This window comes from Pedobacter jamesrossensis (assembly GCF_042650905.1).
Taxonomy (GTDB): Bacteria; Bacteroidota; Bacteroidia; order Sphingobacteriales; family Sphingobacteriaceae; genus Pedobacter; species Pedobacter jamesrossensis.
The window spans coordinates 1-57,671 of record NZ_JBHSBY010000004.1 but is presented as its reverse complement, the minus strand read 5'-3'; the positions used below and the strand labels follow the sequence as shown (position 1 = coordinate 57,671).

Annotated in this window: 49 protein-coding genes (1 of these 49 running past the window's edge); 9 read left to right on the top strand and 40 right to left on the bottom strand. The window is 35.4% G+C overall.

Translation table 11 applies throughout. The annotated features are described in order from the left end of the window. The 16 genes from ACFOUY_RS00390 to ACFOUY_RS00315 form a co-directional block, all read right to left on the bottom strand. On the bottom strand, positions 1–189 hold the 5' portion of the coding sequence (locus ACFOUY_RS00390) for a DUF420 domain-containing protein (protein ID WP_378958465.1). Its footprint begins 354 nt before the window's first position; only the first 189 of its 543 coding nucleotides appear in the window; its start codon is at positions 187–189; its stop codon lies beyond the left edge, outside the window. A 50-nt stretch (positions 190–239) separates the two neighbouring features. After that, positions 240–938 (bottom strand): SCO family protein, encoded by a 699-nt coding sequence (locus tag ACFOUY_RS00385; protein WP_378958464.1) that lies wholly within the window; start codon positions 936–938, stop codon positions 240–242. Continuing rightward, a complete protein-coding gene (locus ACFOUY_RS00380) occupies positions 938–1,285 on the bottom strand; it encodes a cytochrome C oxidase subunit IV family protein (protein ID WP_378958463.1) in 348 nt (115 codons plus the stop codon). The genes ACFOUY_RS00385 and ACFOUY_RS00380 overlap by 1 nt, the downstream gene beginning before the upstream one ends. Positions 1,286–1,305: 20 nt before the next feature. Then, positions 1,306–2,013, bottom strand: coding sequence for a cytochrome c oxidase subunit 3 (locus ACFOUY_RS00375; RefSeq protein ID WP_378958462.1), 708 nt, complete (start codon positions 2,011–2,013; stop codon positions 1,306–1,308). Positions 2,014–2,044: 31 nt separating this feature from the next. Further along, on the bottom strand, positions 2,045–2,611 hold the full coding sequence (locus ACFOUY_RS00370; RefSeq protein ID WP_378958461.1) for a cytochrome c oxidase subunit 3: 567 nt from the start codon (positions 2,609–2,611) through the stop codon (positions 2,045–2,047). 18 nt (positions 2,612–2,629) lie between these two features. Continuing rightward, the gene (gene cyoE / locus ACFOUY_RS00365; protein WP_378958460.1) at positions 2,630–3,538 is read right to left on the bottom strand and encodes a heme o synthase; all 909 of its coding nucleotides are present in this window, start codon (positions 3,536–3,538) and stop codon (positions 2,630–2,632) included. A gap of 11 nt (positions 3,539–3,549) precedes the next feature. After that, entirely contained in the window at positions 3,550–4,605 is a 1,056-nt protein-coding gene (locus ACFOUY_RS00360; protein WP_378958459.1) for a COX15/CtaA family protein, read from the bottom strand. Positions 4,606–4,686: 81 nt separating this feature from the next. Further along, a complete protein-coding gene (locus ACFOUY_RS00355; protein WP_378958458.1) occupies positions 4,687–6,567 on the bottom strand; it encodes a cytochrome c oxidase subunit I in 1,881 nt (626 codons plus the stop codon). A 23-nt stretch (positions 6,568–6,590) separates the two neighbouring features. After that, the gene (locus tag ACFOUY_RS00350; RefSeq protein WP_378958457.1) at positions 6,591–7,823 is read right to left on the bottom strand and encodes a cytochrome c oxidase subunit II; all 1,233 of its coding nucleotides are present in this window, start codon (positions 7,821–7,823) and stop codon (positions 6,591–6,593) included. 67 nt (positions 7,824–7,890) lie between these two features. Beyond that, the gene (locus tag ACFOUY_RS00345; RefSeq protein ID WP_378958456.1) at positions 7,891–9,114 is read right to left on the bottom strand and encodes a quinol:cytochrome C oxidoreductase; all 1,224 of its coding nucleotides are present in this window, start codon (positions 9,112–9,114) and stop codon (positions 7,891–7,893) included. 16 nt (positions 9,115–9,130) lie between these two features. Then, on the bottom strand, positions 9,131–9,736 hold the full coding sequence (locus tag ACFOUY_RS00340; protein ID WP_378958455.1) for a c-type cytochrome: 606 nt from the start codon (positions 9,734–9,736) through the stop codon (positions 9,131–9,133). Then, positions 9,708–10,244 (bottom strand): DUF3341 domain-containing protein, encoded by a 537-nt coding sequence (locus tag ACFOUY_RS00335; RefSeq protein ID WP_378958454.1) that lies wholly within the window; start codon positions 10,242–10,244, stop codon positions 9,708–9,710. The genes ACFOUY_RS00340 and ACFOUY_RS00335 overlap by 29 nt, the downstream gene beginning before the upstream one ends. A gap of 2 nt (positions 10,245–10,246) precedes the next feature. Then, positions 10,247–11,719 (bottom strand): NrfD/PsrC family molybdoenzyme membrane anchor subunit, encoded by a 1,473-nt coding sequence (nrfD, locus tag ACFOUY_RS00330; RefSeq protein ID WP_378958453.1) that lies wholly within the window; start codon positions 11,717–11,719, stop codon positions 10,247–10,249. Positions 11,720–11,745: 26 nt separating this feature from the next. Beyond that, entirely contained in the window at positions 11,746–14,766 is a 3,021-nt protein-coding gene (locus tag ACFOUY_RS00325; protein WP_378958452.1) for a TAT-variant-translocated molybdopterin oxidoreductase, read from the bottom strand. Positions 14,767–14,814: 48 nt separating this feature from the next. After that, entirely contained in the window at positions 14,815–16,107 is a 1,293-nt protein-coding gene (locus tag ACFOUY_RS00320) for a c-type cytochrome (RefSeq protein WP_378958451.1), read from the bottom strand. A gap of 254 nt (positions 16,108–16,361) precedes the next feature. After that, positions 16,362–17,342 (bottom strand): deoxyhypusine synthase family protein, encoded by a 981-nt coding sequence (locus ACFOUY_RS00315; RefSeq protein WP_378958450.1) that lies wholly within the window; start codon positions 17,340–17,342, stop codon positions 16,362–16,364. 402 nt (positions 17,343–17,744) lie between these two features. Between ACFOUY_RS00315 and ACFOUY_RS00310 the strand changes: the two genes are divergently transcribed. Beyond that, positions 17,745–18,875, top strand: coding sequence for a BamA/TamA family outer membrane protein (locus ACFOUY_RS00310; RefSeq protein WP_378958449.1), 1,131 nt, complete (start codon positions 17,745–17,747; stop codon positions 18,873–18,875). A 415-nt stretch (positions 18,876–19,290) separates the two neighbouring features. Here the strand turns inward: ACFOUY_RS00310 and ACFOUY_RS00305 are convergent, their stop codons facing one another. The 5 genes from ACFOUY_RS00305 to ACFOUY_RS00285 all read right to left on the bottom strand — a co-directional run bounded on the left by ACFOUY_RS00305 (position 19,291) and on the right by ACFOUY_RS00285 (position 24,532). Next, positions 19,291–20,667 carry a M56 family metallopeptidase gene (locus tag ACFOUY_RS00305; RefSeq protein ID WP_378958448.1) on the bottom strand — a complete coding sequence of 459 codons (1,377 nt, stop codon included), beginning with the start codon at positions 20,665–20,667 and terminating at the stop codon, positions 19,291–19,293. Positions 20,668–20,690: 23 nt separating this feature from the next. After that, entirely contained in the window at positions 20,691–22,364 is a 1,674-nt protein-coding gene (locus tag ACFOUY_RS00300; protein ID WP_378958447.1) for an N-acetylmuramoyl-L-alanine amidase, read from the bottom strand. Positions 22,365–22,366: 2 nt separating this feature from the next. After that, the gene (locus ACFOUY_RS00295; RefSeq protein WP_378958446.1) at positions 22,367–22,729 is read right to left on the bottom strand and encodes a BlaI/MecI/CopY family transcriptional regulator; all 363 of its coding nucleotides are present in this window, start codon (positions 22,727–22,729) and stop codon (positions 22,367–22,369) included. Positions 22,730–23,075: 346 nt separating this feature from the next. Continuing rightward, positions 23,076–23,741 carry a DUF1345 domain-containing protein gene (locus ACFOUY_RS00290; protein WP_378958445.1) on the bottom strand — a complete coding sequence of 222 codons (666 nt, stop codon included), beginning with the start codon at positions 23,739–23,741 and terminating at the stop codon, positions 23,076–23,078. A gap of 8 nt (positions 23,742–23,749) precedes the next feature. Further along, positions 23,750–24,532, bottom strand: coding sequence for an O-methyltransferase (locus ACFOUY_RS00285; RefSeq protein WP_378958444.1), 783 nt, complete (start codon positions 24,530–24,532; stop codon positions 23,750–23,752). Positions 24,533–24,576: 44 nt separating this feature from the next. Between ACFOUY_RS00285 and ACFOUY_RS00280 the strand changes: the two genes are divergently transcribed. Next, positions 24,577–25,452 carry a transglutaminase-like domain-containing protein gene (locus ACFOUY_RS00280; protein ID WP_378958443.1) on the top strand — a complete coding sequence of 292 codons (876 nt, stop codon included), beginning with the start codon at positions 24,577–24,579 and terminating at the stop codon, positions 25,450–25,452. Between the two features lie 12 nt (positions 25,453–25,464). Then, positions 25,465–26,571: a glycoside hydrolase family 18 protein gene (locus tag ACFOUY_RS00275; protein ID WP_378958442.1), complete on the top strand. Its 1,107-nt coding sequence runs from the start codon at positions 25,465–25,467 to the stop codon at positions 26,569–26,571. 8 nt (positions 26,572–26,579) lie between these two features. On the opposite strand, the gene ACFOUY_RS00270 is transcribed toward ACFOUY_RS00275, so the two are convergent. The 4 genes from ACFOUY_RS00270 to ACFOUY_RS00255 form a co-directional block, all read right to left on the bottom strand. Beyond that, a complete protein-coding gene (locus ACFOUY_RS00270; RefSeq protein WP_378958441.1) occupies positions 26,580–27,491 on the bottom strand; it encodes an alpha/beta hydrolase in 912 nt (303 codons plus the stop codon). Positions 27,492–27,501: 10 nt separating this feature from the next. After that, a protein-coding gene (gene prfB / locus ACFOUY_RS00265) for a peptide chain release factor 2 (protein ID WP_378958440.1) occupies positions 27,502–28,576 on the bottom strand; the annotation gives its coding sequence in 2 pieces (ribosomal slippage) (positions 27,502–28,515 and positions 28,517–28,576; 1,074 coding nt in all). Between the two features lie 342 nt (positions 28,577–28,918). Next, positions 28,919–30,223 carry an amidohydrolase gene (locus ACFOUY_RS00260; protein ID WP_378958439.1) on the bottom strand — a complete coding sequence of 435 codons (1,305 nt, stop codon included), beginning with the start codon at positions 30,221–30,223 and terminating at the stop codon, positions 28,919–28,921. Positions 30,224–30,378: 155 nt separating this feature from the next. After that, complete coding sequence (locus ACFOUY_RS00255; protein ID WP_378958438.1) at positions 30,379–30,891, bottom strand: hypothetical protein; 513 nt, start codon at positions 30,889–30,891, stop codon at positions 30,379–30,381. Between the two features lie 159 nt (positions 30,892–31,050). Here ACFOUY_RS00255 and pgi point away from each other — a divergent pair, with 159 nt between their 5' ends. The 4 genes from pgi (at position 31,051) to ACFOUY_RS00235 (ending at position 37,020) form a co-directional block, all read left to right on the top strand. Further along, positions 31,051–32,697 (top strand): glucose-6-phosphate isomerase, encoded by a 1,647-nt coding sequence (gene pgi / locus ACFOUY_RS00250; protein ID WP_378958437.1) that lies wholly within the window; start codon positions 31,051–31,053, stop codon positions 32,695–32,697. A 171-nt stretch (positions 32,698–32,868) separates the two neighbouring features. Further along, positions 32,869–34,182 (top strand): M16 family metallopeptidase, encoded by a 1,314-nt coding sequence (locus tag ACFOUY_RS00245; RefSeq protein WP_378958436.1) that lies wholly within the window; start codon positions 32,869–32,871, stop codon positions 34,180–34,182. A 30-nt stretch (positions 34,183–34,212) separates the two neighbouring features. Beyond that, positions 34,213–36,291 carry a M16 family metallopeptidase gene (locus ACFOUY_RS00240; RefSeq protein ID WP_378958435.1) on the top strand — a complete coding sequence of 693 codons (2,079 nt, stop codon included), beginning with the start codon at positions 34,213–34,215 and terminating at the stop codon, positions 36,289–36,291. A gap of 198 nt (positions 36,292–36,489) precedes the next feature. Further along, positions 36,490–37,020: a DUF4251 domain-containing protein gene (locus ACFOUY_RS00235; protein WP_378958434.1), complete on the top strand. Its 531-nt coding sequence runs from the start codon at positions 36,490–36,492 to the stop codon at positions 37,018–37,020. A 98-nt stretch (positions 37,021–37,118) separates the two neighbouring features. Here the strand turns inward: ACFOUY_RS00235 and ACFOUY_RS00230 are convergent, their stop codons facing one another. The 11 genes from ACFOUY_RS00230 to ACFOUY_RS00180 form a co-directional block, all read right to left on the bottom strand. Beyond that, complete coding sequence (locus ACFOUY_RS00230) at positions 37,119–38,201, bottom strand: glutaminyl-peptide cyclotransferase (RefSeq protein ID WP_378958433.1); 1,083 nt, start codon at positions 38,199–38,201, stop codon at positions 37,119–37,121. Then, positions 38,179–38,544: a YraN family protein gene (locus tag ACFOUY_RS00225; RefSeq protein WP_378958432.1), complete on the bottom strand. Its 366-nt coding sequence runs from the start codon at positions 38,542–38,544 to the stop codon at positions 38,179–38,181. The genes ACFOUY_RS00230 and ACFOUY_RS00225 overlap by 23 nt, the downstream gene beginning before the upstream one ends. Positions 38,545–38,619: 75 nt before the next feature. Beyond that, the gene (dnaG, locus tag ACFOUY_RS00220; protein ID WP_378958431.1) at positions 38,620–40,590 is read right to left on the bottom strand and encodes a DNA primase; all 1,971 of its coding nucleotides are present in this window, start codon (positions 40,588–40,590) and stop codon (positions 38,620–38,622) included. 172 nt (positions 40,591–40,762) lie between these two features. Beyond that, entirely contained in the window at positions 40,763–41,422 is a 660-nt protein-coding gene (locus ACFOUY_RS00215; RefSeq protein WP_378958430.1) for an SGNH/GDSL hydrolase family protein, read from the bottom strand. A gap of 12 nt (positions 41,423–41,434) precedes the next feature. Then, complete coding sequence (locus tag ACFOUY_RS00210) at positions 41,435–42,997, bottom strand: serine hydrolase (RefSeq protein WP_378958429.1); 1,563 nt, start codon at positions 42,995–42,997, stop codon at positions 41,435–41,437. 55 nt (positions 42,998–43,052) lie between these two features. Next, a complete protein-coding gene (locus ACFOUY_RS00205) occupies positions 43,053–43,988 on the bottom strand; it encodes a hypothetical protein (RefSeq protein ID WP_378958428.1) in 936 nt (311 codons plus the stop codon). A 115-nt stretch (positions 43,989–44,103) separates the two neighbouring features. Continuing rightward, positions 44,104–45,288: a M20 metallopeptidase family protein gene (locus ACFOUY_RS00200; protein WP_378958427.1), complete on the bottom strand. Its 1,185-nt coding sequence runs from the start codon at positions 45,286–45,288 to the stop codon at positions 44,104–44,106. After that, entirely contained in the window at positions 45,275–45,721 is a 447-nt protein-coding gene (locus ACFOUY_RS00195; RefSeq protein ID WP_378958426.1) for an SPOR domain-containing protein, read from the bottom strand. The genes ACFOUY_RS00200 and ACFOUY_RS00195 overlap by 14 nt, the downstream gene beginning before the upstream one ends. Positions 45,722–45,848: 127 nt before the next feature. Next, positions 45,849–46,220, bottom strand: a complete 372-nt coding sequence (locus ACFOUY_RS00190) for a PEGA domain-containing protein (RefSeq protein WP_378958425.1) — start codon at positions 46,218–46,220, stop codon at positions 45,849–45,851. 122 nt (positions 46,221–46,342) lie between these two features. Next, on the bottom strand, positions 46,343–49,816 hold the full coding sequence (locus tag ACFOUY_RS00185; protein ID WP_378958424.1) for a preprotein translocase subunit SecA: 3,474 nt from the start codon (positions 49,814–49,816) through the stop codon (positions 46,343–46,345). A 135-nt stretch (positions 49,817–49,951) separates the two neighbouring features. Continuing rightward, positions 49,952–50,251: a hypothetical protein gene (locus tag ACFOUY_RS00180; protein WP_378958423.1), complete on the bottom strand. Its 300-nt coding sequence runs from the start codon at positions 50,249–50,251 to the stop codon at positions 49,952–49,954. Positions 50,252–50,517: 266 nt separating this feature from the next. Between ACFOUY_RS00180 and ACFOUY_RS00175 the strand changes: the two genes are divergently transcribed. Further along, positions 50,518–51,213 (top strand): pirin family protein, encoded by a 696-nt coding sequence (locus ACFOUY_RS00175; protein WP_378958422.1) that lies wholly within the window; start codon positions 50,518–50,520, stop codon positions 51,211–51,213. A 144-nt stretch (positions 51,214–51,357) separates the two neighbouring features. Here ACFOUY_RS00175 and ACFOUY_RS00170 read toward each other — a convergent pair whose 3' ends face one another. From ACFOUY_RS00170 to ACFOUY_RS00155, 4 genes are all read right to left on the bottom strand, one after another. Further along, on the bottom strand, positions 51,358–52,311 hold the full coding sequence (locus tag ACFOUY_RS00170; RefSeq protein WP_378958421.1) for a Smr/MutS family protein: 954 nt from the start codon (positions 52,309–52,311) through the stop codon (positions 51,358–51,360). 75 nt (positions 52,312–52,386) lie between these two features. Then, the gene (locus tag ACFOUY_RS00165; protein WP_378958420.1) at positions 52,387–53,973 is read right to left on the bottom strand and encodes a DUF1501 domain-containing protein; all 1,587 of its coding nucleotides are present in this window, start codon (positions 53,971–53,973) and stop codon (positions 52,387–52,389) included. Then, complete coding sequence (locus tag ACFOUY_RS00160) at positions 53,970–55,538, bottom strand: DUF1800 family protein (RefSeq protein ID WP_378958419.1); 1,569 nt, start codon at positions 55,536–55,538, stop codon at positions 53,970–53,972. Before ACFOUY_RS00160 ends, ACFOUY_RS00165 begins: the two co-directional genes overlap by 4 nt. A gap of 94 nt (positions 55,539–55,632) precedes the next feature. Continuing rightward, a complete protein-coding gene (locus ACFOUY_RS00155; RefSeq protein WP_378958418.1) occupies positions 55,633–56,679 on the bottom strand; it encodes a 3-oxoacyl-ACP synthase III family protein in 1,047 nt (348 codons plus the stop codon). 125 nt (positions 56,680–56,804) lie between these two features. Here ACFOUY_RS00155 and ACFOUY_RS00150 point away from each other — a divergent pair, with 125 nt between their 5' ends. Next, positions 56,805–57,086 carry an ATP-dependent Clp protease adaptor ClpS gene (locus ACFOUY_RS00150; RefSeq protein WP_029274160.1) on the top strand — a complete coding sequence of 94 codons (282 nt, stop codon included), beginning with the start codon at positions 56,805–56,807 and terminating at the stop codon, positions 57,084–57,086. Positions 57,087–57,671: the final 585 nt, after the last annotated feature.

The window sequence follows — 57,671 nt, the reverse complement described above, 5'->3', positions numbered from 1 at the left end:
AACAACTAATAAAATTGCCGTTATAGCATTAATTGTCGCATAAATTGGTGGCAAAAAAGGTAGCGGACTTACATCAAAGCCTAAATCTTTTAACTTAACAAGAAAAAGCACAGCAACCGCTACAGGGATTACAATGGACAATAAAATTATCCACTTGCTATATTTTTTTTCTAATGAACTTTTTTCCATGAAATAAATAATCTTTTGGAATTAATATTGAATGTTATTGTAATTTAGATTTACCTGCCGTCTTTTAAATTCCTTAATTCTTCTGCAACAAGCACTTTGATTTCATCATCGAGTTTGGCTAGAGCATCTGGATTTGTCGCTTCATAATAACCTCTAATTCTATGTTGATTATCTAAAAGCACAATTTTATTTCCATAGATAAATTTAGTTTTTCCATCATCTTCATGTGCTATCATATCTAATAATAATCCCTGACGAATGAACGGATAAGTTTTAATGCTATCTCCACTTAAAATATCCCATTTTCCACTCTTTGCTTCTAAAGAAGACGCTGTTTCTTTTAAATTCGAAGGATTATCGAGCGGGTTTACCGAAAGGCTTAAAAATCTAATTAATGGATTTTTTTGGTATCCATCAGCAATATTTTTAATGTTCTTATTAACGTCTCTTAACGGACTATCCTTGTAAAAAAGATTTAACACCACTATTTTTCCTTTTAGTGCAATCCAGTTAATGGTTTCATTTTCTTGATTCACAAAACTAAAATCCGGCACCAGGTGATAAATTGTATCAGGAATTTGTTTCCCCTTAACAGAATGGAAAGTCTTTGCAACAATCTTCTCACCGTAAATAGGTAAACTTTTATATCTGTTTTTCGCGAATTTTGGTAGCAGGTAAAAAAACAAAAATCCTGGTATAGCTAATATGCTTACCAGGATTAATGTTTTTTTTATTGAAAAGGATTTCATTAAAAATTAGGGGAATGGTGGAATATAAAACCACCTTCGATTAGCATTAGAACTAAAAAGTATATTATAAAGATAAATGTTACCGTTAGCGAAAGCTGCAATCCAAGCTTCTCATATTTTAAGTGCATGAAATAAGCGACAATATAAAATGCTTTTACTAATGTTAAAGCTATATAAGCAAAGTTACCTACGGTATGAGACATATAATGATTTGGTAAAACCCAAAGCGCAATAATAAACTCAACAATAGTAATTAGTAATAATATACCAAAAACCTTCCAAATTTTTCCTTTAGTTAAACCGCCATGCTCATCATGACCTTCTGTTGTATGTGCGTGTTCTGACATAATAATATTTTATAAATGAATTAAACCAAATAGAAGAATGTAAATACAAACACCCATACTAAATCTACGAAGTGCCAGTATAAACCAACTTTTTCTACCATTAAATAATGACCTCTTTTTTCAAACGTACCGTTAATAGTCATGATTAATATAATAATGTTAATCAAAACACCCGTAAATACGTGAAAACCATGGAAACCAGTAATGGTAAAGAATAAGTTTGAAAACTGCTGAGCCGCAATTAGTGAAACATCGCCTGTAAATAAGTGATGTAGTGTTTCCGTTGTCGGAATTTTACCCCAACCAAAACCTTCATGGAATAAATGGGTCCACTCTAAAGCCTGACAGCCTAAGAACATTAAACCACCAATAATGGTTGCAATCATCCAGCCTATTACTTCGTTCTTAGATCTTCTATGACCAGCTTCTACCGCTAATACCATAGTTACCGAACTCATAATCAAAATAAAGGTCATAATACCCACGAAAACTAATGGAGCACCAGTATCTACAATACCTGGGATTGATTGGAAAACCAAATCAGGATCAGGCCATGTTAATTTTGAAAAACGCTGAGCGCCGTAATAAATTAAAAAAGATGAAAATGTAAAAGCATCTGATAATAGGAAAAACCACATCATGATTTTACCATATTCTACCGACCAGGGAGAACGACCGCCACTCCAGGGCCCAGTTTTAACTTGATCTAATTGTGATACTGAATTCATTGGGAAATAGTATAATAGTTTGTTAACAAATTTAACGGTTCAAAAGTAAAAAAACATACAGATATATCCATAATATATCTATAAAATGCCAAAAAATAGAAGTTATTTCCATACGAAACTTATTTTTTGCCAAGGGAATATTTTTATAGCTACCAACTAAGCTACTGGTAATAAAGCCTAAACCAGCAATAATATGAAATAAGTGCATTAACGGCACTACATAAATAAATGATATTGCAGCGTTATTACCAACCAAAGTAGCACCTGTTTTAACCATGCTACCCCAAGCCGCAAACTGCATAAAGCCAAAACCGAAAGCTAAAATAACAGTTAACCAAAGAATTTTACGTTGTAAGCCGAAGTTTAATTTTCTTAAAGCTCTAGATGCTAATGTTAGTGTAACACTACTGGCTATAATTAGTAATGTACTATAAATAAAAGCATCGGGAAGGACTAATCCATGTCCTTTACCTTTTGATGCAGCAAATACCAGATAATAACTGGTAAAACCCCCAAACATAATGGTAGATGAAACGACAAAAAGCCATACTATAAACTTTTTAGGCTTAGGATCGAATATATCTGTTGTATTTTCCATTGTTAAAACCATAAATAATTATTTTGCTATAAAATCAAACATTAATACCAACTGTACTGCGGGTATGTAAAAAAACGAGCAGAACATCACCTTTCTTGCATCAACAAGTTCTCTGTTCATCAATAATTTAAAAGCCAGCCAACTAAAAATTAAACCTGCAACTATTGATACACCTGCAATGTAATAACCACCAAAACCATAAATGGTTGGCAATAAACTTACGGGAATCAATATCAGTGTACTTACAAAAGTAAATAAAGCAGAAGTTTTATCTCTTTTCTTTGTTGGAAGTAATCTAAAACCTGCCTTTTTATAATCATCATCCAGCACCCATGCAATTGCCCAAAAATGCGGGAACTGCCACACAAACTGAATAAAAAACAATATTACCGCTATTTTATAATCAATATCTAAAAATAAATCAGCTTTTAAACTACCAAATGCAGCCAGATAACCGATAAGTGGAGGCAATGCCCCGGGAATTGCACCAACAAAAACTGCTATAGGCGATTTCCGTTTCAAAGGTGTATAAACAAAGGCATACAATAAAATCGAAAATACAGAAAGTAATCCGGTTTCTAAGTTTAATTGCCCCAGTAGCCAAGTCCCTAAAAATGCCATAAAAACACCCAATACCAATCCTTGTCCGGTTGTCATTCGACCAGCTGGCATCGGTCTATCTTTTGTACGACTCATCAACTTATCCAAGTCGACTTCTATAATTTCATTAAAACAGTTTGCTGCAGCTGTTACTAAAAAACCACCTGCAATTAATATCAGCCAATTTCCCCAATCGATAGATGGAATATGCCCTCTTCCTACCTGCATTTTCTGTCCAATTAAAAATGAAATTGACGCCGAAAACACTACCGTAAAAGATAGTCTGAACTTAATTAGCTTAGAAAAATCTGAAAAAAATTGTTTCAACTTTCTTATTATTATTGTTTGTATGTTCTTGTACGATAAACTAACAAGTACAAATAAAACTGTAAACTAAATAGCATTGTCGAAAATAATATGTGCAATGCTTGTGCAACAGGCGGTAACGAAATATAAGCTAATGCAAATCCGCTTAATAATTGGATTAACAAAGTAAGCAGTATAAATCTTGCCGTTAATAATGGTGCTGCCTTTCCACTAAATCTATCTATAACCATTTTATATATCACTCCATTTGTTATAACCACCAAAATGGCTAAATCTCTATGGTAATTAAAAACTGCTCCTACTTTCTCAACCCAGATATTTCTACCAAATGATAAAGATTTCGAAATCACATCAATCGCTTCTCTAACTTCTGTACCTAATACAATCTGCGCTAGGCTTACCGCAAGTGTGAAAAACAAAAACCCTTTTAACCATGCAATACGGTACATAATTACTGAAGGTTCTTTATGTAACTGTTTTGCGTAATTGTAAGTATAAATTGAGATTGCTAAAAGCACTAATGCTAAAAGCATGTGAACGGTAACAACCCATTGAGCCAAATTCGTTGATACAACAATGGATCCTAACCATGCCTGATATCCAACTACAAATATATTTAGAATACTAAGTACAATTATTCTTTTAGCTGTCTTCTTATAAACAAAAGAATAAATTGCGGTAAGCAATAAAAATATACCAGCTAAAACTCCCGCCAATCTATTAAGATATTCAGTCCAGGTTTTAGCAGGATTAAACACTTCAGGAACTGTGATATTTTTATCATGCCTGATACTATCTGCCAATTCCTTTTTGCCCATGCTTTCGAGGTATTTGGCAAACTTTTCATTCTTCTTAATTCTACCAGCAACATACTTTTCTTTATAGTTTGCGGGCAGTTGAGATACATCAGTAGGCGGAATATACCTATCGAAGCATTTCGGCCAATCAGGACAGCCCATACCCGATCCAGTACTGCGTACAATACCGCCAGCAAGTATAACCAATAGCGTTATGATAATGGTTATAAAATTAATTCTGATAAAACGTTGTTCTGATCTGCTGATCATAATCTATTAAGATGAAAAGGGTATCCGGATAAGCAGAAACTTAATCAGATACCCCTTTACAATTTTGTTAAAGCTATACTACTAGCCCTTATTTTCTGTAACAGGATTGGCTATTTCCCAATCTTGTTGAATTTTTTCTGCTTCAGTATTTCCTTCAAAATCATGAGGCAAATTAGAACTCATCGTTTGAGAGAAAGGTACTGTTTGAGGTATAAAATCTTCATCATGACCAGGTTTGCTATAGTCATAAGGCCATCTGTAAACTGTTGGAATCTCTCCTGGCCAGTTTCCATGAAGATGTTCAACTGGTGCAGTCCACTCTAAAGTATTAGATTCCCATGGATTTTGAGGTGATACTTTACCTTTGAAGATTGAATAAAAGAAGTTGAAAAGGAAAGCAACCTGTGCAAGTGCCGCAATAATAGCTGCCCAAGTTACAAACACGTTTACTGTTAACCATTTTTTCATGAATTCGAATTCAGTGAAAGCATAGTAACGACGTGGAACACCATCTAAACCTAAAAAGTGTAATGGGAAGAAAACTAAATAAGCTGCAATGAAAGTTAACCAGAAGTGCAGATAACCCAATTTTGCATTCATCATTCTACCGAACATTTTAGGGAACCAGTGATAAACACCAGCAAGCATACCAAATATTGCCGCAGAACCCATTACTAAGTGAAAGTGAGCTACAACAAAATATGTATCGTGTAAATTAATATCTAATGAAGCATTACCTAAGAATAAACCAGTTAAACCACCTGAGATAAAGAACGACACTAAACCTATAGCAAATAACATTGCTGGAGTAAAACGAATGTTTCCTCTCCACAAAGTTGCCAAATAGTTAAATGTTTTTACTGCTGACGGTACTGCAATAATCAAAGTGGTAATCATAAATACACCACCCAATAAAGGGTTCATACCCGTTACAAACATATGGTGACCCCAAACGATGAACGAAAGTACGGTAATACCAATTAACGAATAAACCATAGCATGGTAACCAAAGATTGGTTTACGTGAGTTTACAGAAATTACCTCAGATGAAATACCTAAAGCAGGCATAATTACAATATATACCTCAGGGTGACCTAAGAACCAGAATAAGTGTTGCCATAAAATTGGAGAACCACCTTCGTTAGGTAAAATGTTTGTACCCATTACGATATCTGAAAGATAGAAACTTGTTCCGAAACTTCTATCAAATACCAATAACACCACACCTGCAACTAATACTGGGAATGATAAAATACCTAAAATAGCCGTTAAGAAAAACGCCCAGATGGTTAAAGGCATTTTCCATAAATCCATGCCCTTAGTACGCATGTTTAAGATTGTACTTACATAGTTAATACCACCCATTAATGACGACGCAACAAAAAGCACCATACTAATTAACCACATCGTCATGCCCATTCCTGAGCCCGGTATAGCTGTTGGAAGTGCCGATAAAGGCGGGTAAACTGTCCATCCACCAGATGCAGGACCCGTTTGGATGAAAAATGAAGCCATCATAACTACACAAGCAGTAAAGAAGAACCAGTACGAAAGCATATTCAGAAATGGCGATGCCATATCTCTTGCCCCTATCTGTAAAGGAATTAATAAGTTACTAAATGTACCACTTAATCCTGCGGTTAATACAAAGAATACCATGATGGTACCGTGAATGGTTACCAATGCAAGATAGAAATCTGATTTAATACGACCACCTTCAGCCCATTTACCTAAAAATGTCTCTAAGAATGGAAAGTTTTTATCCGGCCAAGCTAATTGAATACGGAATAAAATAGATAAGCCCATTGCAATAACCGCCATAATAATACCAGTTATCAAAAATTGCTTAGCAATCATTTTATGGTCCATACTGAAGATGTACTTCGAGATTAACGTCTCCTTATGGTGTCCGTGATCAGCGTGATCGTGATTGTGTTCGTCGTGTAATGCTATTGTTGACATAATTCTTTTCGCTCTTCGGTATATTATTTATTTAAAGCCATTTGGTTTGTTTTCACTGCTGCAGTATCTGTAGCTGTTGAATCTGCTTCTGCTTTAACAGCAGACGGTGCAACCGGCAAATTAAATTGTTTTCTTAAATCGTCGTTTAAATACGTTTTTTGTTCAGCTAACCAAGTTTTGTATTCAGCCTCCGAAACTACACGTACAACTTTTTGCATGTTGTAGTGACCTGAACCACAAATCTTAGCACAATAGAAAAGATAATTAAAGTTTGGATCATTTGTTTTTTGTTGCATCTCTGCAGTTGTGATCGTTGGCGTAAATTCGAAAATCGTTTGCATACCAGGAACAGTATTCAATTGAACCCTGAAATGTGGCATGTAAAAACTGTGAATAACATCTTTACTTGTTAAAAGAAGTTTAATTGGTTTACCTACTGGAATAACCATCTCATCCGCCATTTGGTCATCACGAGATTGAATATCTTTAAAATCGATACCTAAAGTATTTGTAGCAGTGGTTAACTTGTAATTTTTATGACCTACAACACCATCAGCTCCTGCATAACGGATAGACCATTTAAATTGCTCTGAAGTAACTTCGATTTGAATAGGCATATTTTTAGGGTCATCTACTTTGTAAAAAATAGATCTCCAGGTTAAAAAGCCCATTAACACCAATACAGTTAAAACTAGTGCCGGAACAATAGTCCATATTTTTTCAATTGTATTATTGTGTGGGTAATAATAGGCTTTTCTTTTTGATGAATATTTATATAAATAAGAAAATCCGAACAATAAAATATGTGTTGCAATGAAAACGATTGTAGTGATGATTAATGTTAGGTTAAACATTTCATCAATACGCTTTCCATGCACAGATGCCGCATCTGGCAGTAGCATTGAACCATGAACCGTATATTCCCAATACACACCATATAAACCTAAAACAAGGAACAATGCAAATAAACTTGCATTTACTCTGTTCCAGTTAATACCTACTGGTTTGCCTTGTGCTTCGCGGCTTAATTCGTAAACTCTTATTGATTTCCCAATAATAGCAATGAATAAACATACAGCAAGGAATATCAGTATATAAAATATTACTGATTTATAAACCTCGCCCATATCAACTTTTGTTGCCGCGGCAGCTCCTGCTGCTGCATCTTGAGCAAATACGCTCGTGTTTGCAAAAACAGTAAGTAATACTGCTAAAGCTGCGGTCGTTTTATTCGTGATAAACTTTCTTAAACTCATTTTCTTAAAAGTAGTACGCTGTACTTCTATATAATAATTAAAATATTCGCTTTTATAAAATCATCAATTAAAGCTGATGATGCAAACTCTCTTGTAATAAAGGGTGATTTTTTGCAATTAAAGGCTTTTTACTAAGTGCTGTTAAAACCGTAAAGGTAAACAATCCTACAAAACCTATAGCAGTACCAATTTCAACAATTCCGAAACCGTTATGACCATCTTCTACTGCACCAGGCATAATCATTTGGTAATAATCTACCCAGTGACCTAGTAATACAACTATAGATACAAATAATAATTTAGCATCTGTTCTTTTGTTATCTCTATCCATTAATAATAATACAGGAGCTAAGAAGTTCATTGCAAGGTTTAAGAAAAACCAGAACTTATAATATTCAAAGCGTCTGTAAAAATAAACAGTTTCTTCTGGCATGTTTGCATAGTAAATTAATAAGAACTGTGCGAACCATACATAAGTCCAGAAGATAGAGAAACCAAAAATAAACTGACCTAAGTTGTGTAAATGGCTATTATTAACCCATTGCATGTAACCTGCTCTTCTTAATAAGATAAGAATAATAGCGATAGTGGCTAAACTACTAACCCACATTGCAGCAAAGTTATACCAGCCAAACATAGTTGAGAACCAATGTGCCTCTAGCGACATAATTGTATCGAAAGCAAAAATTGGCGTTGTAAAACCGTAAATTACTAGGAAGATACAAGCATTTTTAAAGCTCTTTCTGTATGAATTTAAACCACCAGCTAAATCTTCATTATATGAAAGTTTAACAAAAAGCATTGCAAAGATGCTATATACACCTAAAAATACAACTTGCCTCCCCAAAAAGAAAGGTACATTTAAGAAAACTGATTTACCTGCAATTATGGAATCATAGTGCGGGCTATTTGGGTCTGTTAAACCTTCAGCATTCCAGTGGTGATATAAGTTGTGTGTGTATAAACCCGCAGAAATAATTACAACAAGTATTACAGCCGCAATTGGCAATGTTTTCGCCATAGCTTGCGGTACACGTAAAATTGAAGCAGACCATCCTGCCTGAGCTACAAATTGAATTGCAAGGAAAAACATACCTGACATACAAACGCATGCAAAGTAATATCCCATAAGCAACAGGTTGGCAAAAGTACGCTCGTGCATTACTTTATCACCAGCGATGAAACCATAAGCAACAGCAGCGATACCTAAAGCGATACCAACTATACTTAAAGTTTTTACTCTTCCTGTAAACTCAAATTGTTCACTAAAATTAATATTGTGAGTTCCCATTTATATTCTGCTTTACTTATTGTCCTTTTTGTAATTGTTGAACATACATCACTACTTTCCAACGATCTGTTGGTGAGATTTGTGAAGCATGCGAGCCCATGTTATTTACACCATATGTAATGGTATGATAGATTTTACCTGCAGTAAGATCAACCATATTACCACCTCTTGATGAAGCACCAGTTTGGTATGCAGGAACACCGCTAAATTTTTCAATTTTAACTAAGTGACCTTGACCATCTCCTTTTTCACCATGACATGGCGCACAGAATACTACAAACGAGTGCTTACCTTGTGCAAGGTTAGTACTATCTACTGGTAATGGATTAACCATTTTTACACCAGCTTCATTATATCCTTCTAAAGTATTAGGATACTTGTCGTATTCTTCAAAACCTACAGGTTTTGTATTTGCAGGTGGTAATTGTGCTGTTTTACCATCTTTAAAATTCTTATTTGGCTGATCTGGATTGTAAGCAATCGGATCATACATGTTCCTGGCATACTCAAGCCCGGTACTGCGTTTATCTTTACAAGCCGAAAAAGTAGCTGCAAAAGCGATAGCTAAAAACGCGGCATAAACAAATTTATTCTTATTCATAGCTAATGTACTTCCTTTCATTATACTTTACTTCTAAAGCACCCGCATCTTTTAATAAACTATCAATTAAAGTATGAGCTGCATTTTCATGTGCATCTACCGCGATAACAAATCTATCATCAGTAGCACGTAAATCCATTACTCTTGGTGCTCTACCCGGAAATAAGTGTGTAGAAGCATAGTAAGTTAAAACCATTCCGAAAGCACAAAATAATACTGTTAATTCGAACATTATCGGAATAAAATCCGGTAATGCAAATGATGGTTTACCACCTATGTTTACTTTCCAATCGATTACTGCGCAAAAATAGATTAATGCAAAAGCGGCGCAGGTACCTGTAATACCAAAGCAAAATGCTGCGATATCAATTCTCGATCTTTTAATTCCTAATTTAGCTTCTATTCCGTGTATAGGCATCGGTGTGTAAACATCAAAAATACTGATGTTATTTTCCTGAAGTTTCTCGATGCCATGCATCATTTCGTCAGGGTCGCCAAAGCTGCCTAAAATATATTTGATATCACTCATTGTTATATTTTTGCGTAATCTTCTTGTTTAACACTATCAAATTTCTCTAAAGACTCTATGTATTCTGCTACATACTCTTTATCCTCATGACCTTCTTTAATCTGTTTCAATTTTGCTTGCTCACTTGCAGTTTTTAATAATAATTTAACCTCTGCTATAGCGATTGAAGGTAATACTCTCAAGAATAATAAGAACAAAGTAAAGAATAGTCCGATTGAACCAACAAATACACTTACATCAACCCAGGTTGGATAAAACATTGCCCAACTCGAAGGAATATAATCACGGTGTAACGAAGTAACGATAATTACGAAACGTTCGAACCACATACCGATATTTACTACGATTGATAAAATCCATGTAGCTCTGATGCTTAAACGAATTTTCTTAAACCAAAGTAGCTGTGGTGAGATTACGTTACAAGTCATCATCATCCAATATGCCCACCAATATGGACCAGTAGAACGATTGATAAATGCGTACTGCTCATATTCTGAACCTGAGTACCACGCAATAAAGAACTCTGTTAAATAAGCAACACCAACTATTGAACCCGTTAAGATGATGATTTTATTCATCGACTCAATGTGGAACATGGTGATGTAGTTTTCAAGGCCTAATACTTTACGTGCAACCAATAATAAAGTTAACACCATAGCAAAGCCTGAGAAAATCGCACCAGCAACAAAGTAAGGAGGAAAAATTGTAGTGTGCCATCCTGGAATTACTGAAGTTGCAAAGTCCATTGATACAATTGTGTGTACTGATAGTACAAGTGGCGTAGATATACCTGCAAGAATTAAAGACACAGCTTCGAAACGTTGCCAGGTTTTAACACTTCCACTCCATCCGAATGAAAAGATAGTATATACTTTTTTACGCATGCCTGTAGCACGGTCGCGAATTGTTGCAATATCAGGCAATAAACCTGTGTACCAGAATAATAACGATACAGAGAAATAAGTTGAGATTGCAAACATATCCCAAACAAGGGGCGAATTAAAGTTTACCCAAAGTGAACCAAATTGATTTGGTAATGGTAAAACCCAATATGCCAACCAAGGACGGCCCATGTGAGATACAACATAAGTTGCCGCACAAATTACCGCAAATATAGTCATAGCCTCTGCCGAACGGTTAATTGAATTTCTCCAGTTTTGACGGAAGAGTAATAGTACAGCTGAAATAAGTGTTCCGGCGTGACCGATACCTACCCACCATACGAAGCCGGTAATATCCCACGCCCAACCCACTGTTTTATTTAAACCCCAAGCACCGATACCGTTCCAAAAGGTATAGCTTACTGCTACAACCCAAAGTAAAGCACCTAGTGAGGCAAAAGTGAACCCAATCCACCAAGCTTTGTTTGGCTTATTTTCTACCGGGCTCAAAATATCATCCGTAATTTTAGCATACGTGATATTATCGCCGGTAATTAATGGTTCTCTAAGTATTGATTCGTTATGTCCTGACATAATTTGTATTTTCTTTATACTAAAGCTTACGCTTGTACTGTTGTATCTGTATTTCTAATTTTTGTCATATATCCGATACCTGGTTTCACGTTAATTTCTTCTAAAACGTAGTAGATACGCTCTGAACGTAAAGCTTTTGAAACCTCCGAATTAGGATCGTTCGCATCACCAAAAATGATTGCGTTTGCTGAGCAAGCTTCCTGACAAGCCATTTTAATATCGCCATCTTTTAATGGACGTTTCTCTATTTTAGCTTGTAATTTACCTGCCTGGATACGTTGAACGCACATCGAGCATTTCTCCATAACACCACGTGAACGTGTAGTTACATCAGGATTTAAAACTAATTGAGTAAACTCGTTATTTAAATAGTTATCGAAACGAGAATCGTTCCAGTAGTTGAACCAGTTAAAACGACGCACTTTGTATGGACAGTTATTCGCACAGTAACGAGTACCCACACAACGGTTATAAGCCATTTGGTTTAAACCTTCTGATGAGTGTACTGTTGCTAATACAGGACAAACGGTTTCGCATGGTGCATGATCACAGTGTTGACATAACATTGGTTGGTGAACAACAGAAACGTGATCTAAATCTTCTAATTTAGCAATCTCTTTTTCTTTAGAAATTTCTTCACCATTGCTTTCATAGCTATAGTAACGGTCAATACGAATCCAGTGCATTTCACGACGACGGCGAACCTCATCACGACCAACTACAGGAATGTTGTTTTCTACGTTACATGCTACAACACATGAGCCACAACCTGTACAAGCATTCAAATCGATTGCCATAACCCAGCTGTTACCTGGTTGTTCATATTTATCCCAAAGGTCGTAGTTTTTATGGTCGCCTTTATGGTTACCAGCAGAACTATCCTTTAAGTATTCTTTGAATGTTGCTTCTTTAATTACAGCACGACCCTCGAAAGAGTGGTGAGTTTGTGTTTGTGCTAATTCGTAATATCCACCAGTTGGTGTAATTGTTACTGAAGTGGCGTATTGCATAGTTCCGTTTACAAATGAAACGAATGGGAATGCATTTTTACCAACATCATTACCTGCTTTACCAACTTTAGTACGACCATAGCCTAAAGCGATTGAAGCAGTTCCTTGTGCTTGTCCTGGCTGGATAAGAACAGGTAAGTCGATTGAATATCCGTTGCCTCCTTTAACAGTTACAACATCAAATTCTTTTATTTTTAATTTCTCTGCAAATTTAGGCGCAAGAGCAACATAGTTATCCCAGGTTACTTTTGAAACCGGATCAGGTAATTCTTGTAAGAATGCATTGTTTGCATTTTTACCATCACGCATTGGGATGTTTTCGTAAACCTGTAATTCGATATCTTTTGTTAATGCCTTGCTGCTTTTTAGAATTGATTCTACAACCGGAGCTACAGATTGAGTGAAGCTATAAGCGGCTGCTGGTTTAGCAGTTACTGTAACAACACCTTTTTCTAAAACGTCAGACCAAGACATACCAAGTGCCGGTAGCATTTTAGCTTCCCAATTGCTACGAACAAACTGATAGTAATCCTTAACCGGAGCATCTGCCCATGTTAATAAACTTTCTTCTGCCTGACGACTGTTGAAAACCGGGTTTATTGTAGGCTGAACGATTGAGTAATATCCTTCGTAAGCACTCGAATCACCCCATGACTCTAAATAGTTATGGTTAATTGCAATGGCATCACAAAGTGAAGCTGTTTCATCAGCTCTATCTGCAAAAGAGATTTTTGCAGGAACCTTAGCTAAAGCTTCGGTAAATGCTTTTGAATTCATGAAGTCGTAAACCGGATTACTATTTAAGAATAAAACAGCACCAACTTCTCCACGCCCCATTTCAGCTATTAAACCATTGAATTCAGCATCATTACCTGCGTATAAATAGCAAGGATTATCTAAATCGATTGTAGTGCCATAACTTCCGATAGCAGCGTTGATAGCATTTACTAAGATTTGAGTAGAAACATCGTTAGAACCACAAACTACGAGTGCTTTACCTTTATTTTGAACAAGTTCTTTAGCAACCAACTTAATTACTTTATCAGCAGTAGCATTGTTAGGCAATGTTCCACCAGGTAAAGATTGACCTGTAATTGCATTATATAAAGCGATTAACGCAGGGCCTTCTTCCGACAATTTAACCGGAACACGAGTATCTGCATTAGTACCTGTTAAGCTCATACCACTTTCAAATTGAATGTGGCGACTCATTTTTTTATTTTCTAATGATTTGTAATCACGGTTAGTTGTGTATTGAGCAGTAAACTCTTCTCCGCTAATCCAAGTACCTAAGAAATCGGCACTGAAACTTACAACTAAATCTGCTTTATCAAAATTATATTTAGGTAAAACAGCTTTACCAAAACTATTTTGATTTGCCTGAATAATACCTGTATAAGAAACAGCATCGTACTGAACCAGTTTAGCAGCAGGATACTTTGTAGTAAACTGTGCTAAAACAGCATTTGTAGAAGGGCTATTTACTGTTGATGCAACAACACGAATCTTTTTACCCGAAGCTTGTGCTTTAGCCAACTCACCTTTTACAAAGCTGTCGATTTTTGCCCAAGTTGTTTCTTCGTTTTTAAGAACCGGTGCTTTTAATTTAGATACATCGTATAAATCTAAAACCGAAGCTTGCGCTCTTGCATCCGTACCGCGGTTAAATTTACCTGCATTCGGGTTTGGTTCTATTTTAATCGGACGACCTTCTCTAGTTTTAACTAAAATACTCTGGCCATTAAAGCTAGAAGTATAATAGTTAGGAATACCTGGAGTAACCTCTTCAGGTTTTACCAAATAAGGAATAGATTTATGAATCGGGGCTGTTTGACATGCTGCCAAAGTAACCGCACCTAAACCAAAACCTAACGCCTTTAAAAAGTCGCGGCGTGGGGTAACGGTACTTAACCCTGCTTCATTTAAAACATCTTCTATTGGAAGTGGCTCGGCAAATTCGTTTTTGCTATTTTTAACAAAATCGGGTGTATTGTTATACTCCTCTAAGCCTTTCCAGTATTTTTTATTGCTTTCCATTTAAGCTATATTACTGTTTATCGAACGTTCTTACTAAAACTCTAACTATTAATAGTGGCATTTACCACACTCTAAACCACCCAATAACGCTGGTGTAATTTTCTCGCCTTTTTTAATTTTCTCATGCGCTTCGATAACCTTAGCGTAGAAAGCATTATCTTTTTGACCAGAAATATCAGTCTCTTTGTGGCAGTTAATACACCATTTCATGGTTAACGGAGAATATTGATAAATTTCTTCCATTGTATTAACCGGACCGTGACAAGCGAAACACACAGGTTCAGTTGGCTGTAATCCTTTTGCTTTACGAATTGCATCTTCTGCAACAACTACGTGTTGAGAGTGATTGAAGTAAGCGAAATCCGGAAGATTGTGTACACGCACCCATTCCATTGGTTTTTCTTTACTCTTATCGTATTTCTGAGTTTCAGGATCGTAACCTAAAGCATTGTAAATTTTCTTAATCTCTGGTGAGATTTGACCATCTTCTGTTCTAGCCTGCACTGCTTTATGGCAGTTCATACAAACATTTAACGATGGAATAGAAGCATTTTTTGACTTAAATGCACCTGAGTGACAGTATTGGCAATCGATTTGATTGATACCAGCATGTAACTCGTGAGAGAATTTAATTGGTTGTACTGGTTGGTATCCTGTGTGAACACCTGTGTTCCACATACCCATCCAACCCCATGAACCTAAAGCGATAATTAAACACAAAATGAAGAACATAACAAACTTCTTGTTTTTGAACATTTTGCGAACACCTACCTTTAAAGGCACATCTTCTTCAATTTCGATACCTTGTTTTTGTAAAATTAAGCGCTCTAATAATTTAGAAGCACGACCTAAGATTACTAAAATCACAATTGCAATAGCAACGATGGCAACAATACCCGCAAGAGATAAACCTGAAGTCGTATCATCTTTTGGAGCAGCAGCACCTTCGGCACCAGCTTTTGGCTTAGGCTCACCTTCTTTAATGTATGCTAAAATGTCTTTAACCTTAGCCTCATCCAATTCAGGAAAAGAAGTCATTGCTACTTTACCATTTTCATTGAAAAGTTTAACAGCAGCAGGATCGCCTGACGCAACCAAACCCTGTGAGTTTGGAATCCACTTTAAAAGAAAAGCTTCTGGGTGACGATCGCTCACACCTGTTAAAGCAGGACCAACCATTTTTTGATCTAATGCATGGCACGACGTACATTTCGCTTTGAAAAGCGTCCTTCCGGCAGCAGCATCTTGCGCATTAACGGTAGAAGCCGCAATTACGGAAATAGCTGAAAACAGGAATAACGACTTCCAAACGTTTTTTAAAATCATCGAGATATCTCTCATAATGAACACTTTATACTTATTTAATTTACTTTTTGTTGTGAAATTGATGCTTAGAATGATATATCCCCATCAAAACTTGAACAAAAGTATAACTTATTAATAAATCCCATGACATAATACTGACTTGAAATACAATTTATAATCATTCTAAACAAATGCAGTTTCAAGCCTATCAGTAAACAAAAATGCTCATTATCGAAGTTTATCTCAAATGAGCATACTCAAAACCGATTTGGTTTTGTTAAGTTTTCAAATTATTGTTTTAATATCCAGGCAAACATTAGTGGCGCTACAATTGTTGCGTCACTCTCTACAATAAACTTAGGTGTATGAATATCTAATTTACCCCAAGTAATTTTTTCGTTCGGTACAGCACCGGAATATGAACCATAAGATGTTGTAGAATCCGATATCTGACAGAAGTAACTCCAGAAAGGAATATTCTCCATTTCCATATCCTGGTAAAGCATAGGTACAACGCAAATCGGGAAATCGCCAGCAATACCACCACCGATTTGAAAAAATCCAATTCCTTTTCCTGCACTATTTGCGATATACCAATCTGCTAACCAACCCATATATTCTATACCACCCTTAACAGTTGTTGCTGTTAATTCGTTTTTCATTACATAAGAAGCAAAGATATTACCCATGGTAGAATCTTCCCATCCTGGAACAACGATTGGCAAATTCTTCTCAGCAGCAGCCAACATCCAAGAATTTTTTGGATCGATTTCGTAATATTGTTCTAAATCGCCACTTAAAAGCATTTTGTACATAAATTCGTGCGGAAAATAACGCTCACCCGCCTGCTCGGCATCCATCCAAATTTTTTGGATATGTTTTTGTAAACGACGGAAAGCTTCTTCCTCTGGAATGCAAGTATCAGTAACGCGGTTATAATGGTTTTCTAATAAATCCCATTCATCCTGCGGACTCAAATCTCTATAATTGGGTACGCGTTTGTAATGTGAGTGTGCAACAAGATTCATAATATCTTCTTCTAAGTTAGCACCTGTACAAGAAATAATTGAAACCTTATCCTGACGAATCATTTCTGCAAGAGATATACCCAATTCAGCAGTGCTCATTGCGCCAGCTAAAGTAATCATCATTTTACCACCTTCATCCAAATGTGTTTCGTAACCTTTAGCTGCATCCATCATTGCCGCAGCATTAAAATGGAGGTAATTACGCTCCATAAACTGAGATATTGGTCCTCTTGTATTGCTCATTTCTAAATTTTTATTGTTCGGCTGCAAAAGTACAGATTTAGGTTAACTGTTGAATAGTTTAATTTTTAGAATTGCTGAACTGCTTAATTGCTGGGCTTTTTAACCGCCAACTCAAAACATAAAATAGATTTGACCGGATCATTTTTTACAAAGTGAATGTAGATAAAGAGGAGCGTTACGAAATCTATTTGAATCCGCCGCTATTCCACTTGTTTTGTTTGCTCCGGTAAATGGCCCAATTATAAAAGATCCTGGAGCAGATAGCAAAGAGAAAGTTGAAGCTAGGTTACAGGCAATTTTGGGTAAAACTTAAGTTTATTGGTTATTGGGTTATAAAATTCTAATGGAGATGCTGCATAATCTAGAGAGGTTTAAAAATAATTTTATCCTACATTTGTGCCGATGAAAAAACTCTTGCTACTAATCTTATTCTCTATATTAGCCAATTCACTTTGGGCACAAAAAAAATTAATACAAAAGTTACTATCAAACGAAAAAGATACTACCCGTAAAGCTAGTTTTCTACCAATTCCTTCTTTCGGTTATGCTCAGGAAACTGGTCTTGAATTCGGCGTAGGCCTCATTTATTCTTATTATACAGATAGAAAAGACACAATTACCAGAAGTTCTAACTTCTCTTTAAATGCGACCTATTCTACAAAGAAAACATATAATGTTGCTTTTAAGGGTGATGCTTGGTCGCCAGGAAACAAGTACCATTTCATTGGTGATGTTCGCTTAAAAAAGATGCCGTTTAACTTTTACGGAATTGGGAACAACACCCAAAAATCTGATGAAGATAAATTGGTTATGAACCAAATTAAAGCGCTCTTTGATGCTGAAGAAAGTTTTATCAGCAATGCCTATACAGGTATTTCTCTTGGTTTTGAAAATTATAAATTCGCAGACCAAACAGTTGGTGGAATTTTCAGTAACAACCCCACAATTTTAGATAAAGACGGTGGTTCTGTTGTATACCTTGGCTTAAGCCAAAGTTACGACACCCGAAATTCGAACAACTACCCTACTAAAGGTTTCTTTGGTCGAGTTACCTACCAATATGCGCCTCATTTTTTTGGTGGCGATAGCTTTACCGGAAGCCAGATAAAATTAGATTTAAGAAACTTTTGGTCTATTAGTAAGAAAGTTGTTTTTGGTGTACAAGGAATATATTATACCATACAAGGCTCTAAAACACCTTTTTATTTGTTGCAACAATTGGGCAACGACCAGATAATGCGTGGTTACTATGGCGGCCGTTATCGTGATGAACACCTTATGGCATCGCAGGTAGAATTACGTTATCGCTTTATGAACCGCTTCGGAATTGTAGCCTTTGCGGGTGCAGGTAAAGTTTTCGATAATGGAAATTTCGATTTTAAAAGCTTAAAACCTAACTATGGTTTTGGCGGTCGATATTTCTTCGATACTGCAAAAGGCTTAAGCGTACGAGTAGATTACGGCGTAGGTGAAAAATTAGCTAATGAAAAACGCCAAAGTGGGTTCTACATCAGTTTAGCAGAAGCATTTTAATAGTGGAAAAGGTAAGATATACAATGGAAGTACTCATTTTGTATCCATTTTACATCTTTCATAACTAATTACTTCTTCTTTGCTCCTCTTCATTTCCTGTTTTTGCACTTTGCTGTTTAAGTTTTAATTTATAAAATATTTCCGGATAAAACTAAGGTTCTACAACGATATTTTCGCCAGAATACTGCCAAATTTCTACTTTTCCATTAAGATTAAACTTCGCATTCGAGCCTTTAATCTTTGTTCCTGATTCCCTTGTAAGAACAAGATTTTAAGCCATACCTGAATTATTTTTTTGGTTTAAAATAATTTCATCCGCATCGATAATCATATTTCTGAAATATATCTTTGCCTTTCCATACAAAGATATTACCGATTTATCTTTACTAAGTTTTGCAGAATCTAAAACAGAATATCAAAATCCCTCATTAACCAAATCATTCTGCCTTATATTATAATTTCCAAACGATTTTCGAGACCTATCATCAGATGAATCGAATGTTTTATAAGTTCCAGCTTTTAAATCAAATACAATTTTCTCGGAAATGACTCCATAAGACCCATTAAAATTTTCTGCCTTATAAGCCGTAAGCAGATTATTTACTCTATCCCATTCAACAGATTTTGCCTTCAACTTGTCCCCCTGAATTTCGATAACAGCATCTTCCAGATAAACTGATTTAGATTTTACATTGCCTATAATTTTTGAAGAAGAAATAATTTTTGGGATAATTAATTTGATGGATTTAGTTGTATCTACCTTTTGAAAAGAGAATATTTTTTGCTTCTTAAACCCTGATGTTAGTACAGTTTTTTCTTCCTCTTTTATTTTATTCCTTGCAATTATGGGTCGCTTATTTTTAAATCCTAAATCAGTTAGATGTCTTACTTCAGCATAAACGATTTGTACTGAAAATAGCCATAGCAATGCTAAACCGATTGGCAAAGCAAATAAGTAAATTGTTTTTTTTATGCCATTAGACTTTTTGCAAAACAACATCCTAACCCGTTCTTTAATCGGACTTTTAACAAAATTATGGATAAGAGGCATTTCACTTTTATTAACCGCTAATCTTAACAATAAGCCCGCATACGCGTGGTTTCCAAAACTTTCAGAGGTTGCTTCATCGGCTTCGTATTCATGTGTTTGTTCTAAGGCATCATCAAAAAGATAAATTATTGGGTTAAACCACAATATCGCTTTAGCTATCATCAATAATATCTTATCGATAGAATGAAACTGTTTTGAATGAATTTGTTCGTGTTTCAATAAAACCTGTAAATCGGTTTCACTGAGCTTTGTTTCATCAATAAAAACATAATTAAAAAACGAGCAATTGGTAAAGCCTTTGGTTTTAGAAATGAGTTTTAAGCCATTAAATTCACTCGTGTAATCTCTGGTGTACTTAATTAAGCGTACTATTTGAAAAATACAAACCAAGACCATAGCCAAAGCCACCAAACCATAACCATAGTATATTAAAGCAATCCAATTATAGGCTGTTTCCTTTACTACAGGAAATGCAGTTGTATGAATTGGGTTAGATTTCTCTATCAAATAATCAGATTGAGCTGTAACTAAGGTTCTATTTGTAAACTCCTTTTGGTTAAATGAAATTTCCTGCTCGATGGTAAACTGCATTGCAGGAATAGCAAAGCTAAAAACCAAACTTCCGAGTAAATAGAAACGATTAATCTTAAAAAACGTTAGCCTTCTTAAAACAAGCAAATAGAAACTAAAGAATAAGGCTAAACACGCACTTACTTTTAAAAGGTAAATTAGTAGTTCCATTTTTAGTTTTTAAAGATTAGTAGTTAATGCTTACTAAATGCTACAAAGCCATCCAAAATCAAATTGCTGATTCTTCTTAAATTCTGCTCATCACTCACATAAGCTAAACTTTTTTCGCTGCTAATATTCCCCAACTCCAGCACTACAGCAGGAATTTTCGATTCTCTTGTTAAAAGCAAGTTTGCATCTTTCAAACTGTCACGAACTTCGATACCCGATAATTGGCTTAAAGCACTGAGCAAACTAACCCCAAACTTCTCTGCCATTTTTATATTCGGATTAGATTTTGAAACAAAAACCTCAATACCTTCAAATGGTGGTTTAATGTTAGGTTTTGGCATCGAATTATGGTGCATGGAAATAAAGGCAGTCGCTGTTTCATCAGGTAAGCGGTCGCGAAGCGAGATCATTTTATCGGTACTTCGTGTTAAAACCACATTAATATTTCTTTTATCAGCCTCTTCTTTAAGGATTTGAGCAGCTCTCAAATTCAGGTCTTTTTCCTTAATTCCTCCCACACCTTCGACCGCACCATCTTTACCGCCATGTCCAGCATCAATAACTAAAATTAATTCTCTACCTGTTTTTAAAGCTTTGATTTCATCATCAATTGAAACATTATTGTTCGGTATTTCATCTACCAGATTAGTAGTCAATGCAATAGTATCTAAATTATTTTGGTTAGTAAAAGAGATAATCGTTTCTTCTGGTTTTGAAATACTATCCTGCTTCACCACATCCAAAACTGGATGTGACTCATCTCTAACCGGCAAAACTTCCTGTTGATTTACTTCACCATTTTTAGAAATTTGCTTTTCAGTTATTACCTCTTTTTGATTGATGAAAGCCACGCAACAGAAACAAACAACTGGAAGGATAGCTAAATAGATAAATCTTTTCATCGGACGATTGGGTTTTTTGTACATCATCATAATTCTTTTTTTAAGTGGGAGTTTACTAAAGTTATTGGTTGGGAAATTACTTACGGGACTGGCAAGATTTAACAAAAGCGAAGCATAAATCTTCTTATCAATTGATACAGAAGTTGCTTCATCGGCCAAAAACTCATGGTTATTGTCAATTGCCAAGCGCCACAAATAAATAATCGGGTTAAACCATAAAACGCAGACTGCAATGTTTACCAATAACTTATCAATACTGTGCGCTTGATTTACATGTATTCTTTCGTGCTGAATAACTAAATCCTGTTCTTCTTTTGCGAGTGAAGAATCGACAACTATTTGATTAAGAAAAGAACAATTCTTAATTTTCGATTCGGCCTTAACAAAAACTACAGGCCCAACTTTTGTTAATTTAAACTTATTTAGCACAAATTTAATATAACCTATAGTAACCAATGTTTTAATCAAAAACCCCAATAAAACTGCATAATAAACGTATTCGAGCATTTCTTTCCATTTTGAAAAATCAAGAAGAGCACTACTATTTTCGTTAAAATCTGCTTCAAAAGAATTATCATGACTGTAAGCAACCTTTAGTTCAGTTGGTTTTTTACCAACAATTGCTTCGTGCTTATTTTCTATAGTTAGCGTAGGAATAATAAAGCTAACAATAAGCGTAAAAAGAAGATAAGTTCTGTTTAATTTGAAAAACGTAAGCTTTGCTAACAAAAGCTGGTAAGTAGCAAAAAAAATTGCAACGCAAGCCGAAACCTTTAAAAGATAAATTAAAATCATAGCTAGGAGTTTTGTTCAATAATTTTCTTGATTTCTTCTATATCCTTTTCACTAAGCTTTTCTTCCTTTACCATAAACGACAATAAACTTGCAGGCGAACTATCAAAATAACCAGAAAACAATTTAGAGAATGTTGTTTTAGCATATTCTTCTTTTGTAATCGCAGGAAAGTATTCGTAAGTTTTTCCGTAGGCTTTGTAATTGATGTAACCTTTTTTCTCTAAAAGTCTTACAATAGAAGAAATGGTATTGTATGGTGGTTTTGGTTCATCATCCAGTTCATCAATTACATCTTTAACAAATGCCTTTTGCAATTTCCATAAAACTTGCATAATACGTTCTTCTGTTTTTGTTAATTCTTCCATAACCAAACATATAACTTATTTTTCAGTTATACAACTATAAGAGCAGTTATTTAACTTAAAAAGCAGTTTAAATATTTAAATAGCTGATTAATATATTTTTATAATTGTAAACGAACGGATTTAAGATCTTAGCAATTGCAGTCCCGCCATTTGCTATAGCCCGCATAAAAAATCGGGGCCGCCGCGTTTGTCGGGTTTATTAACGATTGGCTTATTAAAAAAAATGCCAATTCGAGCGAAGCCGAGAACCACGAAGTACTCAGTGTAGCCAAATTTCTTAAAGCAAAACAACCTTGAAAGATCACTCCATTTAGTCGAAACAACAGAATTATTATCGAGAAAAAAATTATTTACTTAAACCAGCAAGTGCATTTATGGTTAATGCTACAATAACGGTGTTAAAAATGAAGGCAATTAAACTGTGTAAAAGTGCTAAACGCCTTATTCGTCGAGAAGATATTTCTACATCAGAAACCTGAAAAGTCATCCCTAGAACAAAAGAAAAATAAGCGAAATCTATAAAATCGGGTTCATGATTTCCCGGAAAATCCAATCCTGAGCCATTTTTACTCGAACCAGTCTTTACATTATCGCCATAATAAAGATGTGCATAACGTACGCCAAAAGTAGTGTGAACCAAAAACCAGGATAAAAACATACCAGAAATTGCGACCGTTAAATCTAAAGGTTCAATATTCTTATTAATCAGCAATAAAACTACGGCAAGTAAACCTGCAAAAGTCGAAACTAATACGACCACAAAAATTTCGCTTCGGGTTTCATCCTGTACTTTTGCTTTAACATGGGTTTCAGCTGCCGAAGTATGGAAAAACATATACCAATGGAGACTAATCAGCACCAAACATAATATATCCCAGGCAAACATAACATGAGTAAGTGTACCCATATCTATAAGTAGAGAACCAAAATAAGCTATAACTCCGGCAAAAAAAGCCAACAACAAAATACGTAGTGCAGATAATTTTTGAATGCCCTTTAATTTTGGTTCCATTTTAATATTTATATTTTAAGCTTAAAATGCTCTTTTGCCTGTCCTTTTTTGAAATAAACTAATCCAATCCAAAATAAATCAATTGTAACTGTAACATCAGGATGGTTTTTAATCTCTTCCCAAGCTTCTTTCATGCCCTGACTCCAATAAATATCGTCAAAAATCAGCAATGAATCTTCAGTTACTTTTGGCAAGCACCATTTAAAATAATTTAAAGTTGCATCCTTTCTGTGGTTTCCATCAATATAAACGAAATCTAGAGTTGGTTGCTTTGCGATAACATCAGGTAAAATCAAATCGAAATTCCCAACATGCAATTCTATATTAGTAAGGTTTAAATCTTCGAAATTATTTTTTGCTACACCTGCTGTTTGTGGGCAGCCTTCTATTGTAATAATTTGTGCTTTAGGGCAGGCTTTAGCTAAGTATGCAGAAGTTATACCTAAACAAGTCCCCAACTCAATAGCAGATTTCGGTTTCGTATTTTCTGCTAATCTATAAATCAATTGTGCAAGCTTTGGGCTTTTTAGTGCATTCTTAGCAATCTGACTAATCTTTTTTGTACGGTTCTTATTCAGATGAGAACCCGCACCAAGGTCTGTAACCGTGATTGAAGAATCGTCATTAAAAAGTTTTTTTCGCTGAGCTTCTATATTTTTGTATTCAGATTTGTCTGTAAAATCGTAAATTACCTCGTCTGCTAGCTTATAAACGAATGGCGAATGCGTTCCGTGTCTGGTTTTAGCAGTTAAACGGTGTTTAAGGTAGTCTGTAATAAATTGAATTATCATATATATTGCAAAAGTAATTAAACACTGCAAACGTTGTATGTTTTATGGAAAATAACGCAGAGATAAGTGCCTTAGTTAAATTGCTTGATGATCCGGATGAGGAAGTTTATCATCATGTAGAACAAAAACTGCTCGAATATGGCGGAGAAGTCATTCATTTTTTAGAAAATGCATGGGAACAATCTTTCGATGGTCTTTTACAAGAACGTATTGAAAATATAGTTCATCAAATTCAATTCAAAACTGTTAAAGAAGATTTAAACCTTTGGCATTTAAGTGGTGCGTTTGATTTATTGCAAGGCACTTTAATAATTAATCGTTACCAATATCCAGACCTGGATGAGCAAAAAATCATTCTTCAGCTAGAAGAAATTAAGCGTGAAATTTGGTTGGGTTTGCAATATGAAATGAGTTCTGTTGAGAAAGTTAAACTCATTAACCACGTTTTATACCAACAATTTGGCTTTAGTGGAAATACAAAAAACCATCACGACCCACAAAACTCTTATTTAAATCAGGTTTTAGAAAGTAAAAAAGGAAACCAAATTTCGCTTGCCATCATTTATTCTACACTTGCCCAAAAACTTGATATGCCAATTTATGGCATCAACTTACCTCAACATTTCATTCTAGGGTTTATTGATGAGAGCAAACAGGAAAGTACGGAATACGGCGTATTATTTTATATAAACGCATTTAACAAGGGAAATATTTTTGGCAAACATGATGTAGATCAGTTTCTCCGTCAGTTAAATTTAGATGCATTACCAGAATATTATCGTCCTTGTAGTAATACTGATATTATTCGTCGCGTTATTAGAAATTTAATTTCGGCTTATGAAAATGCCGGTGCAACAGAAAAAGTGGCAGAATTAAACGAACTTCAAGAAATTATTAAAGACGACAGTAAAACAGATTAAAAAACTATACAGATGCAAATTAAATCTAGCAAACAACTTTACAGCTTTTATCTAATTATTTGTATTTGTCTCATTGGTTTAAAATTGCAAGCGCAAAAAACGGTTAAACCAAATGTTATTGCTTATTACACAGGCAATAACTCTGTAATAGATAGTTTCCCAATTGAAAAAATTAGTCATTTAATTTATAGTTTTGGGCATTTAAAAGGCGATAGCTTAAACATTCGTTCTGCCAAAGATTCTGCTTTAATTGCTAGAATGGTTGGTTTGAAGACACGAAATCCAGCTCTAAAAGTGATGATTGCAATGGGCGGTTGGAGTGCTTGCGCTACTTGCTCGGAAGTGTTTAGCAGAGCAGATGGAAGAAAAACTTTTGCAAAAACAACCAAGGCTCTTTTAGATTATTTTAAAGCAGATGGTATTGATATAGATTGGGAATACCCAGCAGTGGCAGGCTTTCCCGGTCATAGGTATACAGCTGACGACAAACATAATTTCACTTTACTAATTGAAGAACTTAGAAAAAAATTAGGTAAGAAAGCCGAAATAAGTTTTGCTGCTGGTGGCACTAAAAATTGTATTGATTCATGCTTTGAATGGGATAAAGTAATGCCTTTAGTTAATAGGGTAAACCTGATGAGTTATGATTTAGTAAGTGGCTATGCTACGCAAAGTGGTCATCATACGGCTTTATTTTCAACACCAGAGCAACCACTATCTACAGATTTTGCAATCAAGGCCATGGTAGATTATGGTGTTCCTGTTAATAAAATAGCTTTAGGGGCAGCATTTTACGCAAGGGTTTTCGAAAATACGACAGATGCGAACCAAGGCTTAAACCAACCTACAAAATTTATTAGTGGCACTTCCTATAAAAACTTCAAAAACCAGTTTACCGAAGAAAAAGGTTTTAAATATTATTGGGATGATATTGCAAAAGCACCATATTACTATAATGCAGAAGCAAAACAATTTGTTACTTTCGATGACCCTAAATCGATTACTTTAAAAACAAAATATGTTGTTGATAAAAAGCTCAACGGAATTATGTTTTGGGAACTAAGTGACGATTCTTATTCTGATGGCTTGGTAGATGTTATTAATAAGGCAATGAAGTAGAAATAAGTCTAAAACTTATTTTTCTTCATCCAAGCACCTAACAGAGCAAACCAATCTACATCTGATGTTTTGTTTTTCAACCCAAAACCATGCCCACCTTGTTCGTATAAATACATTTCGGTTTTAACACCATTCTTTTTTAAGACATCATTAAGCATTATGCTATTCGCAACAGGAACTGATTTATCATCTTTAGCGTGAACCAAAAATGTTGGCGGTGTTTTCTTATTAACGTTTTTATCAGCAGAAAAATAATGTTTTAATTCTTCTTTAGGATTTGCCCCTAATAAATTCTTCATCGTTCCGGTATGTACCGATTGCTCGAAACTTATAACCGGATAAATTAATGCAGCAAAATCAGGGCGAAGACTAATTTTTTCAGCATCTTCAATTTTAACATCAGCATAATGGGTTAATAAGGTAGAAGCTAAATGTCCTCCGGCCGAAAAGCCCATTATACCAATCTTATTCGATTTAATATTATATTTCTTAGCGTTTTTTCTTACAAGGTAAATTGCCTGTTCGGCATCTTGTAGAAGTGCATAGGTTTTATCAATCATGATTTCATCACTTGGCAAACGATATTTTAACACAAAGGCTGTAACTCCAATTTCATTAAATCGTTTCGCAACGTTATACCCTTCGTGGTCTATAGCCAGAATTCCATAACCGCCACCCGGGCAAATAATAACTGCTGTACCATTTGCTTTATCAGCCGAAGGCGAAAACATAGTTAATGTTGGCGTAACCACTTTACTAACCCTAGAAATTCCGTCGGTACCTTTAACTGTTTCCTCGATATATGTTGAAGAACTTTTAGCTCCGGGAACAGCGCCATCATAAAGTGGAATAATTTCTTGTGCTTTTAAAGAAAATGTTGCCATAGCCAATAAGATTACAAAAACTGATGATTTTACCATGATTATAATTTTAAAACTCCATTAAATATGCTTTCAAAAATTCGTCAATCTCTCCATCAAGCACCGCTTGAGGATTAGACGTTTGATAGTTTGTACGATGATCCTTTACTCGTCTATCATCTAAAACATAACTTCTAATTTGCGAACCCCACTCTATTTTCTTTTTAGAACCTTCAATAGCGGCAATTTCATCATTACGTTTCCGCTGTTCAATTTCATAAAGCTGCGATTTTAAAAGCCGTAAAGCATTTTCTTTATTCTGCAGTTGTGATCTCGATTCCTGATTCTTGATAATAATACCTGAAGGCTTATGATACAACCGAACAGCCGTTTCAACTTTATTTACATTTTGTCCACCTGCACCACCTGCTCTAAATGTTTCAAATTCTACATCGGCGGGATTTATGTAAATTTCTATAGTTTCATCAACCAAAGGATAAACATATACAGATGCAAAAGAGGTATGTCTGCGAGCATTAGAATCGAATGGAGAAATACGAACCAGACGATGAACGCCGTTTTCCCCTTTTAAATAACCATAAGAAAAATCACCATCGAACTGTAGCGTAACGGTTTTTATACCTGCGATTTCACCTTCCTGACTATCTTGCTCGGTAATTTTATATCCGTTTTTTTCGCCCCACATCATATACATACGCATAAGCATATATGCCCAATCGCAACTTTCGGTTCCACCGGCACCAGCCGTAATTTGCATTACAGCAGAAAGTTGATCTTCTTTGGTTCGAAGCATGTTTTTAAGCTCCAAATCGGCAACAGCTTGCTTGCTGCCCTCAAATTGTTCTTTTAATTCTTCTTCCGAAGCATCTCCGGATTGAAAAAAATCGAACATAACCGCCGCATCTTCTACTGAGTTATTTGTTTTTTCGAAACCATCGGTCCATTTTTTCTTTGAACTGATTTCTGCAAGAATTTTTTCTGCTTTTTTAGGGTCGTCCCAGAAGTTGGGTGCCATTGTTAATTTTTCTTCTTCGCGAATAGCGTAAAGTAGCTCTTCGACGTCAAAGATGCCTCCTCAGAGACGTTATTCTGTCTCTTAAATCCTGAATTTGTTCTTTGGTCATAATGGCAAAGGTAACTAATTAAAAAAACTATTCTTTACATTAAAAACGGTTTAAATTTCAACAAACTAGTAAACCACTGTGGATTTTCGATATATGGATTTGGTAAAGAAGTTCATTTTTTCTTACAAACAAAACCGTAATTGCTGAGCAATGACGATATGGGAAAATCAGTATAAATTTCTAATAAAGAACGGGCTATATGACAGTTAGGCATTGCCCTTCTGAGCTTGTCGAAGAACTATCTGTATTAATATTAAAGCATTTCGACAAGCTCAATGCGACAAGTTTTTCAAAGAAATTAAATTATAATGCAGCCTTATTTTGATCCAGTGTCGGTCTGTATTATTTTTTCATTGGCATATAATCCAATGTTAGGTTAGAAAGTAATTTAACGCCTAAAACAAATCCACTCTCATCCAAATAAAAATCTGGTGTATGGTGAGAAGGTGATTTTAAAGGATCTTTTCCTTTGGGCATCCCTCCAAGAAATACAAATAGTCCAGGAACTTTTTCCTGAAAGAACGAAAAATCTTCCGCCCCAGTTACTGGTGGTTTTAACTTAACATGATCTTTCCCTGCCGTTGCCTGCATACTTGGCAGCATTTTCTCGGTTAGGGCAACATTATTAAATGTTACAGGGTAATGGTTGCTATATGGAATTTTAACTTCTGCCTTTCCTCCACCAGCTTCAGCAGTTTTGGTAACAATAGTTTTAATTCTATCTATAAACATGGCCTCATCTTCTTTACTAAAATTACGTACTGTACCAAGCATTTCTACCTTTTCGGGAATAATATTTGAGCGAACACCTCCATTTATTGCACCAATGGTAACAACGCCAGGATTTTGAGTTACATCTAAATTTCTACTTACAATTGTTTGAAGATTATTTATAATTTGAGCCGAGATAACAACGGGATCGATACTACTCCAGGGATATGCACCATGAGCTTGTCGGCCAGTAACCGTAATTTTCATATCATTTACGGCTGCCATTGTTCCGCCGGGGCGGTAAGTAACATCGCCAACCTCTGTTTGAGAATTAATGTGCAAACCGAAAATAACATCAACTTTTGGATTTTCCAAAACACCTTCCTTAATCATTAATGCAGCACCACCTTCTTCACCAGCAGAAACGCCCTCTTCTGCAGGCTGAAAGATAAATTTAACGGTTCCTGCTATATCCTTTTGCATCGACGCCAGAACCTCGGCAACACCCATTAAAATCGCAACATGACTATCGTGTCCGCAAGCATGCATTACGCCTACTTCTTGTCCGTTATATTGCGCTTTAACTTTAGATGCAAAAGGAATGTTAACCCGCTCAGTTACAGGCAAACCATCCATATCTGCTCTCAATGCAACCACCGGACCAGGTTTCCCTCCCTTTAAAACTCCAACAACACCTGTTTTAGCAACACCCGTTGTAACTTTTATACCCAAAGATTCGAGATGCTTAGCAATAATACCAGCGGTTCTAACTTCGCTATTGCCAAGTTCGGGATGCTCATGAAAATCACGTCTCCAGGAAATAACTTTTTGCTCAATTGCATCGGCTTTTTTAGAAACGGCTGTTTTAACTTCTGTCTTTTGAGCAAAAGCACCTGTAGAAATTGCAAGAATAAAGAGGATGTAGATTTTTTTCATATGTATAAAATTATTTTCGATGGTTATGAAGCTATCATGCTTTTATTCAATGGTGTTTGTGGTTGGCAAAATCTTGATGGTTTCATATATGGATAATTTCTTTTAAAAATAAGTTATAAAAAAAGCCTTATGCAATGCATAAAGCCTTTGATTATTTAGTTAAATAAGCCTTTTAACTTATCTACAATTCCACCAGATTCTGTAGTTCCGCCTGCCTGAGCCTGGCCACCGCCATTAAACATACCGATAACATCGCTGACATCAAATTTCCCATCAGCTCCACCAGCAAGACTAACTAAAACATCTTTAATATTAAAAGAACTATCACTAGGATCGGCGGTTTTTTGGGTTAATTTCCCTAAAATAACCGGGATAACTGAAGCTGCTAAACTTTTAGCAGTCTCTGCATTTATACCTAACCCAGCTAATTTATCGGTAAAACTACCTGCAGCCTGCGCCGTTACAGCAGAACCTTCCGGATTTCCAGAATTAAAAATCTCTGCCAATCCACCAATATTCCCAGATGATAATTGATCTTTCAAAGTATCAAAAATAGAACCTGATGCTGCTTGAATTACAGCTTCGTTTTGCTCATTTGGAACAGCTGCATTATTTACAACCGTTTCTTGTACGTTTTCGCGTACCAATTGACTCAAATTTTCTAACATAATTTCTTTAATTAATAATTACAAAACAGGATGCGCAAACAAGCGGGATGTTATATGCAAGTTAACTTGTTTAAAATAAATAATGAAATGATTTTTTTGAACATTAAAAAGACTGATTTAACTATTTGCTTTATTACTTTTACAGAAAAGAAAAAGATTATGTTACCAAAAATAAATTTCACAGAAACCGAAGCCTATAAATATTTGGCAGATCATTTTATAGATATCAATCAAAAAAGCATTAAAGATCTTTTTGCTGAAGATGCGGATCGTTTCAGCAAATTTTCAGTTTTTTTTGAAGACATTCTGCTTGATTACAGTAAGAACAGAATTACTGATGAAACACTTGCCTTATTAATTCAATTGGCTCGCGAATGTAAATTGGATGAGGCTATAAAATCTATGTATAATGGAGATAGGATCAACGAAACTGAAGATCGTTCTGTTCTTCACATCGCTTTGCGTAATTTAAGTAACACTCCCATTTTAATTGATGGTAAAGACGTAATGCCAGACGTGAATGCTGTTTTGGCCAAAATGGAAAAATTTAGTAATAGCATAATAAATGGCGAATGGAAGGGCTATACTGGCAAACCAATTACAGACATAGTAAACATTGGTATTGGCGGTTCAGACTTGGGGCCTGTAATGGTTACCGAGGCTTTAAAGCACTATAAAAACCACTTAAATATTCATTTTGTTTCTAATATTGATGGAACGCATATTGCAGAAACACTTTCTGGTTTAAATGCTGAAACCACTTTATTTTTAGTTGCTTCGAAGACATTTACTACGCAAGAAACGATGACAAATGCACACTCTGCCCGTTCATGGTTTTTAGAGAAAGGTGGTAAAGAAAGCGATATTGCGAAGCACTTCGCTGCATTATCTACAAATGCTAAAGATGTTTCTGCATTTGGTATCGATACCGAAAATATGTTCGAATTTTGGGACTGGGTTGGTGGTCGTTACTCTTTGTGGAGTGCAATTGGCTTATCCATATCATTAAGTATCGGTTTCGACAATTTTAAGCAATTGTTAGCAGGTGCACATGCAACTGATAATCATTTTAAAAATGCAGAATTTGAAAACAACCTACCTGTAATTTTAGGTTTATTAGGTGTTTGGTATATTAATTTTTACAATGCCGAAACACAGGTAATTTTACCATACGACCAATACATGCATCGCTTTGCGGCTTATTTCCAACAAGGCGATATGGAAAGTAATGGTAAACATGTAGATAGAAATGGTAATGAAGTTGATTACGAAACCGGGCCAATTATTTGGGGCGAACCTGGAACAAACGGCCAGCATGCATTTTATCAGCTTATTCACCAGGGAACAAGAATTATCCCTGCCGATTTTATTGCGCCTGCACAAAGCTTAAATCCTCTTGGCTATCATCATCCAATATTATTATCCAACTTTTTTGCTCAAACAGAAGCTTTAATGAATGGTAAAACAGATGAAGAAGTTTCTGCAGAATTAAAGAAAGATGGGAAAACAGATGAAGAAATTGCAAAGCTAGCCCCTTTTAAAGTTTTCGAAGGTAACAGACCAACCAATTCTATATTAGTAAAAAAGATTACGCCATACACTTTAGGTAGTTTGGTAGCCATGTATGAGCATAAAATATTTGTTCAGGGTATAATCTGGAATATTTTTAGTTTCGACCAATGGGGTGTTGAGTTAGGTAAGCAATTGGCTAAAAAGATTTTACCAGAATTAGAGAATTCAGAGAAGATATCGAGTCACGATAGTTCTACAAATGGCTTAATCAATCAATATAAAGCCTGGAGATAAAATAAAAAAATCATAAAAAAAGCGAGCTAAACACTCGCTTTTTTTATGATAATTATATAATTTAGCTAAAATCTCCTAATCGTTTAGTTACAACGATACAAACTAATTATTATTAAAAAGAAATTATTTAAAGCGAAGGCTTACGATTTCAAAAAACAAACAAATTATCTAATGAAAAAAAGAATTCTTTTTGCTCTTGCCATTTCCGGTTTGTGCTTTAGTGCCTCGGCTCAGAAAGTACAGTTTACCGAATACGATTTGGACAATGGTCTTCATGTAATTTTACATCAAGACAAAACTGCGCCTGTTGTAGCAGTATCCGTTATGTACCATGTTGGTTCTAAAGATGAGGATACCACTCGTACAGGTTTTGCTCACTTCTTCGAACACCTTTTATTTGAAGGCTCTAAAAACATTAAAAAAGGTGAGTTTATGAAATTGGTTAGTAGTAATGGCGGACAAAACAATGCCAATACCACACAAGACCGTACTTTTTATTATGAAGTTTTCCCTTCGAACCAATTAGAGTTGGGCTTATGGCTGGAAAGTGAGCGTATGTTACAGCCAGTTATTAATGAAGGTGGTGTAAAAACGCAAAATGAAGTTGTTAAAGAAGAAAAGCGTTTACGGGTAGATAACTCTCCTTACGGAAAATTTACAGAGAAAATCTTCACTCATTTATTTGATGGGCACCCATATAGATGGCAACCTATTGGCTCTATGGCACATTTAGATGCAGCAAAGCTTGATGAGTTTATCGCCTTCTTTAAAAAATATTATGTTCCGAACAATGCGGTTTTAACCATAACCGGTGATTTAGATATTGAGAAAACCAAAGGATTGGTTAAACAATATTTTGCCGAAGTACCAAAAGGCGCTCCGGTAGTTCGTAAAGAATTTAAACTTCCAGAAATCACTAAAGAAATTATTGATACAGCTTACGATGCAAACATCCAAATCCCAGCAATTTTTGCCGCTTATCGCGTTCCGGGGATGAAAAGCAGAGAGAACAAAGTTTTAGGGATGATTAGTTCTATTTTATCTGGTGGTGGAAGCTCTAGATTAAGCACCAAAATGGTTGATGAAAAGAAAACTGCATTACAAGTTGCTGCTTTCAACTATACATTAGAAGATTATGGTGCTTACATTACTTTGGCGCTTCCGAACAAGAACACACCACTTAACGATTTATTAAAAGATATTGATGAAGAGGTTTTACGTTTACAAACAGATTTAATTAGCGAAAGCGATTATAAAAAACTACAAAATCAATTCGAAAACAGTTATGTAAGTGCTAACAGCAGAATGCTTGGTGTCGCAGAAAATTTGGCTAATGGCTATACTTTCCACAACGGTGATACAAATGATATTAATAAAGAGCTTGATGTTATTAAGTCAATCACTCGTGAAGAAATCAGAGATGTAGCTAAAAAATATCTAAACAAAAACCAAAGAATTGTTTTGTATTACTTACCAAAAAAATAACCGCTTTTCATATTACATTACTTAAGAAAAATGAAAAAATTATTCATAATAGCTGTAGTTTCCTTATTGGCTCAAGGCATTTCAGCACAAACAATAGATCGTAGCCAAAAACCAAAACCTGGTCCGGCTCCGGTAATTACCATTGGCGACCCAGTTATTTACAAACTAGCAAATGGGATAACTGTTTTGGTTGTAGAAAACCATAAACTACCAAAAGTATCTGCAAGTTTTAGCATAGATGCCGGTCCGATAACAGAAGGCACAAAAGCTGGTGTTGTGAGTTTAATGGGCAGTATGTTAAACGAAGGTACAACCACAAAAACCAAAGCCCAATTTGACGAAGCCGTAGATCAACTAGGTGCCGATGTTAGTGCTGGGGCATCAGGAGGTTCTGTATCTGCGTTAACTCGTTATTTTAGTCCTGCATTTTTGTTGATGGCTGAAAGTCTTCGCCAACCTTCATTTCCTGCGGCATCATTCGAAAAACTAAAATCGCAAACTTTAACAGGCTTAAAATCTAATGAAAAAAGTGCAAAAGCTATTTCCAGCAGAGTTGTTAATGCTTTAGTTTATGGGAAAAATCATCCTAATGGTGAGTTTACTACAGAAAATTCGATTAACGGAATTACTTTAGATGACGTTAAAGCGGCCTACAAAAAATACGTTACCCCATCTAGAGGCTATTTAACTTTTGTTGGTGATATTAAGCCAGAAGCAGCAAAGGCATTGGCAGAAAAAGCTTTTGGTGATTGGAAAGGTAGCACTTTAACCTTGCCTGTTTTGGCCAAAGTTAGCAATCCAGCTAAAACTGAAGTTGATGTCGTAAACGTAAGTAATGCGGTACAATCAGAAATTACGGTTACAAATCTTATCGATTTACCAATGAATAATCCAGATTATTTTGCCGTTTTATTAGCAAATCAAATTTTGGGTGGTGGTTCAGAATCAAGATTATTTATGAATTTACGCGAGAAACACGGATTTACCTATGGTGCGTATTCAAACACTGGCGCAGGTCGTTTTCAATCAAAATTTACAGCAAATGCAGCAGTAAGAAATGAGAAGGTTGATAGCGCAGTAGTAGAGTTTCTTAAAGAGATAAATACCATTCGTACTGTAAAAGTTTCTGCAGAAGAATTACAAAACGCAAAAAATCTTTATAACGGTTCATTTGCTTTAGGCTTGGAAAACCCCGCTCGTACTGCAAGTTTTGCAAGTAATATCCTAATCAATGGTTTACCAAAAGATTTCTATCGCACTTACCTTCAAAAACTAAATGCAGTAACAACCGATGATGTTTTGAGAGTGGCCAAAAAGTATTTCAGCCATGATAATACACGTGTTATTATTGTTGGTAAAACAGAAGCTTTTGTTCCAGGATTAAAAAAAGCAGGTTTCACAGTTAATACTTTTGACAATTATGCAACCCCTGCATCAGCTACCTCTACAACGACAGCGCCTACTAAATCTGCTAAAGAGATAATTAGCAGCTACATTACTGCTATTGGAGGTGAAGCTGCTTTGAAAAAAGTTACATCTTTAGAAGAAACATCAGAAATGGATATTCAGGGCAATAAGCTGGCATTAAACACTAAAAAATTATCGCCGAATTTCAGTGCTATGGAAGCTACAATGATGGGCCAAACTGCAATGAAGCAAGCTTTTAATGGAACAACCGGCTACCAATCTTCGATGGGCAAGAAAGTAGATCTAACTGCTGAAGAGATTGCTGAAGCCAAAGCAAGTAAAGGTATATTTGGCCAACTTTATTACGGAACAGAAGGCAATAAAATTGAGGTCGCAGGAACTGCTAAAGTAGGCACTGCAAATGCATATAAGCTTATCGTAACTTCTGCTTTAGGAAAAAAGAGAACGGAATACTATGATGTTACTTCAGGATTGTTATTAAAAGAAGAAAACACAATTACTAAAGATAATAATGAAATTACTCAAACAGTTGAGTATTCTAACTATAAAAAAGTGGGCGATGTTTTATTTCCACATACTTTAGTTCGCAGTATTCAAACTGCAAAGGGCGGTCAGGAATTTAATATTTCTGTAAAAGAAGTTAAAATTAATCCTGCTTTAAAAGCTTCAGACTTTAACTAGTCAAATTAATATTTTTTAAAAGCCGTTCTGAATTAATTTCCAGAACGGCTTTTTTGTTTTTACTGTTTTTAAGTTCGGTTAAGCGAACTAATTAAATTGATTATATTTATATAGGTTTTTTGAAATAAAATCCTGCCAATTTATGGAAATAAGCGAACTCTATCATCTTTAAATTGTTAAACATTTAAAACACCAAAAATGAAACACACAAAAATATTACTGAGTTTATTTTTCACCGTAATTATAACTCAGGCATTTGCGCAAACCGATAAAGAAACAACAGCTAAAATAGTTGCGAATAAAACCTATGTTTTTGTAGCTAATTCTGCAACACCATTAGCCAATAATGAGGTTAATCAGGTATTAAGAAGCTTTCCCGGTGCTCAAGGTGGTGGAACAATAAATTTATCGGGTTCACAGTACGACCTGCTTGTAAAACCAGATAGCTTAATCGCCTTCTTACCTTATTACGGCAGATCTTTCTCTGCTCCTTATAATCCAACCGAAGGAGGAATTAAGTTTACATCGAAGAATTTCTCGTATAAAGAAACTAAGAATAAAAAAGGTGGTTATACGATAAGTATCCGAACCAATGATTTAAAGATGGAAAACTATCAAATGACTTTAAATATTTCGCAAAACGGATACGCCACCTTAATTGCCTATAGCAACAATAAACAGCCTATAAATTTTAATGGTTATTTAGATGAGGTGAAGAAAAAAAAGTAACCAGGATTTTATGCCTGTTAAACTAATGAAGTTTCTTTGAAATTTTTAAAGAAACTTTGTTAATCCTATTTAAAAGCAAAACTCAAAAATCAGTTGTACTATTTCTTTAAAATTTGAATCTCAAAAATATAAGGCCATTTCTTTCCAGCTACAAAAAGTCGTTTTCTGGCTTTATCGTATGCTATACCGTTTAATACATTATTCCCCCTTGCATCATCAGTTTTATAATAATCGGCAACTGGAAATATTCCTGTTAAATCTATTTTTCCTTCAACGGCTCCGTTTTCAGGGTTGATAATCACAATAGTGTTGGTTTGGTACACATTGGCATAAATTTTACCATCAATAAATTCCAGTTCATTTAACTGCCTTATTTCAGCTTTATCATCATAAACTTCGATAGAACCAATTTGCTGATAATTGTCTTTGTCAAGAAAATAGATTGTATTTGAGCCATCTGAAGCTAGAATTTTTTGCCCATCAAATGCTAAACCCCAACCCTCTCTATTATATTGCAATTCTGCTACTTGTTTAAATGTGTTTTTATCGTAAACAAAGGCTTTCTTATCCATCCAGGTTAATTGAAAAATTTTATTGCCGATTATGGTAATGCCTTCGCCAAATAGAGCGGTATCTAATTTTGCTCTTTGTAAAACTTTACCAGTTTGCAGATTAACCTTTCGAAGGTCAGAATTACCTTTCTCACCAGTTCCTTCATAGAAAAACCCATCATGATACTCCAATCCCTCAACATAAGCAGAAGTATCGTGAGGAAGCTTTGAAATAACTTTGTAAGTGTATAAATCTGGAGCTTTTGCGGCAAGAATATTAATGTTGGATGTTAAATCTTCCGATTCGCCTCCATTATAAATTTTAGCTGTTAGCAAATGGTTACCTAATTTTAAACCTTCTGTTCTAAGTTTTATAGCCGCTGTATCGGTTTTCGAAACCGTTTTAACAGTATCAATTAAATACACTACAGAATCTACCTTTTTTTCTTTCCCAAAAAGCACTTGAACATCAAAATCATTCCCCGATTTCACATTTAAGCCAATTAATGGAGAAATAAAACTACGGTAAGTTCCGGTTGAAGAATGGTTATTACATGAACTTGCCAAACTCATTACAACTGCAATAAAGAGTAGGGTTTTGAGGTGATTAATCTTCAGGCCAAAAAGCATCTTCGATGTGGTTTAAAATGTATGTATTATCTTTTTTAAAAGTTATCGCAATTATATCAAAACGGATTTCATTTTGATGATTCATAATTTCAATATATTCAAGCGAGGCCAATTCCATTTTTTTTTGCTTCGCTTTTTGCACAAATTCTTCTGGCTGACCAAAGGCAACAGATGTCCTGGACTTAACTTCAACAAAAACCATTAAGCCATTTTTATATGCTATCAGGTCGATTTCAGCTTTCCCATACACCCAGTTTTCATCAAGAATTTCATATCCTTTTTCTTCAAGATATGATTTAGCTATGGCCTCTCCTTTTTTACCTAAGTCGTTATGTAATGCCATGTTCGGTTATCTGTTGTCGATTATTAGTCACTGTTCTTGCCCCCAAACAGGCAACACACAACAGATAACCGATAACTATTTTACAATTACTGAGCCTAAAAACTTTGATATTTCTCTTTCTACGCCTTTAATAACCCCATAACGCTGCATCAAAATCATTTGATTATCGTTATCCTTTTCATCTTTAATTTCTTTTAAGAGATTCGATAAAATTTTATCAACCTTACGTTTTTTTAAGTGAAAGATGCCACCTAAAATTGTTGCTTTTAAGTGCATCGTTTCATCTTTAACATAAATCTGGTGTTTGTTCAACCAGTTATCGCTTAAAGCATATTCTGAGGTAGAAAGGGTTATCGCCAAATCGGCAATATCTCTATCTTGGTGTTTGATAAAGTGATTTGCTGTTGGCAAACGACCATTATCAATTTCCGATTTATAATATTCGATTATTCTTTTACAAAGTTGATTTTCAAATTCAACATCTGCCAGATTTTGCATAACGAAAGACCCGATAACCATATCATCAATGTTATCCCAATTTACAAACTCATGTCCGTAGGCTAGCAATAAACGCACAATTTCCTTTTCTTGTGTTTCATCTGCTTCTGCAGCCTGACCAGAAGGCGATGATCCTGCATTATCATCCCATAAATCATCTGGCGGACCAAGTGGTTCAGGAGGACCAGAAGAATAACTATTGCTATTGTTTGCTCTTTGATTGCTTTCGAAAGTTTTCTTGCTTTTTGCAGAGCGCATTTTATTCAATTCGGAAAGTAAAATACTTTCTTCAATTTGTAATAAACTGCTACTTTCTCTTATAAAAACCGATGCTTTAATCGGGTCGGGTATTTTAGCAATACTTTCTACAATATCACGGATTATACCTGCTCTTTTAATTGGGTCGGTGCCTGCTTCTTTAAGCAGAACATTGGCTTTATAAAGAATGAAATCTTTACGATTATCTTCAATATACGTTTTGAAAGCCCCAGCACCTACATGATGCATATACGAATCTGGGTCATGCCCATCTGGGAAAGAAACAATTTTTACATTTAATCCTTCCTCCAAAATCATATCCAAGCCACGAAGTGAGGCTTTTATACCAGCCGCATCGCCATCAAAAAGAATGGTTACGTTTTGTGTAAAACGACCGATTAATTTAATCTGCTCTACGGTAAGGGAAGTTCCGGATGATGCCACCACATTTTCTATACCCGCCTGATGAACGGAAAGTACATCGGCATAACCCTCGGCCAGATAGCAGTTATCTAGATCTCGAATAGCTTTCTTTGCATGAAATAAGCCATAAAGCACGTTTGATTTATGATAAATTTCACTTTCTGGAGAGTTTACATATTTCGGAACGTTCTTATCCGTTTTTAAGGTTCTGCCTCCAAAACCAATAATTCTTCCTGTAAAATTGTGAATCGGGAACATTACACGACCACGAAAGCGATCGTAAATTTTGCCGTTGTCATTTTTTATGGATAAACCCGTTTGCTCTAAAAACTCTAACTTATGCCCTTCCTTTAAAGCGCTTTGCGTCATTGCATCCCAAACATCGGGCGAATAACCGACTTCAAATTTCTTTAAAATATCTTCTCTGAAACCACGTTCTTTAAAATAACTGAGACCAATTCCTCTACCTTCGTCCGTTTCCCAAAGTTGTTTTACGAAGAAAGCCGATGCATATTGAGAAACAATATATAAACTCTCTTTTGCATTTTGTGCTTCTGCATCTTGAGGGGATAATTCAGTTTCCTCAACCTCAATATTATATCGATTAGCTAAAAACTTGAGTGCTTCTGGATAGGAATACTTTTCATGGTCCATTATAAAACGAACCGAATCGCCACCCTTACCACAACCGAAACACTTGTAAATGCCTTTAGTTACTGATACGTGAAATGAAGGTGTTTTCTCTCCATGAAAAGGACAATTACCAATTAAACTTGTTCCGCGTTTTTTTAAGTGCACAAAATCCCCTACTACCTCCTCAATGCGGGCGGTATCCATTATCTTATCTATCGTTTCGCGGTTTATCATAACCCCAAACCCCTAAAGGGGCTTTTCCTTTCTATCGTTAATGTAAATTGCATAATTTTTCTACGATATAATTACACACCTTACTGGCGCTTTTTTCTATCGTTAATGTAAATTGCATAAAACCATTGCCTTACCATCCCATTTTGAGTTCCCCCTTTAGTGGACTAGGGGGTTACTTTACCAAAGGCAATAACTGTTCTGCAACCAATTTATTCCCTGTTTCATTTAAGTGAACTCTGTCAACCGTTAAAATACCTTTTTCTATATCTTCAGTGTTATTTTTCGCCTCATAATCAGCGAATATCTTTCTTAAATCGCAAACAGGCAAGTTATTTTTAGCAGCTAGCTGCCTTATTCCTTCGGCATATTTATTTAAATCTGCATCAAGCTCGTTTGTGCCGTCTTTTTTCTCACCAACTACTGATGGGGTAACCAACACAACTTTACTTCCTGCGCCCTGAATTTTATTAATTAATGCTTGATAAAATTTCAAGTACTTATCATAATCTGTACCAGTATGTGACGATTGTTTGTGCCATACATCATTAATGCCAACATAAATTACCACTAAATCGGGTTTCTTATTTAACACATCATCTTCTAAACGGAGATATAAATCGTAAACTTTGTTTCCTCCAATGCCTGCACCAAGCACTTCATATTTAGTAGTATCTAATGCTTTTTTTATTAGAGTAACATACCCATTTTTTGATACGCCTTGCTGGGTTATTGAATCACCAAAAAATATAATGCGTTTCGGTTTAAATGTCATCGAGGTTAAAAATAGTATACAAACTGAAAAGAATAAGGTGATTTTTAATGTGGTTCTCATAGTGCTATTTTATTATTTGGTTTTTTTGAAATCAAGATCTTGAAAATCGAAACTAAAATCGGTTAATGGTGAAATTGACTCCATTTTAAATCCGTTTGCATTAGCATTAGTATCCAATGTAAAATTTACAAAGGCGTCGGCATCTAAACTTCTATCGTACCATTTAACAATAAACGTATTTCCTTTATAAAAAGTCATATCACCTCTCAACTTTGGTGCATTTTTAGCTTGAAAATGCATTTTGCTCTTAACTTCACTGATAGTTACTTGCCCGAACCAGGCATCATTAAATGTTCCCAAATAGTTCTTTACATCTGGTTTTGTTGTATTTGCCTTTTGCTGTGCTTCAATATCAGCGGCAACTTTAACCACCATTTCATTAGCCTGCTTTTCATTTCTAAGTCGGTTATCGTTGTAGGTTTTAATCCTATCCTGGCCTTTAATACCTAAATAACCATCTCTAATTGAACTGGTAATAGAATTAAAAGCAGCGCCAGATTGCTGGTTGGTTAATACAATTATACCTAACTTCATTTCTGGAATAATGGTTACCTGTGTTACAATACCCGATAAACCGCCAGTATGTGTTGCCTGAAAATTCCCGTTAACGTTGCTTAAAAACCAACCTAATCCGTAACTACTAAAGCTTGCAGGATTTCCGCCAGCAATAATGGTTTGCGGAGTCCATAATTCTTTATGCACTGCAGGACTAAAAAGAGATTTATCAAGATTTTCGCCATATTTACCTCCATTAATCATAGCGGTAACCCATTTACTCATATCTATAACATTCGAATAAATCCCACCCGCAGCATTTGCAACTTCGCCAAAACTTAAACCTACAGGAAGCAGTTTTCCTTCGTAAGGAGCATGACCATCAATTACGTTCGATTTATCTTTTAAACGATACCAAGAGGCGGCAGTTTTACTCATTCCAAGTGGTTTGAAAAATTTAGTCTCGATAAAGTCTTCGTAAGAAATACCCGAAACCCTTGCTACAATATCCCCAGCAACAATATACATTAGGTTATCGTAATCGTATTTTGTACGAAAAGATGAAACCGGTTTTAAATACCGAAGGTTATGAATCAGTTGTTTTTTATCAACCGTTGATGAATCTGGCCAAATCATTAAATCGCCAGCACCTAAGCCTAAGCCACTACGGTGTGTAAGTAAATCGCGAATTGTAAATTCTGAAGTTACGTAAGCATCGTACATCTTAAACTCTGGAATTACATCCGTTACCTTTGTATCCCAGGTAATTTTCTTTTCATCAACCAGCATACCTAATGCAGCAGCTGTAAATGCTTTAGTATTAGATGCAACACCAAAAAGTGTATTTTCATCAACTTTTTTGTTGGTTCTTATTGAGCTTACACCATAACCTTTAGCGTGAATCACCTTACCATCTTTTATTACAGAAACCGCAATTCCAGGAACATTAAAAGTACTTAGCGTCTTTTCGACAACACTATCAATTTGTTTTGAAGTTAAAACCTGTGCCCTTAGAGCACTTAAAGAGGTAAAAACTAAAAAAAATAAGAGTTTAAATTTAATAGAAAAGAATGGATGCATTTATCGGTTGTTTTGAAGGTTAAAGATAATAAATCTTTTTATCCGACAATCGATACTACTTTTCCAGCTTGTAATCTTTGTGTACAATTAAGAAACTTGCCCGTTCTTCCTTTTTAAATGGATAATCCCAGTTTCCCTGATAAGTTATTTTTGTAGGCAGTTTATCATCGCCGAAGTAGCCCATTTCAATATTCATCTGTACGTTGAAATCAAACAACATATTGCCGTATTTCATATCTACATAACGACCAAGAATATTAAAATTTCGTTTATCAAAAATGGTTACAAGTTCTTTAATCATAATACCATCTTTAGTCCAACTGCTTAAATCGGGTTTAACAGAAACCTTAAACCGATAAACAGGAATCGAATCTAAATAGGTTCCACTGGCAAAAGAGTAATCGTAATATTGACGCATATTTGCCGAGAAAATTTCAGTTTTACTGCCAATAAAAGGTACTTTAACCGGGCGGCCGGGATTAAAAATAAGGGTTTTCAATTTCGCTTTATAACTTTCATTTGTACCGCCCTTACCATCTTCTGCCGGTGCATTTGGTACAAAATCGGTATTGTAGGCATTCATAAAAATATAATCGAACATTTCTACTGTGTAAAGCTGATACTTACCATTCTTCTTATACATTTTACCCTCATCTTCCTTAATAAGATATTCCATTTTATAAGGCCCTTTGTTATTGTGCTTTATTTTGCGGTAAATCCGTCCATCAACCTTATTCTTTTTATCGTAACTGTAAATTCGGTTTTCGGCGATGAAACTGTAGCGCTTCATATCTCTAAAAGATTGATAAAAAGAGGTATCGTTAATTACTTTATTAATAAAAGTTTCGATGTTTAACTTTTCAGCTTTTATGTTAACGCTAGAATCGAGCGTAATCGTTTTTATTGTATCTGGATTAAAACGATCGATTATTTGACTATAACCTTTAAGGAAAAATGTAGATAAGGCTATAATTAACAGTATTTTTTTCATATGGTGATGTGTATTCAAAAATGATGCCCTTTTTAAAATGAATGATGTTGGATGGAAGACAGATAGTGAAATGAGAATCCATCTTCCATTATTACATTTGCCATCTTAAATATTTCTAGTTTCCTAACTGTTTAACTGCGATATAAGCCATTAAACCAGTCGAAATTTTAAGCGCATCTTCATCAATATCAAACTTAGGCGTGTGCACAGAATATTCGGTATCCTTTGCTTTATTACCTGTTCCTAAACGATAAAAACAAGCATCAGTTACCTGCGAGTAAAAAGAAAAATCTTCGGCTGCCATCCAGATATCTAAATCAACAACGTTTTCTTTACCCAAAAAATCTTCCGCAAAGGCTCTTGCATTTGCGGTTAGTTTTTCCTCGTTAATTAAAAACGGATAACCTCTATGAATATCGAAATCACAGCTTCCGCCCATGCTTTCGGCCATTCCTTCGGCCATCTTTTTCATTCTTTTGTGTGCTTCAGTTCTCCAGTCTTCATCTAATGTTCTAAAAGTGCCTTCAATTTTAACTTCATTAGGAATAATATTGGTTGCACCATTTGCAGTAACTTTTCCAAATGATAAAACAGATGGCAAGCGTGGATCGGCATTGCGGCTAACAATTTGCTGCAAAGCAACTATAATGTGCGAAGCAATTAAAACTGGATCGATATTTTGATGTGGTTGTGCGCCATGCCCACCTTTACCTGTTACAGTTACGTATAACTCATCAGTTGATGCCATGTAAATACCCGAACGGAAACCAACTTTACCAGATTCGATTAACGGCATAACATGTTGACCAACGATATATTGTGGTTTTGGATTTTCCAGTACGCCCTCTTTAATCATAATACTGGCACCGCCTGGAAGTAATTCTTCAGCGGGTTGAAAAATCAATTTTATAGTTCCGCCAAACTCATCTTTTAATTGATTAAGGATAAAAGCCGTTCCTAAAAGTGAAGAAGTGTGCACATCATGACCGCAGGCATGCATTACACCATGATTTTTTGAACGATATGGTTTATCACTATCCTCGTGGATTGGCAGAGCATCCATATCACCTCGGAGCGCAATTATTTTATCTGATGGAAGATTTCCTTTTATTAAACCAACAACGCCAGTATTGGCGCAACTCGTAAATTCAATCCCCCACTTTGTAAGTTTATCTTTAATAAATAATGATGTTTCAAATTCTTTATAAGATAATTCTGGATTTGCATGTATGTGACGACGATAACCTACAACATCATTAAAAATGTTTTCGGCAAGGTCTTTAATTTTATTTTTGATCATCGGATGTTGTATCTAAAAGTGGTGCATTAATTTTTTCCCTAAAAATAAAAAGTGTTGGGAAGGTTGGTCTAAGTTCGCTCATTAAGCGTTGGGCTTCAAGTCTGGTTCTGAAATCGCCAACACGTAAATAATAGTTTGGTTCTTTGTAAACGATGTATGTGTTTATTCTAGGATAACTACTTTTAAATTTAGCTTGCTGATTAAACATTTCCCGCCGATCGGAACCATAAAAAACCTGCACCCGGTAACCATAATCGGAAACTACTGCTTTATTAGGTTTTATTGTAACATCGCCACCAGTTCTGTAAACTTCAATTCGTTTAGCTATCAAACTATCTATCATCGGGTCTTTTATAACCGTTACTTCGCCCTTTTGAGCAAAAGAAACTTTGAATAAAAAAAGGAAAACAGCAATGGTGTAAATTATTTTCATGATACTATTTGAACTCGATTGGGCTAAAAACAAGAATGCCGAACTTCTTGCAAAATTCGGCATTCTTTATGGGTTGTGCAAATGCTAGTTTATATACTGCATCTTCATTCTCCAAAATTTAAAATGTTTATTTTTTGGGTTCTAGTTTAAATTCATAAACTTTAGGGTCGTATTTCATCATGGCACCTGTTGCAGCATCAATAGGGAAGCCAAGTAAACCAATTACATTTAATACCGTTACTGGGTTAAATGTTGTAGTAGGTTGAAATGATTTAGTTTCGTAACCATTTAATTTAAAACTAACTGTCTGTCCTGTAAATCCCTTTTTTAAGGTTACATCCATTGGCGTTACACCAACCTTTAAACCGTCTACTTCAATATCAGCCGCTGGCGGGTCTGTTTTAAAATTAATCGTTTGTTTTGTACCTGTAAAAACGGTAGCGCAGCTCGATAGCATCACCGTTGCCGAAATGGCAAAAATGTTAAAAATCTTTTTCATTTGTGTGTATTTTTGTGTGTTTCTAAATATATGCTTAATTCTGAAACTTAAAAACCTAGTTACAAAAAAAGAGCCTTGACGATAGCCAAGACTCTGATAATGTATCTATTAAAATAGTATTCCTAACTAGCTCCGTGGCAATTTTTATATTTCTTACCACTTCCGCAAGGGCAAGGCTCGTTACGTCCAACTGTTGCTTCTTTACGAATCGGTTGTTGAGGAACAGCTTCGCGAGTATCTCCAAATTCAACACCTGGCTGTTCTGCACCAAACTCTTGTTTAGTGGTTTGCAATTTAGGTTGTTTAACAGGAGCTGGTGCTTCTCTAACCTGATCTGGCTCTTGCTGAGCAGGGATACCACCTTTATATAAGAAACTTACAACTTCTTTATTAACTGCATTAAGCATATTTTTAAATAAGTTAAATGCTTCCATTTTATAAATTACTAATGGATCCTTTTGCTCGTAAACTGCATTCTGTACAGATTGTTTTAAATCGTCCATTTCACGTAAATGCTCTTTCCAGCTATCATCAATTAAAGCTAGAACAATTGTTTTTTCAAACGAACGAACAACTTCCTTTCCCTTATTATCGATTGCTTTTTTCAAATCAACTGCAACCTGAATACCACGAATACCATCCGTAAATGGCACAACGATTTGTTCGATATGCTGACCGCGTTCTTCGTAAACCTGAGTTAAAACAGGTAAAGATTGCTGTATAATAGCTTCTGATTTGCGAGCATAAAAAGTTTCCGCTTCGTCAAATAGTTTTTCGGTTAATGCGGTAATATTGCCCGTTGAAAATTCTTTTTCTGTAATTGCGGTATCAACAGAGAAGTTTTTAATTACCTCTAATTTAAAACCTTCATAATTACCTTCAGTTTTGTATTCTGTTACAATATCTTCTGCAACATCGAAAACCATGTTGTTCATATCGACATCCAAACGCTCGCCGAATAGAGCATTTTTACGTTTAGCATAAATTACAGTACGCTGCGAGTTCATCACATCATCATACTCTAACAAACGTTTACGAATACCAAAGTTATTTTCTTCTACTTTTTTCTGAGCACGCTCGATAGATTTTGTAATCATCGAATGTTGAATAACCTCTCCATCTTCGATACCCATACGAACCATAATGCTTGAGATTCTTTCTGAACCAAATAAACGCATTAAGTTATCTTCTAACGACACAAAGAACTGCGATGATCCCGGATCACCCTGACGACCGGCACGACCACGTAACTGTCTGTCAACACGACGAGATTCGTGGCGTTCTGTACCAACGATAGCTAAACCACCAGCTTCTTTAACGCCTGCACCCAGTTTAATATCCGTACCACGACCAGCCATGTTGGTGGCAATAGTAACCTGACCAGCCTGACCAGCTTCGGCAACAATATCTGCCTCTTTCTGGTGCATTTTAGCATTTAATACATTGTGCTTAATTCCACGAAGTTTAAGCATACGGCTTAAAAGTTCTGAAATTTCAACTGATGTTGTACCTACTAATACAGGACGACCAGCTTTTGATTCTAACTGACCAGTTTGAGGATTAACTGCAGGAATTAAAGCGCCTTTTGCATCAAGTTTAGGTACAATTCTACCTGTAGCATCGAATTTAACAACCGGCTTACCATCTTTTTGTTTAACGTTACCTTCTTTATCAAGTTCGTATTCTGGCTCGTAGTGCGTGTATGGAAAAACTAAAAATTGAATTTCTGCAGCAACTGCATTATATTTTTCTCGAACAGTACGGTAAACGTAATCTTGATCATCAATTCTGGAAATGTTTCTGTTAGTCGGAATTTCAACAACATCTAATTTATAGATAGACCAAAACTCGCCTGCCTCTGTAGTTGCAGTACCCGTCATACCGCAAAGTTTGTGGTACATACGGAAATAGTTTTGCAAGGTTACAGTTGCATAAGTTTGAGTTGCATCCTCAACCTTTACATTTTCTTTAGCTTCAATTGCCTGATGCAAACCATCAGAGTAACGGCGGCCATCCATAATACGGCCTGTTTGCTCATCAACAATTTTAATTTTTCCTTCATCGATGATGTATTCAACATCGATTTCGAATAAAGTATAAGCTTTTAATAATTGGTTAACCGAGTGAATACGTTCTGCTTTGACAGAATAATCACGCATTAAAGCATCTTTAGTTACTACTTTCTCTTCTAAAGGCAAATCTGATTTCTCTAATTCTGCAACTTCAGTACCAACATCAGGTAAAATAAAGAATTGAGGATCTTCACCAGATTGTGTAATCAATTCGATACCTTTTTCAGTTAATTCAACCTGATTATTTTTTTCATCGATATAGAAGAACAATTCAGAATCTACCTTAGGCATATTCTTAGATTGGTCTGCCATATAGTAGTTTTCTGTTTTTAACAATAAACCACGAACACCGCTTTCACTTAAAAACTTAATTAAAGCTTTGTTTTTAGGCAAACCACGATAAGCACGTAATAAAGCTAATCCACCTTCACCTTCTTCCGTTCCGGAGTTACCTGCATTAATTAATTTTTTAGCTTCATTTAAAGCTTGGGTAACATACGCTTTCTGAGCATTTACCAAACGTTCGATACGTGGTTTTAACTCATAAAATTCATGCTGATCTCCATGAGGAATTGGACCAGAAATAATCAGAGGTGTACGAGCATCATCAATTAATACTGAATCGACCTCATCTACCATTGCAAAATGCGGTTTACGCTGCACTAATTGATCAGGCGTTTGCGACATATTGTCACGCAGGTAATCAAACCCGAACTCATTATTGGTTCCGTAAGTAATTCCCGCAGCATAAGCTTGTCTTCTTTCTTCCGAATTTGGCTCGTGTTTATCAATACAATCTACACTAATTCCATGAAATTCGAATAAAGGACCATTCCACTCACTATCACGACGAGCTAAATAATCATTCACGGTAACGATATGAACACCTTCGCCAGCCAATGCATTTAAATAAGCAGGTAACGTACTTACTAAGGTCTTACCTTCACCAGTAGCCATCTCCGCGATTTTACCACTGTGTAATACAATACCACCGATTAACTGGACATCATAATGAACCATGTTCCAAACAACTTCAGTTCCGGCAGCATCCCAGCGGTTAGCCCATAGCGCTTTATCACCAACAATTTTCACATTGTTTTTGCGAGCAGCATAATCTCTATCAAATTGTGTAGCCCTAACTTCTAAGAAATCATTTTCACTTAAACGACGAGAAGTTTCTTTAACAACAGCAAAAGCCTCGGGAAGAATTTCCAAAAGCACTTTTTCTAATTCTGCATCACGGTCTTTACCTAAAGCATCAACCTGATCATACAAAGCTGTTTTTTGATGAAGATCTAAATCTTCATTCTCTGCATCTGCTTTTAGAGCAGAAATTTTACCATCAATATCAGTTAAAAATGCAGAAATTCTGCCTTTAAACTCTATTGTTTTAGCACGCAACTCATCGTTACTTATAGAAGATAACTTAGCGTATTCTTCATTTATTTTAACAACCAAGGGCTGTATGCCTTTTATATCTCTTTCTGATTTACTTCCGAAAACCTTTGCTAAAAATCCTAACATTATATTTAAATCGTATTTATTATTAAAAAAACAGGTGTGTTACAACAACCAAGCCATGGCTCGTTACAAGTCATTTTGACTGTTATTAGTGTAAATGGGGTTAAAAATCTTTAAAAGATTTTTATAAAAAGAGAATTAAGGGCTATTGTTCTTAGGTTTTTTCCTAATTGTTAAATCAGTAATCAACTGATTTACGCTCACATATTTAGCAACTTTTAATTGAGTTTGGGTTCCAATTAACGCAAGACTTGTATATGATAAAAGATAAGGATTGCGTTCTTCATTAAGTTGAACAGATGCTTTATCAGTTGAACTAGTACTGATTTTATGCTCATTACAATATTCATTTAATATTCTAAGCCCTTCAACACGTTCGGCTTTTGCCAAATGTGTTAAGCTAAAAAATACTAGAGATATGGTAACTAAGTGTTTCATTAATTTACGGCAAAGCTAATTTTTATCTTTTATAAAACGAAATTAGATTATCTCAAAAATTATACCTCAATTTTATATTGATTTACTAATGCATTATTTTACTAATTATGTTAGAAAAACAGCAGCTCTTTTATGGAAAAAAATTGACCTCATAAATCCGAATCCCTTAAAATGAGTTTTGCATAAAGTAGCTTAATAGAATTTAAAAATGCAATCTTAATTTTGCAATCAGAAAAACAGTCATCACTCATTCAAAAGCATTTAATATGGAATCTCCAGTAAAAATATATTTAGCAAGCCAACGCGGATTAACAGAAACTTCGATATTGCGTAGATACAGCACTTTTAATTTCGAGAAGTATTTTGACGAGCAAAAACAACCTTTTGAAAGCTTGTTTCTTTGCAATGATGAATTGATTGCTAATGGAAAATTAACTTTCTTTCTATGCAAGGAAAACTCTACTCAAATTTTTATTCCAATAGCTGGTGGAATTGATATTGTTGCAAAAACGAAAGAGTTTTCAGTTGACACAGGTCGGGTTTTGATTCTGCAATTGGAAAGAGGCGAAGTTTTAGAAATTAGCAATCCTTATAAAGACGATACTATTAATTATATCCAAATTGGAATAAAAAACGATGATTATTTTTTCAGCAAGAATACTTTAATTGATTTCGACTTTGAGAAAAATCCAAATCAGCTTATTGAAATTATAAACGATGGCAAACTTCCTTTTAAACTAAGCGTCGGTATTTTTGCAGAAAGAAACGAAGCTGTTTACAAAATGGAAAATTCTGCAAACAGCTTTTATACTTTTATTATAGATGGCACCTTTGAAATTGAAGGTAGACTAATGCATGCAAGAGATGGCTTAGCACTTTTGCAAACAGAAAGTGTAGAACTCAAAGCACTTAGTAATAATGCTATTGTTGTGGCTTTAGAATTATTGCCCCCAACTCCCTAAAGGAGGCTTTTGTCCTTCTAAAGACCAAATTTAAAATCCGTATTGCGAAAGACTACTTTAATTATTTTATCGAGAACTATTTCCTAAAGTATCTATACTTTTCAATCTGCCCAGCGATTTTTAATTCCCCCTTTAGGGATTAGGCTACTTAAAAACGACCTCAGTTGCCCCATAACCAAACTTTTCTTTCCTCGCATCCATGTATGTTTTAATGTGAGGATTTTTGCTAATTAGTTTATGAATTTTATCTCTTAAAGTTCCGTTACCTGAACCGTGAATAAAAATCATTTTATCGAAATGATGAACAATAGCAGCATCTAAAGCATTTTGAAAATGCGATAATTGAATTTGTAGCATTTCATCGGCTTCTAAAAAGTGATGGTCGTCTCTTAACTTTTCGATATGTAAATCAATTTCTTTTGCTGGCGCAGCAACAGTTTTCTTTTCTGCTGGCGATTTAAAAAAGCTTTCTTTTAATTTCTGCGCATCTATAGCAACCATTGGCAATTCATCCAACCGGATCAACCAGCCTTTATTTTTTAACTGCGGTAATTCTTTCTGCTCAGTAGAAAAATCCTTGGCTCTAAATTTCTTTTTAATTACCAAAGGTTCTGCCGGCTTTACATCAGCTTTGCTGAATAACAAAATCTGGAAAGTAAATTCAGGCCAAATATCTAAATCGGCAAGTGAAGCAGAATAAACTAATTTAGATTGATAAGCTTCTAAAACACCATAAAATGAACCCGTATATTTTTCCTTACGCTCGCTTGTCAAGCTAACCAAAAGCACATTTGCAGATTGATTTTGCAAGTGAAAATGAACAACATTCCCTGCTTTATCATCAGTAGCAACAGCAACATAAATTCCGTTTTCTATTTTACTAATGCTTGGCACATTAACATGAATTGGCTTTGCTACATCGATTTCTTCGGCAACAATACCATGCCCATGTACCGAAGTTAGATTACTTACAGCAACCGGAATTTCAAAACCGTCTTCATCCGTAACGCCCAAAGTTTGTGCATCAATAACTTTAGTTACATATCCCTCACGTTTTTCATCAACAAAACGCACAAAATCACCCAGCTTAAATTTCATTTTTTCTATTTGATATTGAAAATGCCACCTGAAGAATTCAGGAAATTAATTTAACCAAAGGTACCGATTTTTAGTTTAGGCTACGATGAGCATGTTACGAACTTGCTGCAATTCGCCATTTTGGAGACGAGCGTAGTAAACACCAGGCGCAAAATGTTGGTTTTCGAAATTTATGTTGTAAGTGCCTTCATCTTTAACACCATCAACTACAGTAGACATTAGCTTGCCCATTGTATTGAAAACCTGAATTAAAACATGCCCCCCTCTCGATGAGTATTTTATAGTGGTAGAGGAAGTAAAAGGATTTGGATAATTTGAAATTAAACTTTCGCCACTTAAATGATTTGCCTGCGCTAAACTGGTAGACATGCAGTTTGTATTTGCCTGGATAAGTGGTAAAGATTGAAAATCTTTAAGCATTACACCAGATAATGTTGCCTTATCAACACAAAACCATTTCTCTAATAAAGTAGCATAAACCGACCTAAAATCATATTGCATCGGGATATTATCATTTACAGAAGTTGAAGCAGAAATTGTTGGATTTTTACCAAGAACACCTCCCTGTATCGCATCACCAAAAACAATTAAAGGTGCGGCTGCGCCGTGGTCAGTTCCATTACTGGCATTAGATTTTATCCGCCTCCCAAATTCAGAAAAAGTCATTCCGGCAACCCTTTTCGATGCGCCCAAACCTTTCAAATCATCCATAAAGGCTTTAATCGCATCGCTAACTCTTTGTAGTAAAACTGCATGAGTTCCGGTTTCGGTAGCACCCGTATTTACCTGAGCGGCATGTGTATCGAAAGAACCGATATTTACCATATAAAGGCGGGTTTTTAATCCACCCGCAACTAATCTGGCAACAACTTTTAGCTGATCGGCTAAAGAGTTATTAGTAGGATAAACACCTTGTTTGGTTACTTTACCTGCAGCAGTTTTTATTACTGAAGCATATTGCTGAGTTTGCTGAGAAACCTGCCTGATGTATGTTAATTCTTTTCCTGCGTTACTATTTGGTGCAGGCGATTGGATTCCGTTTATGAGATTATAAAAGTCAACCGGATCGGATATTGCCATGCCCATATTTACAGATGGGCCCTGAAAAGCGGGTGAAATAAATGAACCAATTTGAATAGCCAAAGGATCGGGCATTACGGTATTTGGATAACCTATTGGAAAATTAGTGTATTCCTGACCTAAATATCGCCCAGCCCAGCCGCTCTCAATGGTTTGGTCAGAATCAGAAGCAGAAAGCCAAATATCGGTAGCTCTAAAATGACTAAAGTTAGGTTGCGGATACCCAACAGATTGGATGACCTGTACTTTACCATCATCATATAAACCCGCCAAACCCGACATTGATGGATGAATACCAGTATTATAACCAGTAAGTTTTATAATTTTATTTTTAGGAAGTATAATATTCGGGCGAGCCAAGGTAAGATTATCATACTGATCCAATGGAAGAATCATATTTAAACCATCGTTTCCACCATTTAGCTGAATAATAACCAAAACATGATCTGTTTCCTGATTGGCAGCCGTAATCGCCGAAAGCAAACTGGAAGCACCAAAAGCCTTAAGGGAAAATCCTCCAATTAAAGATGGAAGAACCACTCCTGCCGGCATTGCTTTGGTTAAAAATTCCCTTCTTTTCATGATAGCTGGTATTCTTCAAGGTTCATAATATATTTATAAAACTCTTGCAAACGGGTTTGTACAATAGCCGTTTTTGCTGTGGTTGGTGCAGCTTTGTAATCTTGCCAGGCGGTTGTCCAGTAAGCATCATTAACCTGATTACTCAGCAAAATACTTTTCAAAAATTTCTTTACATCCGCACTTACATCTATTGTATAAAGATGTGCTAATGATTCATCCACAACTATATTTGGGTCTTCTGGTTTACTAAATTTAGATGTGTATGCAATTGGATCGATAACTATTTTTTTACTATTTCGGGTGTAACCACTGCTAATAAATCGATCTGTAAATACATTGCGTTTTGGCAAAGTATCAGAATTTACCCAAAGCTCGTAAAACTGCGGCGCCTGATAATAAGCAGGCCAACCCGAAACATTAGGCGGATCGCCAAGGTTCTGCTGCAAGTTAGAAGCTGTGCTACGCAAATAATCGCTCATATAATATACGTTTACATAATCACTCGCATCAGGGAAAACGATTTCGAATTCTCGGGCAAGGCCAACTACAAAATCTACTGGGCCTTTTATGTTACAGGAACGGTTTTGAGGCAAAAAGAAATGGCTACTTGTAAATAATGCCTTCAAAACTGGTTTTATTTCGTAATTGGCATTTCTAAAGATTTCGGCTAACGGTGTAATTACATTTGATTCAATATCAACGTTAATATCATAATAAACGAAAAAGCGATATAACCTACGGCAAATGTATTTGCTTACTTCTGTTTGTGCAAAAATCATATCCAGCAAATCGTCAACTTCTTTTGCCCCATCTGTACCTGTTCTACCCTTTATTAACTTATTCCCATAAAACGAGGAGAACTGTTTATCAGTTATATCATGTCTGGAAGTATTAAAAACTGATGTGATGTTTACTCCATCGAGCGTATAACCAGTTAATAAACGAGCAGCAGCTTTTACATCTGCTTCGGTGTATTTAGAATCTGGCCCTTTTCCTAAAGTAAAAAGCTCCTGTAATTCCCTTGCATAATTTTCATCGGGAGCTGTTTTTGTACTTGCATAACCGTTAAGGTAGCGAATCATTGCGGGGTCGATAGTAACCTGCTTGGTTAAGGTTTTAAAATTGCCAAAAGCAAGGCTTCTAAGTAAATTGTTATGCTTATAAATGTAACGGGCATCATCAACGGTATCAGCCTCAGTAGAAAAATGATTATGCCAAAAGAGCGTCATTTTTTCTCGTAAAGAAACAGGTTGATTAAGCATTTGAGTTACCCACCAAGATTTAAACGAAGATACCCGGCGACTATTGGCTGTTCCATCCGTATAAAGCGCATTTACCCAGGTTTGTCCAGCAGGTACATTTGCATCTGTATAACCCGTATCGTTGTAATTATTAATTGGCGGATTTGGTATTGGCAAATCTTTTAAGAGCAAATCGACTACCTGAGATACAGATTGACCAACAAGCGAGTTTACTTCACTTCTTTTTGCACCAAAAAGTGTTCTTTTTAGTAAATGATTTAATTCTTTTGTCCCGAAATTTCCAGAGTAAATCTCTATTGCCATAAAATCTCTTTAGAAGCAAATAAAACTAAGAATTAATTAACTGAATTCCAGTAATTTTACACGAAATGTCAAAATTTAGTTACAGAAAGTGAAATTACCATCTAATTAACGCACTTGCCCACGTAAAACCTGAGCCAAAAGCGGCCAAACAAACTAAATCCCCATCCTTTATTTTTCCTGCTTCCCAAGCCTCGCATAAAGCAATAGGCACTGATGCTGCAGTTGTGTTACCGTATTTTTGGATATTGTTAAAAACCTGGTCATCACTTAAGCCTAATAAATTTTGAACGTATTGGCTAATTCGCAAGTTTGCCTGATGTGGCACCAGCATATCAATATCTTTCTCTGTTAAATTATTAGCCGCTAGAGCTTCTTTAATTACCTCTGGAAATTTAACCACTGCCTTTTTAAAAACCGATGGTCCATCCATATAAGGTAAAGCTGCACCACTTTCTAAAATCTCGGGTGTCATAAATAATCCGCCCAATTCCTGATCTGGAAAAGCTGGTTTATCCTTCATCCATTTATTGGCATGAGAACCTGGATAATACATCGCTAAAATTTCAGCATCTGCTCCATCGCTGTGCAAATGCGTACTTAAAATTCCTTTACCTTTCTCATCGGTAGGCTGTAAAACAACAGCTCCTGCCCCATCACCAAAAATTACAGATACATTTCTGCTTCGGGTTTCAAAATCCATAGCAAAAGAATGTTTCTCGCTACCAACAACTAAAACATTTTTGTACATACCTGTTTTTACAAACTGGTCGGCTACCGAAAGTGCATAAACAAAGCCTGAACATTGATTGCGAATATCTAAAGCACCAATTTCGCCCATGCCCATTTCTCTTTGCAATAAAACACCACATCCTGGGAAATAGTAATCAGGACTAAGTGTTGCAAAAACAATAAAATCTATATCTCTTGCTGTAATTCCGGCACGTTCGATGGCAATTTTAGATGCCTCAATACCCATTGTAGTTGTAGTTTCTTCATTTCTATCTGCAAAACGACGTTCTTTAATTCCTGTACGTTCCTGAATCCATTCATCGTTGGTATCCATGAAACGACTTAAATCATTATTGGTATATACATTTTTAGGAACATAGTAGCCTATTCCTGCAATTTTTGATTGATGCATGCTCGTATTATTTGGTTAACAAATGTATTAAAAGGGATGGAAGATGCATCGTTTCATTTATACTAAAATGCACAAATCTTGATACTTGATACTAAATACTTGATACTAATGTTTATTTTTGCACCATGTCTACAGAAACCAAAGAAGAGACCTTTACGCTCGAAGAAATTCTAACTTCATTAAAAACCGTACATCGCCTTATTTTGTGGAATGATGATATAAATACTTTCGACCATGTAATTTATTGCATGATGAAATACTTGGATTATAACGAATCTCAGGCAGAAAAAATTGCCTGGAAAGTGCATAATGATGGAAAATGCCCTGTTTTAGAAGGCTCCTTTACGGAGATGGAAGTTTACCGTAAAATTTTGCAACAAGAAGGATTAACAGTTTCTGTTGATTAATTTTTTTTTCAATTATGGAAAGAGTAACATAAAATCATCTTTTAGAATAAAGATGAAGAGCGTTATACCCCTATTAATTTTGTTGTTACTATTAAGTTGCAAACCGCAAAAAAAGTATTCAAAAGCTCCCATAACTGCCAACCCAATATTTTATACAGAAAATCCCGCTTACACAAAGCTTGCACAAGATTTACTTACTGATTTTCAATTCTGGAAACATCAAGATGAAAAAATAGTATTGGTAGATAAGCCTATTACATTTAATAATTTATCTCATTTTTTAAGAGATAGTACTTCTTTTACTCTATTCGAGATTAAGTATATTATAGACCAATCTGAATATCTTTCACGAATAAAATTTCAGAATAATTTAGGCAAAAAAGTTAAAATAATTCCAATCGATAGTATAACATTCATATTTCGAAATTTTGAAATGAATTGGAAATATTTTAGGCAAAACTACGGAGAATCCTTTATTCACCTGTCTTCCGCGCTGGGACACCCAATTTTAGAAATCAAATAATTGACTCAGGTATTTTTGCTCATCATTTAATATGAGTGTTTTGTTTAAAATTTCATTGTTTA

Bases quoted from the DNA above. Each gene is read 5' to 3' on its own strand.
- ACFOUY_RS00165 (WP_378958420.1), bottom strand. From the start codon at position 53,973: ATGAAAAGAAGGGAATTTTTAACCAAAGCAATGCCGGCAGGAGTGGTT.
- ACFOUY_RS00340 (WP_378958455.1), bottom strand. From the start codon at position 9,736: ATGAAAGGAAGTACATTAGCTATGAATAAGAATAAATTTGTTTATGCC.
- ACFOUY_RS00320 (WP_378958451.1), bottom strand. From the start codon at position 16,107: ATGAGAGATATCTCGATGATTTTAAAAAACGTTTGGAAGTCGTTATTC.
- nrfD (WP_378958453.1), bottom strand. From the start codon at position 11,719: ATGTCAGGACATAACGAATCAATACTTAGAGAACCATTAATTACCGGC.
- ACFOUY_RS00270 (WP_378958441.1), bottom strand. From the start codon at position 27,491: ATGGTAAAATCATCAGTTTTTGTAATCTTATTGGCTATGGCAACATTT.
- ACFOUY_RS00275 (WP_378958442.1), top strand. From the start codon at position 25,465: ATGCAAATTAAATCTAGCAAACAACTTTACAGCTTTTATCTAATTATT.
- ACFOUY_RS00285 (WP_378958444.1), bottom strand. From the start codon at position 24,532: ATGATAATTCAATTTATTACAGACTACCTTAAACACCGTTTAACTGCT.
- ACFOUY_RS00290 (WP_378958445.1), bottom strand. From the start codon at position 23,741: ATGGAACCAAAATTAAAGGGCATTCAAAAATTATCTGCACTACGTATT.
- ACFOUY_RS00240 (WP_378958435.1), top strand. From the start codon at position 34,213: ATGAAAAAATTATTCATAATAGCTGTAGTTTCCTTATTGGCTCAAGGC.
- ACFOUY_RS00150 (WP_029274160.1), top strand. From the start codon at position 56,805: ATGTCTACAGAAACCAAAGAAGAGACCTTTACGCTCGAAGAAATTCTA.
- ACFOUY_RS00195 (WP_378958426.1), bottom strand. From the start codon at position 45,721: ATGAAAATAATTTACACCATTGCTGTTTTCCTTTTTTTATTCAAAGTT.
- ACFOUY_RS00305 (WP_378958448.1), bottom strand. From the start codon at position 20,667: ATGGAACTACTAATTTACCTTTTAAAAGTAAGTGCGTGTTTAGCCTTA.
- ACFOUY_RS00260 (WP_378958439.1), bottom strand. From the start codon at position 30,223: ATGAAAAAAATCTACATCCTCTTTATTCTTGCAATTTCTACAGGTGCT.
- ACFOUY_RS00375 (WP_378958462.1), bottom strand. From the start codon at position 2,013: ATGAATTCAGTATCACAATTAGATCAAGTTAAAACTGGGCCCTGGAGT.
- ACFOUY_RS00300 (WP_378958447.1), bottom strand. From the start codon at position 22,364: ATGATTTTAATTTATCTTTTAAAGGTTTCGGCTTGCGTTGCAATTTTT.
- ACFOUY_RS00350 (WP_378958457.1), bottom strand. From the start codon at position 7,823: ATGAGTTTAAGAAAGTTTATCACGAATAAAACGACCGCAGCTTTAGCA.
- ACFOUY_RS00210 (WP_378958429.1), bottom strand. From the start codon at position 42,997: ATGCATCCATTCTTTTCTATTAAATTTAAACTCTTATTTTTTTTAGTT.
- ACFOUY_RS00370 (WP_378958461.1), bottom strand. From the start codon at position 2,611: ATGGAAAATACAACAGATATATTCGATCCTAAGCCTAAAAAGTTTATA.
- ACFOUY_RS00380 (WP_378958463.1), bottom strand. From the start codon at position 1,285: ATGTCAGAACACGCACATACAACAGAAGGTCATGATGAGCATGGCGGT.
- ACFOUY_RS00215 (WP_378958430.1), bottom strand. From the start codon at position 41,422: ATGAGAACCACATTAAAAATCACCTTATTCTTTTCAGTTTGTATACTA.
- ACFOUY_RS00335 (WP_378958454.1), bottom strand. From the start codon at position 10,244: ATGAGTGATATCAAATATATTTTAGGCAGCTTTGGCGACCCTGACGAA.
- ACFOUY_RS00205 (WP_378958428.1), bottom strand. From the start codon at position 43,988: ATGAAAAAAATACTGTTAATTATAGCCTTATCTACATTTTTCCTTAAA.
- ACFOUY_RS00190 (WP_378958425.1), bottom strand. From the start codon at position 46,220: ATGAAAAAGATTTTTAACATTTTTGCCATTTCGGCAACGGTGATGCTA.
- ACFOUY_RS00280 (WP_378958443.1), top strand. From the start codon at position 24,577: ATGGAAAATAACGCAGAGATAAGTGCCTTAGTTAAATTGCTTGATGAT.
- ACFOUY_RS00310 (WP_378958449.1), top strand. From the start codon at position 17,745: ATGAAAAAACTCTTGCTACTAATCTTATTCTCTATATTAGCCAATTCA.
- ACFOUY_RS00345 (WP_378958456.1), bottom strand. From the start codon at position 9,114: ATGGGAACTCACAATATTAATTTTAGTGAACAATTTGAGTTTACAGGA.
- ACFOUY_RS00160 (WP_378958419.1), bottom strand. From the start codon at position 55,538: ATGGCAATAGAGATTTACTCTGGAAATTTCGGGACAAAAGAATTAAAT.
- ACFOUY_RS00255 (WP_378958438.1), bottom strand. From the start codon at position 30,891: ATGTTAGAAAATTTGAGTCAATTGGTACGCGAAAACGTACAAGAAACG.
- ACFOUY_RS00295 (WP_378958446.1), bottom strand. From the start codon at position 22,729: ATGGAAGAATTAACAAAAACAGAAGAACGTATTATGCAAGTTTTATGG.
- ACFOUY_RS00325 (WP_378958452.1), bottom strand. From the start codon at position 14,766: ATGGAAAGCAATAAAAAATACTGGAAAGGCTTAGAGGAGTATAACAAT.
- ACFOUY_RS00225 (WP_378958432.1), bottom strand. From the start codon at position 38,544: ATGGCATTACATAACGACTTAGGTAAAAAAGGAGAGGCCATAGCTAAA.
- ACFOUY_RS00180 (WP_378958423.1), bottom strand. From the start codon at position 50,251: ATGAAACACTTAGTTACCATATCTCTAGTATTTTTTAGCTTAACACAT.
- ACFOUY_RS00230 (WP_378958433.1), bottom strand. From the start codon at position 38,201: ATGCTTTTTGGCCTGAAGATTAATCACCTCAAAACCCTACTCTTTATT.
- dnaG (WP_378958431.1), bottom strand. From the start codon at position 40,590: ATGATAAACCGCGAAACGATAGATAAGATAATGGATACCGCCCGCATT.
- ACFOUY_RS00200 (WP_378958427.1), bottom strand. From the start codon at position 45,288: ATGATCAAAAATAAAATTAAAGACCTTGCCGAAAACATTTTTAATGAT.
- ACFOUY_RS00315 (WP_378958450.1), bottom strand. From the start codon at position 17,342: ATGAGCAATACAAGAGGACCAATATCTCAGTTTATGGAGCGTAATTAC.
- ACFOUY_RS00245 (WP_378958436.1), top strand. From the start codon at position 32,869: ATGAAAAAAAGAATTCTTTTTGCTCTTGCCATTTCCGGTTTGTGCTTT.
- ACFOUY_RS00355 (WP_378958458.1), bottom strand. From the start codon at position 6,567: ATGTCAACAATAGCATTACACGACGAACACAATCACGATCACGCTGAT.
- ACFOUY_RS00360 (WP_378958459.1), bottom strand. From the start codon at position 4,605: ATGATCAGCAGATCAGAACAACGTTTTATCAGAATTAATTTTATAACC.
- pgi (WP_378958437.1), top strand. From the start codon at position 31,051: ATGTTACCAAAAATAAATTTCACAGAAACCGAAGCCTATAAATATTTG.
- ACFOUY_RS00175 (WP_378958422.1), top strand. From the start codon at position 50,518: ATGGAATCTCCAGTAAAAATATATTTAGCAAGCCAACGCGGATTAACA.
- ACFOUY_RS00185 (WP_378958424.1), bottom strand. From the start codon at position 49,816: ATGTTAGGATTTTTAGCAAAGGTTTTCGGAAGTAAATCAGAAAGAGAT.
- ACFOUY_RS00235 (WP_378958434.1), top strand. From the start codon at position 36,490: ATGAAACACACAAAAATATTACTGAGTTTATTTTTCACCGTAATTATA.
- ACFOUY_RS00170 (WP_378958421.1), bottom strand. From the start codon at position 52,311: ATGAAATTTAAGCTGGGTGATTTTGTGCGTTTTGTTGATGAAAAACGT.
- ACFOUY_RS00385 (WP_378958464.1), bottom strand. From the start codon at position 938: ATGAAATCCTTTTCAATAAAAAAAACATTAATCCTGGTAAGCATATTA.
- ACFOUY_RS00155 (WP_378958418.1), bottom strand. From the start codon at position 56,679: ATGCATCAATCAAAAATTGCAGGAATAGGCTACTATGTTCCTAAAAAT.